The sequence below is a fragment of the Amycolatopsis melonis genome, assembly GCF_040064235.1.
GTDB classification, from domain to species: Bacteria; Actinomycetota; Actinomycetes; order Mycobacteriales; family Pseudonocardiaceae; genus Amycolatopsis; species Amycolatopsis melonis.
Window position 1 is genome coordinate 54407 of sequence record NZ_JBDZYD010000012.1, and the last position, 56087, is coordinate 110493.

A 56087-nucleotide genomic window follows, 5' to 3' on the forward strand; every position below is an offset into this window, starting at 1 on the left:
GCTGTTCGGCGGTTCCTGGGGCTCGGTGCTCAGCCTGACCTACGCGCTGCGCCACACCGGGCGCGTCAGCGAGATCGTCCTGACGGGCCTCGCGACCGACCGGTACGTCGAGATCGAAATGCTGATCCGCGGCCTCGGCGCGTACTTCCCGGAAGGCTTCGCCAGGTTCCGCGAGGGCGTGCCGGAGAGCGAGCGCGACGGCGACCTGTCCGCCGCCTACCACCGGCTCCTGATGGACCCGGACCCGGCGGTCCACCACAAGGCCGCCGAGAACTGGTGTGCGTGGGAGGACGCGATGCTGCCCGGCGTGCCCCCGCACGACGACTTCGCCGACCCCGCCTACCGGCTGTGCTTCGCCCGGCTCGTCACGCACTACTTCAGCAACCGGGCTTTCCTGCCCGACGGCGAGATCCTGGACAACGTGAACAAGCTGGCCGGGATTCCCGCCGTGCTGGCCCAGGGCGTGCTGGACACGAGCAACCTCGTCGGCACGCCGTGGCTGCTGCACCACGCCTGGCCGGGCAGCGAGCTGGTCATGGTCGACGACGTCGGGCACACGGTGTCGGCCGCCTCGATGCGGGACGTCCTGATCGAGGCGACCGACCGCTTCGCCGGCCGGGTGACGCCGTAGGGGCACCTTCGTCCCCTCTCGCGCGGATCCACCGATCCGCGTGCAACGAAAGGACCGTTGCTCGGCTCTGGCGAGCTGAAAGACCCTTTCATCTCACCAGATGCGAGGAAAGTCCCTTTCAGCCCACCGCGACCTCGGCCCCGGTCCCGGCAGACGGCCGGTGCCGGGTCGGCCCGAAGGGCACCTTCAGGACGTGTGACGTCAGGAAAGTGCCCTTCAGCGCGCTCGATCGTGCTCAGGGGATGAGCAGCCCCGGCTCGCCCTCCGGGGTCAGCGCCGCTTCGGCGCGCTGGGCCCGGTTGGCTTCGGCCAGGCGCAGGCCGGTGCGGCGCAGGGGCAGGCGGTCGAGGTTCCACTCCGCCAGCAGGAGCGCGACCTTCGCCTGCATTTCCGTGCGCAGCCGCAGGAACGAGTCGGCCGGGTCGGCGCCGACCTCGCCCAGCAGCAGCCACCACGCCCAGGCCGCCGCGCCCGCGTTGGCGACGAAGTCCGGGACGACCGCGACACCCCGCGCCGACAGCGCCGACTCCGCCTCCGGGGTCGTCGCCGCGTTGGCCGCTTCGACGACGACCTTGGCCTTGACGAGGTTTTCGTTGTCCGTCCGCAGCGCATACGAAATCGCGGCGGGGACGAAGATGTCGGCGTCGGCCGCGACGATCGACTCGCGCGGCAGCACGCGCACCCCGGCGGGCAGCCGGGACCGGTCGACCTCGCCGAAGCGGTCACGCAGGTCCAGCAGCGCCGGGACGTCGAGGCCGGCGGGGTCGTGGAGGGTGCCCGCCGCGTCGGCCACCGCGACCACCTTCATCCCCGCTTCGTGCAGGTACCAGGCCGCGCCGCCGCCCATGGTGCCGATGCCCTGGATCGCCACCGTCGTCTCGTGCACGTCCCAGTCCCACGCCGCCGCGACGCCGAGGCACGCCTGCGCCACGCCGTAGCCGCCGACGACGTCGCCGAGCAGCAGCCCGCCCGGCACCGGCGCGTTGAGCCCCGCCTGGACCCGCCGCAGGGTGCGGGCCGGGTCGGCCGAACGGCGGATCGCCGCGTGGTACGACTGCTCCAGCCCCAGCTCGGCGAACACCGAGTCGATCAGGTGCTGGGGCACGCCGAGGTCCTCGGCGGTCACCCAGTGCGCGTCCAGCCACGGCCGCAGGAACGCGCAGAACCGCGTCAGCACGCCGAGTGCGCGCGGGTCCTTCGGGTCGAAGTCGATCCCGCCCTTGGCCCCGCCGACCGGCAGGTTGAACGTCGCGGTCTTGTTCGCCATGCCCCGGGCGAGGTCCTCGACCTCGCTCATCGTGCAGCCCGCCCGCATCCGGGTGCCGCCGGTGGCGACGCCGGAGACCAGGCTGTGCACGACCAGGTAGCCGTGCGCGCCGGTGACGGGATCGGTCCACGTGAGCCGCATCAGCGGCTCGGCCTCGCGCGGGGTCATCAGGCCACTCACCTCCAGGGAAGTCCGGGGCGGCCGGGGTGACCGCCGCCACCGAGCCTGCGCCCGCTCTCGCCCCGCAGTCCAGTTAACGAACCTGCACGATCTCGTTTAGGTTTTGTGCATGGAGCTTTCGTTGCACCGCTTGCGGATGCTGCGCGAGCTGCACCGCCGGGGCACCGTGACGGCGGCCGCCGCGGCGCTGCACTACACCGCTTCGGCGGTTTCGCAGCAGCTCGCGCAGCTGGAGCGTGACGTCGGCGCGAAGCTGTTCGAACGGCTCGGCCGCCGCGTCCAGCTGACCGAGCTGGGCACCCTGCTCACCGAGCACGCCGAAGAGATCCTCGGCTCGGTCGAGCGCGCGACGCTCGCATTGGAGGAGGCCCAGGAGTCCCGCACGGTCCGGCTGACCGCCGGCGTCTGGGCGTCGGTCGCCTCCGGCCTGCTCCCGACGGCGCTGACGGCGCTGGCGGGCGAGCACCCCGGCATCGAGGTGCGCACCCGCGAGCTGGCCCCGGAGGACACCGCCGAAGCGGTCCGGGACGGCAGCCTCGACCTGTCGTTCGTGCTCGACTACTCCGACGCGCCGACACCGTGGGACACCGGTCTCGAACGCGCGGTCGTCGCCGTGGAGCGGCTGCACGCGGCGGTCCCGCGCGGGGCCGTGCCGTCGGGGTCGGCGTCGCTGGACGACCTGGCCGAGCACCCGTGGATCCTGGCGGGCGCCAAGTCGCACTTCGGCCGGGCGATGCGCACGGCCTGCCAGCGGCACGGCTTCACGCCGAAGATCAACCACGAGGTCGAGGAGCAGTCGACGGCGATGGCGATGGCCGGGGCGGGCCTGGGCATCACCCTGGTCTCCGACCTCGGCCTGCGCCTGCTGCGCCCGCCGGGGATCGACGTCGTCACGCTGACCACGCCGCTGCTGCGGACGGTGTCGATCGCCTACCGGCGCACCACGATCCGGCGGCCCGCGCTGCACCTGGTGATCGACGCCGTGCGCGCGTCCGCGGCCGAGCTCGGCCTGGGCACGGAGTCCGCTTTGCCCTGATCACGGACTTCTTACGGAGTGGTGATCCGCTCCCGGTGCGCAGGAACCGGCCTGAATTTGTCGTACCCCGCGTGTAGCGTCCGAAGGCGAGAAGTTCCCACCACACGGAACAGGAACGGACATGACAGCGGTGCACGATTTCCCCGAGAAGTCGGGTAGTGCGTCGAACCGCACCGCGCGGGTCCTGGCGGACCGCGCGGCCGGCGAGGCGTATGTGGCATCGGTGTGTTTCAAGCACGGTCCACCGCGCCTGACCGGCGTCGAGCTGGAGTTCACCGTGCACCATGCCGACGACCCGGCCCGGCCTCTCGACCCCGACGTCCTCGCCACGGCGCTGGGCCCGCACACCCCGCGGACACTGCGCCCCGACAGCCCCGCCTCGCCACTCCCGGCAGGCTCGCCCGTGAGCCTCGAACCCGGGGGCCAGGTGGAGATTTCCGCTCTGCCCCAGGCCTCGCTGCCCGAACTGGACGCAGCCGTGACGGCCGACCTCACCACCCTGCGCGACCGCCTCGCCCGCCACGGCCTCGAACTGGGCGCGACGGGCATCGACGCGCACCGCCCGCCCCGCCGCATCCTGCACACGCCGCGCTACGCGGCGATGGAGCGCCGGTTCGCCGCGATCGGCCCGGGCGGGCTCACGATGATGTGCAGCACCGCGGGCCTGCAGATCTGCGTAGACGCCGGAGAGCCCGCGGAGTACGCGGCCCGCTGGGCGGCCGCGCACGCGATGGGCCCGCCGTTGCTGGCGCTGTTCGCGAACTCCCGCGTCCACGCGGGACGCGACACCGGGCACGCTTCGGCCCGGTGGCTCGCGGTGCACGAGACGGAGGCCGTCCGGACGCGTACGACCGGCTTCGGCTTCGGCGGTCCCGGGGGGAGCAATGGCTCCGACGGGACCACGGGGTTCGGCGGGACCGGCGATTCCGGGAGGACCGGCGACGGGCTCAACGGCTTCGGCGGGAGCGGCGACCCGGGCGGGCCCCACCGCTTCGGCGGGATCGGCGGGAGCGACAGGAACAGCGGCTCCGGCGAAGCCCGCGGAACCCACGGAGCCGCCGGTTCCAGGAGGACCGGCGCTCCGGGTGGGCTCAACGGCTCCGGCGGGACCGGCCACGGGCTCAACGGCTCCGGCGACCCGGGCGAACCCAACCGCTTCGGCGGCAGCGTCGATTCCGGCAAGACCGGCAACTCCGGCAACCCGGCACCGTCCCAGCCACCGCTGTCCGATCCCGCGGCCGCGTGGGGCGCGCGGCTGATGGACACCCCGCTGATGGTGCTCCGCCGCGGGGACCGGCCGTGGGATGCGCCGGAGGGGCTGACCTTCGCGGACTGGATCGAGGGCCGGGGCGCGGGTGCGCTGCTGCCGCGGCCGACCGTGGCCGATCTGGACTATCACCTCACCACGATGTTCACGCCGGTCCGTCCACAGGGGTACCTGGAAATCCGGTACCTGGACGCGCAGCCGCCGGGCGACTGGCTCGTGCCGGTGGCGCTGGTTGCCGCGCTGCTGGCTCGTCCCTCCACAGTGGACAAAGTGCGGGAGCTGTGCGCGCCGGTGGCGGACGCCTGGGCCACCGCGGCGCAGTGCGGCCTGGCCGACCGGGAACTGGCGGCCGCCGCCGCGGCGCTGGCCGACCTCGGGTGTGCCGAACTGGGCGAGACGGGGCTGGCCGCGGACCGCATCACGGAGATCAGCGAGAGCGTGCAGGGGCGCGCACACCGAGCGGGGAGCGAACGATGACCACACCGAGCACACCGGACCTGCGTGCCCGGGCGGCCGAAGCACTGACGCGGGCACGGGCCCGCAGCGTCGCGCTGACCGACGCCGTCGACGACGAAGACCTGGTGCGGCAGCACTCCAAGCTGATGTCGCCGCTGGTCTGGGACCTGGCGCACATCGGCAGCCAGGAGGAGCTGTGGCTGGTCCGGGACGTCGGCGGCCGCGAGCCGCTGCGGCCGGACATCGACGACATCTACGACGCCTTCCAGCACGCCCGCGCCGACCGGCCGTCGCTGCCGCTGCTCGGCCCCGCCGAAGCCCGCGCGTACGTCCGGGAAGTCCGGGAAAAGGTGTTCGACGTGCTGGATCGCGTGCCGCTGGAGGGCAGCCCGCTGACCGAGCAGGCCTTCGCCTTCGGCATGATCACCCAGCACGAGCAGCAGCACGACGAGACCATGCTGGCCACCCACCAGCTGCGCCGGGGCGACCCGGTGCTGCACGCGCCCGAGCCGCCGCCCGCCCGGTCGGGCCCGCTGCCCGCGGAGGTGCTGGTGCCCGGCGGGGCCTTCACCATGGGCACCTCGGCCGAGCCGTGGGCGCTGGACAACGAACGGCCGGCGCACGAGGTCGCCGTCGAGGCGTTCTGGCTGGACACCGTGCCGGTCACCTGCGGTGCCTACACGCAGTTCCTCGACAGCGGCGGCTACGACGACGAGCGCTGGTGGAGCCCGGCGGGCTGGGCCTACCGCACCGAGCACTCGATCACGGCGCCGCGGTTCTGGAAGCGCGAGCAGGACGGCTGGTGGCGGACCCGGTTCGGCGTCTACGAACGCGTGCCCGCCGACGAACCGGTCGTGCACGTCTCCTACTACGAGGCCGAGGCCTACGCGGCCTGGGCCGGGCGGCGCCTGCCGACCGAGGCGGAGTGGGAGAAGGCGGCGCGGTTCGACCCGGCCACCGGCCGGTCGCGCCGGTACCCGTGGGGCGACGACGATCCGGACACCGAGCACGCCAACCTCGGCCAGCGGCACCTGCGCCCGGCGCCGGTGGGCGCGTACCCGGCAGGCGCGTCGCCGACCGGGGTGCACCAGCTGATCGGCGACGTCTGGGAGTGGACGAGCACCGACTTCCACGGCTACCCGGGCTTCGCCGCCTTCCCGTACCGCGAATACTCGGAGGTCTTCTTCGGACCCGAGTACAAGGTGCTGCGCGGCGGGTCGTTCGGCACCGACGCGGCGGCGATCCGGGGCACGTTCCGCAACTGGGACTACCCGATCCGGCGGCAGATCTTCGCCGGCTTCCGCACCGCCCGCGACGCGGCGCCCGGCGAGGTGGGCTAGGCCCATGTGCCGCCACATCGGCTACCTCGGCGAGCCCGTCTCGCCCGCCGAGGTGCTCTTCCGTGCCCCGCATTCGCTGCTGGTGCAGTCCTACGCGCCTGCGGACATGCGCGGCGGCGGCTCGGTCAACGCCGACGGGTTCGGGCTGGGGTGGTACCCCGGCCCGGGCTCGGCGCCGCTGCGGCACCGGCGGTCCACTCCACTGTGGACGGACGAGACGCTGCCGCCGCTGGCCGCGGCGGTGACCGCGGGCGCGTTCGTCGCCGCGGTCCGCAACGGCACCACCGGCATGCCGGTGACCGAGGCGGCCGCGGCGCCGTTCACCGCCGGGCGCTGGCTGTTCAGCCACAACGGCGTCGTCCGCGGCTACCCGGACTCGCTGGCCGAACTGGCCAAGACGCTGCCGGTCACCGAGCTGCTGACACTGGAGGCGCCGACGGATTCGGCCGTGCTCTGGGCGCTGCTGCGGGCCCGGCTCGCCACGGGCGAGGACCCGCTCGCCGCGGTGGCCGGGCTGACCACCGCCGTCGAGGCGGCCGCGCCCGGCTCCCGGCTCAACTTCCTGCTCACCGACGGCGAAACGCTGATCGGGACCACGTGGACACACGCGCTGTCGGTGCTGGTCACCGGATCCGGCGTGCTGCTGTCCTCCGAACCCTGCGACGGCGACCCGCGCTGGCGGCCCGTCCCCGACCACCACGCCGTGCGCGTCACCGCCGCCGGCGTCGACCTGCTCGCCCTGACCCAGGAGAACCGATGACCGAAGTCGACCTCGACCACCACCGCTCCGGCGACGCCGTCACCGCGGAACTGCGCGCCGACGTCGTCGCCGGGTTCACCGCGGCGCAGAAGTGGCTGCCGCCCAAGTGGTTCTACGACGCCGACGGCAGCGAGCTGTTCGAGAAGATCACCCAGCTGCCGGAGTACTACCCGACCCGCAGCGAACGCGAGGTGCTGGCCGCGCACGCCGCCGACGTCGCGGAGCTGACCGGCGCGCACACGCTCGTCGAACTCGGTTCCGGGTCCAGCGAGAAGACGCGGCTGCTGCTCGACGCGCTCACCAAGCACGGCACCCTGGAGGCGTTCGTCCCGCTCGACGTCTCCGAGTCGGCGCTGGCCGACGCCGCCGAGGCGATCTCGAAGGACTATCCGGGGCTGACCGTGCGCGGGGTGGTCGGCGACTTCACCCAGCACCTGGCCCTGCTGCCCGGCGGCCAGCCGCGGGTGGTGGCCTTCCTCGGCGGGACGATCGGCAACTTCCTGCCCGCCGAGCGCGCCACGTTCCTGCGCTCGGTGCGCGACGTCCTCGACGAGGGGGAGTGGCTGCTGCTCGGCACCGACCTGGTCAAGGACCCGGGAATCCTCGAACGTGCCTATGACGACGCGGCGGGCGTCACGGCCGAGTTCGACAAGAACGTGCTGCGCGTGATCAACGCCCGGCTCGGCGCGAACTTCGACCCCGACGAGTTCGAGCACGTCGCCCACTGGGACGCCGGGAACGAGTGGATCGAGATGCGGCTGCGGGCCCGCCACGAGCTGACCGTCGAGATCCCCGGCGCCGATCTCACCGTGCGGTTCGCCGCGGGCGAGCACGTCCGCACGGAGATCTCGGCCAAGTTCCGCCCGGGCGGGGTCGAGGCCGAGCTGGCCGCGGCCGGGTTCGCCCTCGAACGCTGGTGGACCGACTCGCAGCAGCGGTTCGGGGTGAGCCTGGCAAAATCCGTGCGTGGCTAATCCTCTCCGGGCGCTCGCCCGGGCCATCGGCACCAAGCCGTGGCTGATGCGCACGTCCCGGTTCGTGGTGTGGGCCGACCGGAAACTGCACAAGGCGTTCGGCGGCCGGGTGAGCCTCGTGGCGCTCGCCGGGCTGCCGTCGCTGCGCCTGACGACGACCGGCCGCCGCAGCGGGCTGCCCCGCAGCACCAACCTGCTCTACTTCCCGCGCGGCGGCGACTTCGTGCTGACGGCGTCCAACTGGGGCCGTCCGCACGACCCGGCGTGGGCGCTCAACCTGCGCGCCGACCCGAAGTGCCAGGTGGCGCTGGCCGGGCGGCCGGTCGACGTCGTCGCGCGGGAACTGCACGGCGAGGAGTACGACCGGATGTGGGCCGAGCTGCTCGCGTTCTGGCCGGGATACCGGATGGAGCAACGCGAAGCCCACCGTCCGTTACCGGTTTTCGTGCTCACCCGCGTCGTCTGAGAGGTCCCCACCATCCTTTCGGCCGGTGCCGCGATTCACCGCTTTGTGCCAGTCTCACCGAGGTGACGCGCCGTGATCGCACGGTGGCGCGCAACCAAGGGAGGAGACGTCTTGCGGAGATCCACACAGGACCGACCCAAACAGGGCCGGGTGCGGTCGTTCGCGCTGGTGGGGGCGCTCGTGGCCGGCGTCGGACTGGCCGGGACGGCCGGGACCGCGGCGGCGGCCGAAGACTCGGCGGTCCGGCCCGCCGCCGTCGGGGCGACCGCCGCGGTGAACTGGGGGACGTGCCCGTCGGCCACGATCGCCGGGGTACCCGCCGACCAGGTGAAGTTCTACAGCTGCGCCCGCTACCGGGTGCCCATCGACCACGACAACGCCGCCCTCGGCACGATCGACATCGCGCTGCTCAAGCGCGCCGCGCGGACGCCGGACAAGCGCGTCGGCTCGCTGTTCCTCAACCCCGGCGGCCCGGGTGGCTCGGGCCTGCGGATGCCGATCAGCGGCCAGTACTACTTCCAGCCGCAGGTGCTCGACCGCTTCGACCTGATCGGGTTCGACCCGCGCGGGGTCGGGCAGAGCAACCCGCTGCGCTGCTTCACCACGCAGGAGGACGCCGACGAGGTCTCCGCCGCGCAGATCCCGGTGCCGCTGTCGCGCGCGGAGATCTCCGGGACGCTCGCCAGCTACCGTGACTACGGCCAGTTCTGCAAGAACAACGCCGGTTCGCTGCTCAACCACATGTCCACCAAGGACGTCGTGCGCGACCTCGACACGCTGCGCGCGGCGGTCGGCGACAAGAAGCTGACCTTCGTCGGGTTCTCCTACGGGACGCTGATCGGTTCGACCTACGCCTCGATGTTCCCGAAGCAGTCACGGGCGATCGTCATCGACGGCAACGTCGACCCGGCGCTGCGCACCAGCGACGGCGTGCAGTACGACCGGGAGCGGGCACAGGGCTTCGAACTGTCGCTGGACGGGTTCCTCAAGCGGTGTGACCAGGTGGGCGCGAAGTGCGCGTTCAGCGACGGCACGCCGCGGGCGAAGTTCGACGAGCTGCGGGAGTACCTGCGCAAGCAGCCGATCACGCTGCCCGGCGGCGAATCGGTCGACATCAACCGGTTCACCGGCTCGGTGTCGAGCGCGCTCTACAACCCGGCGGCGTTCCCCGGCCTGGCCGAGGACCTGCAGGCGCTCTACACGGCCGTCCACCCGGCGGGCGCGCAGACGCAGAGCCTGCGGCCCCAGCAGCTCAAGGTGATCACCGCGGGCAAGCAGGGCCTCGCCGACCAGAACCCGGACAGCCCGTACACCGGCGACGACTCCTACTTCGCCGTCAACTGCTCGGACAAGCCGTTCAAGATCCGGCAGGAGCAGGTGCCCGGCATCGCCGCCCAGTGGGAGCGCGAGTCGCCGACGTTCGGCCGCTACCAGGCCTTCGCCGACACGGCGGCCTGCCCGGTGTGGCCGGCGAAGAAGCCGGACGTCTACCGCGGCCCGTGGCAGGCCAGGACCGACGTCCCGGTGGTCGTGGTCGGCAACTACTACGACCCGGCGACGCAGTACCGGTTCGCCCAGCGGATGACGGCCGAGCTGGGCAACGCCCGGCTGCTGTCGGTCGACGCGTTCGGCCACTGCATCCTCGGTGACGCCCTCGGCGTCGACAAGGCGGTGGCGGACTACCTGACCGACCTCAAGGTCCCGGCGGGCGGGCAGGTGTTCCAGCCGAACGTCCAGCCGTTCGAGACCGCGGCGGCGGCCCAGGGCTGACGTGACCGGGGTGACGCTCGCGGGCGTCACCCCGGCTTCGTCCGGTACAGTGGCGGAGCTTGATCAACACGAGTACGGAAGCGAGGTGAGCGGCACATGCCAGCGGACAGTCATCGGACGGCCGGGCGCGCGCTCACCGGAGGTTTCCGGCTGGGCTGAGTCCGGCCGCCCCCTGTCCGGCAGTGCGCGCACGCCGGAAAAGAGCCGGATCATGACCATCTTCGAAATGCTGCTGCGCGTCGGCACGGGTGTCGGCCTGGGTGCCGTCATCGGGTTCGAGCGCCAGTTCCGCGCCCGGATGGCCGGGCTGCGCACCAACGCCCTCGTCGCGGTCGGGGCGACCCTGTTCGTGCTCCTGTCGGCACACGGCTTCGGCGGGCTGGCCTCCAGCGGTGACGCCGACCCGACCCGGGTGGCCGCGCAGATCGTCTCGGGCATCGGGTTCCTCGGCGCCGGGGTGATCATGCGCGACGGCCTCAACGTCCGCGGCCTCAACACGGCGGCGACGCTGTGGTGCTCGGCCGCGGTCGGCGCGCTGGCCGGAGCCGGGCTGTACGCGGTCGCGGCGGCCGGGACGGCCGTCGTGGTCGGGGTGAACGTGGTGCTGCGGCCACTCGGCCGGGCCGTCGACCGCCGCCCGGACTCGGGCGACGAGACGCCGACGCGGTACGCGTTCCAGGCGGTGACGCGCGACGCCACCGAGGCCCACGTCCGGGCGCTGCTGGTCCAGTCGCTGACCCGCTCGGACTTCCGCCTGCTGTCGGTGCTGAGCACCGACCGCGCCGACCACACGGTCGAGGTCCGCGCCGAGCTGGTCGGTGACCAGCGTGACGACGCCCAGATGGAGGCCGCGGTGTCGCGGCTGTCGCTGGAGCCTTCGGTGTCCAGCGTCCGGTGGGAAGCGGTGCCCGCGTAACGGGAAAGGGCCTCCCCGCTCAGCCGAGCGGGGAGGCCCTCACGAACACCGGAACCCTTACGCCTGCGTCATCTTCCGCAGCACGTACTGCAGGATGCCGCCGTTGCGGTAGTAGTCCGCCTCGCCCGGGGTGTCGATGCGGACGTCCGCGTCGAACTCCACCTTGGTGCCGTCGGCCTTGGTGGCCGTGACGTGCACCGTGCGCGGGGTCTCGCCCTCGTTCAGCTTCGTGATGCCGGTGATGTCGAACGTCTCCGTGCCGTCGAGACCCAGCGACGAGGCCGACTCGCCGGCCGGGAACTGCAGCGGGATGACGCCCATGCCGATCAGGTTCGAGCGGTGGATGCGCTCGAACGACTCGGTGATCACCGCGCGGACGCCCAGCAGCGAGGTGCCCTTGGCCGCCCAGTCGCGCGACGAGCCCGAGCCGTATTCCTTGCCGCCCAGCACCACCAGCGGGATGCCCTGCGCCGCGTAGTTCTGCGCCGCGTCGTAGATGAACGCCTGCGGGGCGCCCTCCTGCGTGAAGTCGCGGGTGTAGCCGCCCTGCACGTCGTCGAGCAGCTGGTTGCGGAGGCGGATGTTCGCGAACGTGCCGCGGATCATCACCTCGTGGTTGCCGCGCCGCGAGCCGTAGGAGTTGAAGTCCTTCTTCTCCACGCCGTGCTCGGTCAGGTACTGCGCGGCCGGGGTGCCCGGCTTGATCGCGCCGGCGGGGGAGATGTGGTCGGTGGTGACCGAGTCGCCCAGCTTCGCCAGCACGCGCGCGCCGGTGATGTCGGTGACCGGGGCCGGCTCCGGCGTCATGCCCTCGAAGTACGGGGGCTTCCGGACGTAGGTGGACTCGGCGTCCCACTCGAAGGTCTTGCCCTCCGGGGTGGGCAGCGACTTCCAGCGCTCGCCGCCGTCGAAGACGTCGGCGTAGTCCTTGGTGAACATCTCCTGCGTGATCGCGTAGTCGATGGTCTCCTGGATCTCCTGCGCGGTCGGCCAGATGTCCTTCAGGAAGACGTCGTTGCCCTTCTCGTCCTGGCCCAGCGGCTGGGTCGCGAAGTCGAAGTCCATCGTGCCGGCCAGCGCGTAGGCGATGACCAGCGGCGGCGACGCGAGGTAGTTCATCTTCACGTCGGGGTTGATCCGGCCCTCGAAGTTCCGGTTGCCCGAGAGCACCGAGACCGCGGTGAGGTCGTTCTCCTGGATGGCCGCGGAGATCTCCTCCGACAGCGGGCCGGAGTTGCCGATGCAGGTGGTGCAGCCGTAGCCGACCAGGTGGTAGCCCAGCTTCTCCAGGTACGGCCACAGGTTGGCCTTGGTGTAGTAGTCGGTGACGACCTGCGAGCCCGGCGCCATCGACGTCTTGACCCACGGCTTGACCGACAGGCCCTTCTCCACGGCGTTGCGCGCGAGCAGCGCGGCGCCGAGCATGACCGACGGGTTCGAGGTGTTGGTGCAGGAGGTGATCGAGGCGATCACCACGGCGCCGTGGTCGAGGATGAACTCGCCGCGGTCGGCCGAGGACACCTTGACCGGCTTCGACGGGCGGCCGCTGCCGCCGTTGGCCGCCGACTGGAGGTCGACCGCGTCCTCGTCCTTGAACGACAGCGCGGCCGGGTCGGACGCCGGGAACGACTCCTCGACGGCCTCGTCGACCTTGGTGTGCGGGGCGACCTGCTCGCCGTCGACGTAGTCGTGGATTGCCTTGCGGAAGGCCGACTTCGCGTCCGACAGCTCGATGCGGTCCTGCGGGCGCTTCGGGCCGGCGATCGACGGGACGACCGTCGAGAGGTCCAGCTCCAGGTACTCCGAGTAGGACGCCTCGCGCGACGGGTCGTGCCAGAGGCCCTGCTCCTTGGCGTAGGCCTCGACCAGCGCGACCTGCTCGGCCGAGCGGCCGGTCAGCTTGAGGTAGCGGACGGTCTCCTCGTCGATCGGGAAGATCGCCGCGGTGGAGCCGAACTCGGGGCTCATGTTGCCGATGGTGGCGCGGTTGGCCAGCGGCACCTGGGCGACGCTCTCGCCGTAGAACTCGACGAACTTGCCGACCACGCCGTGCTTGCGCAGCATCTCGGTGATGGTGAGCACGACGTCGGTGGCGGTGACGCCCGCCGGGATCTCGCCGGTCAGCTTGAAGCCGACGACGCGCGGGATGAGCATCGACACCGGCTGGCCCAGCATGGCCGCCTCGGCCTCGATGCCGCCGACGCCCCAGCCCAGCACGCCGAGGCCGTTGACCATCGTGGTGTGCGAGTCGGTGCCGACGCAGGAGTCGGGGTAGGCCTGGCCGTTGCGGGCCATCACCGTGCGGGCGAGGTGCTCGATGTTGACCTGGTGCACGATGCCGGTGCCCGGCGGGACGACCTTGAACTCGTCGAAGGCGCCCTGGCCCCAGCGCAGGAACTGGTAGCGCTCGCGGTTGCGCTCGTACTCGATCTCGACGTTGCGCTCGAAGGCGTCGGCGCGGCCGAAGACGTCGATGATCACCGAGTGGTCGATGACCAGCTCGGCCGGGGCCAGCGGGTTGACCTTGTCGGGGTCGCCGCCCAGGTCGGTGACCGCCTCGCGCATGGTGGCGAGGTCGACGACGCACGGCACGCCGGTGAAGTCCTGCATGATCACGCGGGCCGGCGTGAACTGGATCTCGATCGACGGGTCGGCGTTCGGGTCCCACGAGCCGAGCGCGCGGATGTGGTCGGCGGTGATGTTCGCGCCGTCTTCGGTGCGCAGCAGGTTCTCGAGCAGGATCTTCAAGCTGTAGGGCAGCCGCTCGGCGCCCTCGACCTTGTTCAGGCGGAACACCTCGTACGAGGCGTCGCCGACCTTCAGCGTGTCTTTGGCGCCGAAGCTGTCCTTGCTGGCGGGTGCGGTCACGTCTAACTCCAGTGGCGGGGACGCCGCGCCCGTGCGGCGCCGTCCCGGGTCAGTTCGGTCGGTTCGGTGGGGCGAGTCTTGCGCACCCCCACCGTAGGACCGGATCCGGGATGGCACACCTCGCGGTCCTTCAAACAGTACGCGCGTCCTGTTTGGGGTTCAAGACGACACGCGGTGTGGGCTGCGCCATCCGTTGCGCGGGTCCCTCAATGAGGGGAATTGGTGCCTACGGTGTGTAAGTTCCTTCTGATGCTTGTGATAGTGGTGTGACTGCAGTGACACGCGATGTGTGCTGGTGAGCGGAGGTGGCGGTCGTGGCGGGACGGCGTGAGGGACGGCGGGGGTGCCGTGGACTCACCGTGAGCACGCTGGCCCTGGTGATCCTGTTCGGCGCGGCGGGCACGAGCCTCGCGGTGCCCCCGCCGCCGCCCAACCCGAGCGACTCGGAGATCGACTCCAGCAAGGCCGACGCGAACGCGAAGGCGGGCGAGGTCGGCAGGCTGACCAACCAGCTCGCCCAGGCCGAGCAGAAGCTGGCGCAGCTGCAGGACGACGTCGAGCTGAAGCAGGAAGAGGCCAACAAGGCCCTCGTCGACCTGCAGACCGCGCAGGACGCGGCGGCGCAGGCGGAGAACGACGCGAAGGCCGCCAGGGCCGAGGCGGACGCGGCGTCGGGAGCCATCGAGAAGGCCCGTGCGGACCTGCGGACGTTCGCCGCGGCGAGTTTCCAGCAGGGCAGCACCGTCGGCTCGCTCTCGGCCTACCTCAGCGCCGACAGCCCCAAGGACATGCTGGCCCGCGCCCAGCTGCTCGACGCCGTCGGCGGCGACCGGCTCAACGCCCTCGACCGGCTCCAGCAGGCGCAGACCGAGAAGGCGAACAAGGACGCCGCCGCCCGCAAGGCCGCGGAGATCGCCCAGCAGAAGCAGGACGCCGCGCGCGAGGCCAAGGAGGGCGCCGACGCCGCGCAGGCCGCCGCCGTCCGGGCGCAGACCGCCCAGTCCGCCCAGAACACCCGGCTCGAACAGGACAAGTCCGCCGTCGAGCAGCAGCTGTACGCCGCGCAGGCCAAGGTCAGCGGCCTGCAGGGACAGCGGCAGCGCTACCAGGACTGGCTGGCCCAGAAACAGCGCGAGGACGAGGAACGCGCCCGACAGGCGGCACTGGCCGCGGCCGGGCGCGGCCGTCCGGCGGGCAATCCGGCCCCGGCGGGCCCGGCGGGCTCGTCGATCGAGGCGGTGATCGCCCGGGCGCTGTCACGGCTCGGGACGCCGTACGCGTGGGGCGGCGGCAACGCGAGCGGCCCGACCCGCGGCATCCGCGACGGCGGCGTCGCCGACATGTACGGCGACTACAACAAGATCGGCTTCGACTGCTCGGGCCTGATGATCTACGCGTTCGCCGGGGTCCGCGCGCTGCCGCACTACAGCGGCTACCAGTACACGGCGGGGCGGCAGGTGCCGCTGTCCCAGATGCGCCGCGGCGACATGCTGTTCTGGGGCGGCCCTGGCGGCATCCACCACGTCGCGCTCTACCTCGGCAACGGCCAGATGGTGGAGGCGCCGCAGTCCGGCCTGCGGGTCCGGGTCGCGCCGGTGCGCTACGGCGGCATCATGCCGTACGCGACCCGCCTGGTGGGCTGAAACCCGGTCGACCGCCCGGCCGCCGCCCGCCAGGATCGGCGGCGTGGACGACGAACTGAACGCGCTGCGGCGCACCCGGATGCGCTGGAACGCGCCGTTGTCGGAAGCACACGCCGAACTGCTGCTCGACCGCATGGCACTGGGCCCCGGCCTGCTGGCCGACCTCGGCGCCGGCTGGGGTGAGCTGCTGCTGCGCGCCCTCGGCCGGACCGCCGGCCTGCGGGGCATCGCGGTCGACACCGATGCGGACGCCCTGGACCGCGGCCGTGCGGCCGCCCGCGAACGCGGCCTCGACCGGCGGGTGGAGTGGGTGCCGTCGGACGCCGCGGCCTGGGCGGGTCCGGTGGAGCGGGTGTTCTGCATCGGCGCGTCGCACGCCTTCGGCTCGGCGCGGGCGGCCCTCGAACGGCTCGCCGAGGTCGTCCCGTCCGGCCGCCTGCTCTACGGCGACGGCTACTGGGCCGCCCCGCCGTCGCCGGAGGCCGAGGAGATCTTCGGCCCGGACGTGCCGTCCCTGCCCGGCCTGCTGGAAGCCGCCGGCACCGCAGGCTGGCGGGTGCTGCACCTGAGCACCGCCGACGGGCTCGAATGGGACGACTTCGAGTCGTCGTCGCGCGCGGCCTGGCAGGAGTGGCTGCTGGCCCACCCGGCCGATCCGCGTGCGCCGCAGGTGCGGGAGTGGGTGGACCGGCGGCTGCGCGAGTACGTCGGCGGTTACCGGGGCGTGCTGGGGTTCACCTACCTGGTGCTGGGCCGCTAGGGTTCCGTGGGTGCGCTACGCGGGGATCGTGGTGGCCGGTGGCTCGGCCCGCAGACTGTCCGGTGTGGACAAACCGGCGCTGTCGGTGGGCGGCAAGCCGTTGCTGGCCCGCGCGATCCACGCCCTCGACGGCGCCGAGCGGGTGGTCGTCGTCGGTCCACGGCGGCCGGGCTTCGACGTCGTGTGGACGCGGGAGCCGGTGCCGGGCACGGGCCCGGTCGCGGCGCTGGCCGCGGGGCTCGCGTTCGTCCCCGGCGACGTCGAGGCGGTGGTGCTGCTGGCCGGCGACCTCCCGGGCGTCCGCCGGTCCACAGTGGACAGGCTGCTCGCGGCACTCGGCGACGGCGACGGCGCGGTCCTGGTCGACGCGGCCGGAATCCGGCAGTGGCTGCTGGGCGCGTGGCGGCTCACGGCGCTGAAGGCCGCGCTGCCGGAGCAGGTGGAGAACGCGTCGCTGCGCCGGGTCCTCGGCGGCCTGGCGGTCACCGAGGTCCCGGCGGAACGGGGCGAAGCGGACGACATCGACACGCCCGAGGACCTCGAGCGGCACCGCTGAGCGTCAGGCGGGCTCGCCGGTCGCCGGGTCGATGACCGTGGTGACCTCGCGGATCGTGGTCACCGGGAAGCCGCCGCAGTCCGCGTGCTCGCGCACCGCGTCGGCGTTTTCGGCCAGGTAGACACAGGTGATCGCGTCGTCGGTGACGTAGCTGTGCACCCACTGCGCGCGCCCGGCCATGCCGGCCAGCACCTGGTTGGACTTGGCCGAGATCGCGTGCAGCTCGTCCGCGGTGAGGCGGCCGGCACCGGGAATCTCGCGCTCGACGAGGTAACGGGGCATGGTGGTCTCCGATCTCTTCGGTTCTCAGTGCCCGTCCGGGCAGTAGCCGGAACAGAGCAGGCTCATCCGGGCGATGCGCCCGTCGGGGGTGGTGTCGGCGAACGCCTGCTGCTCGACGACGAACCAGCCGTCGCCGAGGCGGGCGGCCCGCAGCCGGGCCCGCCAGCGCAGGTGCAGCCGGGCGCCGATCTCGTCAACGGCCGTGTCGACGAGGGTGAAGTCGTCGGTGTCGCCGAACCAGCGGGCGAACGTCGCCCGGATTTCCTCCGGTCCGTGTGCTTCCCGCAGCCCGCGCGGAACCAGGGCGCTGAGGTGGGCGTCGCCGTCCATCGCGGAGGCCAGCCGGTCGAAGTCCTGGCAGGCCAGCCCGTCGAGAAAGCCGGCGGCGGCAGTGGTGTGCGTGGTCATGCCGCAGTTCTACGGCCGCCGGGCGCCGCGCGGATCGGGCAGCTACCCGATGTCCTGGCCGGTCAGCCCGTGCCGCATCGCGAACAGCGCCGCCTGGGTCCGCGTCGAGACCCCGAGCTTCGCGTAGATGTGCTCCAGGTGGGTCGAGACGGTCTTGCGCGACACGGTCAGCGCGGCCGCGATCTCCGGGTTCGACAGCCCGCGCGCGAGCTGCACCAGGACCTGCGTCTCCCGGGCCGTCAGCCCGGGCTGGGCGGGCAGGGCCCGGCGCACCCGCCGTCCGGCCGCGGCCAAGCACGGCGTCGACGGCCGGGCCGTCGAGACGGCCGGCGCGGGCTTCCCCGGCGAGGACTTCCGCGGCCGCGGCAGCCGGCAGGGGCGCGCGGTGCGGACGGGGCTCCCCGAGGGCGTGGTAGACGTCCGCGGCCGCGAGGACCCGCGACGTGACCGGCAGCGCGTCGCCGGAGAGCCCATGGGGGTAGCCCGAGCCGTCGAGCCGTTCGTGGTGCTGGGCCGCGCAGCGCGCCACCGGGGCCAGCGCAGGCACCCTCGCCAGCATCCGCTCGGTCAGGTACGGGTGGGTCCGGGCGCGCTCACGCTGGGCCAGCGACCACGGCTTCACCGCGTTCCACACCCCGCTCGGCACGCCGATCATCCCGATGTCGTGCAGCCAGCCCGCCCGGCGCACCAGCGCGACGTCCGGCTCCGGCAGGCCGAGCCGCCCGGCCGCGGCCGCGGCGAGCGCGGCGACCCCGCGGGAGTGCCCGAGCCGGTGGGGCGACTTGAGGTCGGCGAAGTCGCCGAACGCCTGCAGCGCCTCGTCCAGCTCGTCGTCGGGCAGCTCCTCGCCGAGGCGCGGGTCGAGTGCGATCACCTCGTCCCACGCGCGGATCTCGGCCAGCCCGGCGAGCACCGTGGCGTGGTGGTCGAGGAAGCAGTCCACGAGCCGGGGATCGAACTGCGTGCCCCGGCGTTCGCGGGCGACCGCGAGCGCGCCGGGGACGCCCGCGGTGTGGTGGAAGGCCTCGACGTTGTCGGCGAGGTGGACCAGCCGCATTGCCAGGGCCAGCTCGTCGCCGCCGGCCAGCCCGGGCACGCCGCGGCCGTCCCAGCGTTCGAACGCCTGCAGCAGCGGGCGGGAGACGTCCTCGCCGAGCCGCAGGCGCTCGGCGAGTTCGCTGGCGCCCTGGCAGTGTGCCTGCATCACCCGCTGCACCGGCTTGCCTGCCGTGGCCAGGAACCGGCCCACCAGCCCGGCGCGCCGCAGCCGCGAGCTGCCGCCGCCGAGGTGGCGCGCGACGAACAGCGCCATCGTGACGCCGGCGAGGTCCTCGTCGTGGGTGTCGGCGTACAGCTCGGTCTCGTCCCCGAACAGCTCGGCCAGCTCGCTCGTGTCGGCCGCGCAGCCGACCCACGTCAGCAGCGACGTGTAGTAGGCGGCGGACCGGATCCGGTGGCCCGCGCCTGCCGCGTCGGCCAGCCGGAGCGTGATGACCGTCTGGCGCAGGACCCGTTCCATCGGGCGGCCCATCCCGAGGTCGGCCACCAGCGACAGGGTGGCGACCAGCTCGGCGAGCCTGACACGGGTCACCTCAGCATCCTCGGCCGCGCCGCCGGGCCGGGCAAGGTCTTCACAGGTGTCACACCGGGTGAGGTGTTGGCTGATCCCGGGGCCTTCGCGGCCGTCCGCGTGCCGGACGGACGGAGAACCGGGGGACGCAGTACGGTCGCACCGCGTGATCACCGTCGCGGGGGCGGCGCACGAACTTTCGAGGAGGCAGAGTGACCGAGCCCGGCTACGCCGAGGGCGGGAACGGGCAGCAGCCCGCGACGCCGGCCCGGGACGCCCAGTTGCTGGAGCGGACCGTGTTCGAGGTCAAGCGGATCATCGTCGGCCAGGACCGCCTGGTCGAGCGGATGCTGGTCGGCCTGCTGGCCAAGGGCCACCTGCTGCTCGAAGGCGTGCCCGGCGTGGCGAAGACCCTGGCCGTGGAGACGTTCGCCCGGGTCGTCGGCGGCTCGTTCTCGCGCGTGCAGTTCACCCCCGACCTGGTGCCCGCCGACATCCTCGGCACCCGCATCTACCGCCAGGGCGCCGAGCGCTTCGACGTCGAGCTCGGCCCGGTCGTGGCGAACTTCGTGCTCGCCGACGAGATCAACCGCGCGCCGGCCAAGGTCCAGTCGGCGATGCTCGAGGTGATGGCCGAGCGGCACGTGTCGATCGGCGGGCAGACGTTCCCGATGCCCGACCCGTTCCTCGTGCTGGCCACCCAGAACCCGATCGAGAACGAGGGCGTCTACCCGCTGCCGGAGGCCCAGCGCGACCGGTTCCTGTTCAAGATCGTCGTCGAGTACCCCTCCGCCGAGGAGGAACGCGAGATCATCTACCGGATGGGCGTCACCCCGCCCACCCCGCACGAGGTGCTCAGCCCGAGCGAGCTGGTCCGGCTGCAGGGCGTCGCGTCGCAGGTGTTCGTCCACCACGCGCTGGTCGACTACGTCGTGCGGCTGGTGCTGACCACCCGGACGCCGAACGAGCACGGCCTCGCCGACGTCGCGGGCTGGGTGTCCTACGGTGCCTCGCCGCGCGCGAGCCTCGGCATCATCGCCGCCGCGCGGGCGCTGGCGCTGGTCCGCGGCCGCGACTACGTGCTGCCGCAGGACGTCGTCGACGTCGTGCCGGACGTGCTGCGCCACCGGCTCGTGCTGTCCTACGACGCGCTGGCCGACGGCGTGCCGATCGACCACATCATCACGCGGGTGCTGCAGACCGTGCCGCTGCCGCAGGTCTCGGCCCGGCCGCAGGGCGGGCCCGGCCCGGTCCCGGCGGGCGCGCCGGTCAGGTAACCCGGCGATGGCGAAGAACGAGAAGGGCGTCCGCCCTTCGTGGGCGCCGCCGGTGCTGCGGGGCGACCGGATGGAAGCCGGGCTGCGGACGCTGGAGCTCGACGTCCGCCGCCGGCTCGACGGGCTGCTGCAGGGCAACCACCTCGGCCTGGTGCCGGGGCCGGGGTCCGAGCCCGGCGAGGCACGCCCGTACCAGCCCGGCGACGACGTCCGCCGGATGGACTGGGCGGTCACCGCCCGGACCACGACCCCGCACATCCGCGAGACCGTCGCCGACCGCGAGCTGGAGACATGGGTCGTCGCCGACCTCTCGGCGAGCCTCGACTTCGGCACGGCGCTGTGCGAAAAGCGGGACCTGGTGGTCTGCGCGGTCGCCGCGGTCGCGCACCTGACCGGGGGCGGCGGCAACCGGATCGGCGCGCTGATCTCCACCGGCGCCGAAACCACCCGCATCCCGGCACGCGGCGGGCTGCCGCACGCGCGCGGGCTGGTGCGCAAGCTCGCCGAGACCCCGCGCGCACCCGAAGGCACCCGCGGCGACTTCGCGGCGGCACTGGAACAGCTGCGCCGCCCGCCGCGCCGCCGTGGCCTGGCCGTGGTGATCTCCGACTTCCTGGGCGACAGCTCGTGGGAGCGGCCGCTGCGGGCGCTGGGCGGGCGCCACGAACTGATCGCGATCGAAGTCCTCGACCCGCGCGACGTCGACCTGCCCGAGGTGGGCACCGTCGTGCTGGCCGACCCGGAGACAGGGAAGCAACGCGAAGTGCATGCGTCGGCCTTGCTGCGCAAGGAGTTCGGGGCCGCGGCCCACGCCCACCGCCAGAAGGTGGCGGCCGGACTGCGCCGCGCCGGAGCGGCCCACCTGACGCTGCGCACGGACGCCGACTGGATCGCCGACATGGTGCGGTTCGTCGTCGCCCGCAAGCGCCGCTGGTCGGGGGGTGTGGCGTGAGGGAGCTTGCGGCCGAGCCGTTCGGCACTGCGCTTCCGGTTCAGGCCGTGCCGAGCGTCGGCGAGGTGGGGGCATGAGCCTGACGGGGTTCGCCACGCCGTGGTGGTTCCTGCTGCTGATCGCGGTCGCCGCGGTCGCCGCCGGTTATGTGCTGGCGCAGCGGGCGCGCCGGAAGCGGACCATGCGGTTCGCCAACCTGGACCTGCTGGAGAAGGTCGCGCCGAAGAGCCAGGGCTGGATCCGGCACCTGCCCGCCGTCCTCGTCGTGCTGTCGCTGCTGCTGCTCACGGTCGCGCTGGCCGGGCCGACCGCGGAGCAGAAGGTGCCGCGCAACCGGGCGACCGTGATGCTGGTGATCGACGTGTCGCTGTCGATGGAGGCCACCGACGTCGCCCCGACGCGGCTCAAGGCGGCGCAGGAAGCGGCGACGCAGTTCGCGCGGAACATGACGCCGGGCATCAACCTGGGCCTGATCTCCTTCGCGGGCACGGCGACGGTGCTGGTCAACCCGACCACCGACCGCAACGGCGTGATCAAGGCGATCGAGAACCTCAAGCTGGCGCAGTCGACGGCCACCGGGGAAGGCATCTTCGCGGCCCTGCAGTCGGTGGAGAGCTTCTCCAGCGTGGTCGGCGGGGCCGAGGGACCGCCGCCGGCGCGGATCGTGCTGATGTCCGACGGGAAGCAGACCGTGCCCGAGGACCTCTACGCCGCCCGCGGCGGATACACCGCGGCACAGGCGGCGAAGCAGGCGGGCGTCCCGATCTCGTCGATCTCGTTCGGCACGACGCACGGCTCGGTCGACATCGACGGCAAGGCCCAGCCGGTGAGCGTGGACGACGAGTCGCTGCGGGAGATCGCCCGGCTCTCCGGCGGCGACTTCTACAAGGCGGCCAGCGCCGAGGAGCTGAAGAAGGTCTACGCGGACCTCGGCGAGCAGATCGGCTACGAGATCAAGGACGCCGACGCGAGCAAGCCGTGGGTGGTGATCGGCACGCTCGTCCTCATGATCGGCGCGGCGGCGAGCCTGTTCTTCGGCCAGCGGCTTCCGTGACTCAGGCTCGGCGGACGCCGTACAGGCTGCCGCCGAGCAGAGTGACCCCGGAGAGGACGCCGCTGACGAACGGGACCCACGGCAGGGCCGGGCTGCCGAGCAGGGCGAGCCCGGCGACGCCGAGGACGGTGAGGACCACGCCGACCACGAGGATCGAACGGGTCTTCCACGCCGAGGCGAGCGCGGCGAAGTGCAGGCCGACGACGGTGGCGATCCACGCGACGTTGGCCTGCACGGGTGCGTCCAGCAGGCTCAGCACGAAGAACCCGGCGACGAGCAGCACGACCTCGCCGACGACGATCACCCGGTAGTTCGGCCCGAACATCGGCCGCCCGTCGAGCGTGGGACGGCCACCGGCCCGGACGCCGAGGACGACGACGGCAGCGAGGGCGGCGACGGCGAGGGCGCGCAGCACCCAGGCGGCCGCGGCGGGCAGCGGGGCACCGGAGTTGACGAGGACGAAGACGGTGCCGAACGCGGCGCCGATGAGCGCCCCCAGGAACTGCTGTCGCATGCGGCGAACCTACCGGAGGGCCTTTTCCCAGACGGACACGTGCCGGGTGCTCGCCGCGGTGAGGTCCGAGCGGTCCCAGTCCGCCCAGCGGTGCTTCAGGCGCATCCCGGCGATGCGGGCCATGAGGTCCAGCTCGGCAGGCCAGGCATACCGGAAGGGGATGCGCCGGAACCGCCCGGTCCCGTCGGCCGCGACGGTGACGTGGTTGGACGTGAACTGCTGCGTGACGACGTCGTACTGGTCGAACCCGACATAGCCACCACCGTCCGAGCCGGGCGCCACGGCGAACGGGACGGTGTCCTGCCCGGGCGGCAGGCGGCGCAGGTCCGGCAGGCCGACTTCGACGAGGAACAGCCCGCCGGGCCGCAGGTGCGCGGCCGCGTTGCGGAAGACGTCGACCTGCCCGTCCTGGGTGGTGACGTTGCTGATCGTGTTGTAGACGAGGTAGACCAGCGAGAACTGCCCGGGCACGCGGGCCGTGGTCATGTCGCCGATGGTGACGTCGACCGCGTCGCCGCCGGGCTTGCCCGTCAGCCGCGCGGCCATGGCGCGGCTGAGTTCGATGCCGCTCACCGGAACGCCACGGGCGGCGAGGGGGACGGCGATCCGTCCGGTGCCGACGGCGAACTCGAGCACCGGACCGTCGGCGAGGTCTTCGAGGAGGTCCACCGCGGGGGTCACCACGGCGGGATCGTTGGCCCCGCCGGGAGCGTCGTAGCGTGCGGCGACGCTTTCGGGGAACCAGCCGTCTGCGGGGTCGTCTTCGGTCACGGTTGCCGACCTTACGGCCGGGGTGGTGGGTGGTTCACGTCCTTTTCCGGGCCGTTGCGGTGCCGGGCCGTGCAGGCGTCAGGCGTCCGGAAGCGCGAACCCGTTCTGCCGCCAGGCTTCGTACACCGTGATCGCCGCCGTGTTGGCGACGTTCAGCGAACGGCTCGTCGGCAGCATCGGCAGGCGTACGCGGTCGGTCACTTCCGGGGCCTGCAGCACTTCCGGAGGCAGGCCCACCGACTCCGGCCCGAACATCAGCACGTCGCCGGGCTCGTAGGCCACATCCGTGTACAGCCGCGTCGCCGAGGCGGTGAACGCGTACACCTTGGCCGGCAGCAGCACTTCCCAGGCCGCGGGCAGCGACGCGTGCACCTGGACGCGGGCCAGGTCGTGGTAGTCGAGGCCCGCGCGGCGCAGCTGCTTGTCCTCCAACGTGAACCCGAGCGGCTCGACCAGGTGCAGCTCGCAGCCCGTGTTCGCCGCCAGGCGGATCGCGTTGCCCGTGTTCGGCGGGATTTCCGGGTGGTAGAAGAGAACGCGGAACACGGCTCAGCCCTCGCGGCCTTCGAGCGTGGCCGCGTAGACCTTGCGGACCGCCTCCGGTGGGGGCGCGGGCCGCAGCGTGGCCGGGTCGATGAACACGTAACGGATGGTCGCCGTCAGCAGGAGCGTCGCGCCGCGGTGGATTTCGAAGTCCGTGATCATCGACGTCGTGCCGAGGTGGTTCACGTACTGCGAAACCACCAGCTCCTCGTCGTACCGGGCCGGCGCGCGGAACTTGAGGTTCGCCTCCGCCACCACGAGATCCGTGCCGTGGGCGAGGAATTCGTCGTGCGAGCCGAACAGCGCCTTCTCCGCTTCGAAGGCGCACATGTCCACATAGGCCAGGTAGTGGGCGTTGAAGACGATGCCCTGGCCGTCGCACTCGTGGTAGCGCACGTGCAGCGGCATCTCGACGATCGGGCGGCGGGATCCGGTCACCCGGCCAATCTAGCGGTCAGCCGTGCAGCGCCCGGTACGCGGCCGCCGCGCCCGGCTGCAGCGGGACCGGCTGCGTGCCGATGAGCGTGCGCACGTCGAGGAACTGCGTGCCGACGGCTTCCGCGGGCACCAGCGCGGTCGCGCGTTCGACCAGCAGCCGGACGACCGCCGCCGCGACGTCGGCGGGCAGGGCGGGGGAGCAGACCAGCAGGTTCGCCACGCCGATCGTGCCCAGCGCGCCGACCCCGCGGTACGCGCCGTCGGGCACCTGGACCTGGTCGTACACCGGGCCGTACGCCGCGCGGAGGGCGGGCACCACCGCGTCCAGGGGCAGCAGCGCGATCGGCGTCGTGCGGGTCAGGTCGGCGAGCTTCGGCGTCGGCACCCCGCCCGACCACAGCATGGCGTCGACGCGGCGCTCGGCCAGCGCGTGCACGGCGTCGTCGAACAGCAGATGCCGTGCGTCCACCGTCACGCCCGCCTTGGCGAACAGGCGCTCGCCGAGCTGGGCGGCGCCCGAACCGCTCGCGCCGAGCGACACCGGGCGGCCCGCCAGATCGGCCAGGCGGCGCATCGGCCCGTCCGCCCGCACCACCAGCTGCAGGTAGTTCTCGTAGACGCGGCCGAGCGCCAGCAACGGCACCTTCTGCCTGAAGGGCGCCTCGCCACGCAACGCCGTCTGGGCGACGTCGGTGAGCACGAGCCCGAGGTCGGCCTGCCCGCGCTGCACGAGGCCGATGTTGGCGACGCTCGCCTCGGTCGGCACGGCGGTGGCGTGCAGCCGCGGCTCGGCGCGGCTCAGCTCGGCCGCCAGCAGCTCGGCGAAGGCCAGGTAGAAGCCGCCGCGTTCGCCTGCCGCGATGGTGACCGCGCGCTCCGGCCCGGTGTAGCCGGACGGCGAGCAGCCGGCCAGTGCCAGCCCGAGACCGCCGAGCAGGGCGGTGCGGCGGGTGAGCGTCATTCCGGCACCTCCTGCAGCGGCAGCGTGACGCGGACTTCGAGACCGCGGGGCAGTGCCTGCCGCAGCTCCAGGACGCCGCCGCGGGTGCGGACCTGCTGGTGCGCGATGGCCAGCCCCAGCCCGGTCCCGCGGGGCGCGCCTTCGCCGCCGGCCCGCCAGAACCGCTCGGTCGCCCGCGCTCTGTCCTCTTCGGACAGTCCGGGGCCGTCGTCGGCGACGACCAGCGTGGCGGTCGTGGCGCCGGTTTCCCACTTCGTGGTGATCGTCGCGCCGCGGCCGGCGTAGTGGACGGCGTTGTCCAGCAGCACGTCGAGGATCTGCGCGAGCTCGCCTTCCGGGCAGCGCACGGTCACCGGCTCGTCGTGGCCGGGCGGCGGCACGAGCACCGCGCCGGCGTCCTCGGCGGCGGGGCGCCAGGCGTCGACGCGTTCGGCGAGCACCGAGGCGAGGTCGCACGCCTCGTCCGCGCCGCCGGCGGCGACGCGGGTCGCGGTGCTTTCGGCCAGGGCGAGGGCCAGCAGGCCGTCCAGCAGCTTCTCCAGGCGTTCGACCTCGGCGACCGTGGCCCGGTAGGTGGCGCTGTCGCCCTCGACCTGGTGGGCGAGGGAGTCCACGCGCAGCCGCAGCGCCGCCATGGGGTTGCGCAGCTGGTGGGAGGCGTCGGCGACCAGCCGGTGCTGCTGCTCGGCGGCTTCGAGGACGGCTTCGGACATGCGGTTGACCTCGGCGGCCAGCGACCGCAGCTCGCGCGGCCCGGCGCGTTCGGGGACGTGCGCGCGGTGCCCGGCGGCGACGGCCAGCACCCCGGTCTCCAGCTCGTGCAGCGGCCGGACCATCCACCGGGCCAGCAGCACGGCGAGCAGCACGAACACCGCCGCGACCAGCAGTGCCCCGGCGCCGATCGTGCCCCACCGGGTGGCGACGTCCGCGGCCGCCGTCGTCACCGACGCCCGGAGCACGACCACGCCGGACACCCGGGTGCCGGTGCCGACCGGGCGGGCGAAGTAGGCCGGTTCGGCCGACCACGGGTCCAGCCGGGCGACCCGCGGCGCCGGTTCGTTGCGCATCGCCGCCTCGACCAGCTCGCGCACCGCCGGGTCGGCGGCGGTCAGCCCGCCCGCCTGCACCAGCGGGACGCGCCGCGCGTCGACGATGACCACGCCTTCGCCGTACAGCTCGGCGTAGCGCGCCGCGTCGGCGACGAGGGCCGCGGCGTCGCGGGTGTCGACGGCCTGCTGGGCCAGCACGACGAACCGGTCGACGTCGGCGGCGCGGGAGATGACCAGCTGCTGGGTGCGCTGGTCGGCGGTGGCGGTCAGCAGCGGCACGGCGAACGCCGCGACCACCGCCAGGGCGAGGGCGACCAGGACGACCAGCAGCCGGGTGCGCACGGGCTCAGTCCCGGCCGAGCCGGTAGCCGAAGCCGCGGATCGTGGTGAGCAGCCCCGGCCGGTCGAGCTTCGCGCGCAGCTGCGTCAGGTGGACGTCGAGCGAGCGCGACACCGCGAGGTAGGCGTCGCCCCAGACCTCGTCCATCAGCTGCTGGCGGCTGACCGCGGTGCCGGGCCGGGCGGCGAGCACGGCCAGGATCTCGAACTCCTTGGTGGTGAGCCCGACGTCGCGCCCGGCCACCCGCACGCGGCGGGCGCCGAGGTCGATCTCGACGTCGTCGATCCGGACGACGTCGCCTGCCGGGGCGGTCCGGGCGACCGCGCGCCGCACGACGGCGTCCATCCGGGCCAGCAGCTCGGCCAGCCGGACCGGTTTCGTCAGGTAGTCGTCCGCGCCGAGGCGCAGGCCGCGCACCACGGACCGTTCGTCGCCGCGGGCGGTCAGCACGATCACCGGGACCGGCGAGACCGCCCGGATCTTCCGGAGCACGTCCAGCCCGTCGAGGTCGGGCAGGCCCAGGTCGAGCAGGACGAGGTCGGCGTCGCGGTGCCGGTGCAGGGCGTCGGCGCCGCGGCCGGCGAGGGTGACGGGATGACCGCGCGCGTGCAGCGACTCGGCAAGCGCGCCGGCGACACCCGCGTCGTCTTCGACGAGGAGCACGCGCACGGCCATCCCCTTGTCAGCGTTCTTCCGGCCGTTCTTCCAGCTCGGAGGTCTTCGAGGTTTCCCGCATTGTGCCGTAGACGATCAGGGAGACCAGGACGCAGCCCGCGACGTACCAGAAGAAGACCGTTTCGTGCCCCGCGCTCTTCAGCGCCTGTGCGATCAGCTCCGCCGTGCCGCCGAAGATCGCCACAGTCAGCGCATACGGCAGCCCGACGCCGAGCGCGCGGATCTTCGTCGGGAACAGCTCGGCCTTCACGATCGCGTTGATCGAGGTGTAGCCCGCCACGATCACCAGCCCGGCCAGCACGAGGAAGAACGCGCCGACGGGGTTGCGCGTCGAGCCCATCACCGTCATCAGCGGGACGGTGAGCAGCGTGCCGCCGATGCCGAAGAACAGCAGCAGCGGGCGGCGCCCGATCCGGTCGGACAGGCGCCCGGCGAGCGGCTGCAGGATCGCCGCGACGAGGATCGCGCAGAACAGCACGATGGTGACCTGCCGCCGCGGGATGTGCGCGGTGTTCTCCAGGAACTTCTGGCTGTAGGTGGCGAAGGTGTAGAACCCGACCGTGCCGCCGAGGGTCAGGCCGACCACGAGCGCGATCTCCTTGGGGTACTTGACCAGCGCGCGCAGCGTGCCGCGTTCGCCCGCGGCCTTGCCGGTCCGGCCGCCGGACTCCCGCTCGAAGCTCGCCGACTCGTCCATGCCGCGCCGCAGCCACAGCACGGCCAGCGCCGCGACGGTGCCGACGGCGAACGCGATCCGCCAGCCCCACGCCGTCAGCTGCTGCTCGGTGAGGATCACCTGCAGGATCAGCTGCAGGCCCAGCGCCAGCAGCTGGCCGCCGTAGAGCGTCACGTACTGGAAGCTGGAGTAGAAGCCGCGCTTGCCCGGAGTGGCCACTTCGGACAGATAGGTCGCCGAGGTGGAGTACTCGCCGCCGACCGACAGGCCCTGGATCAAGCGAGCGGTGAGCAGCAGGATCGGCGCGGCGATGCCGATCGTGTGATAGCTGGGCGTGACGGCGATGAGCAGCGAGCCGCCCGCCATCAGGGACACCGACAGCACCAGCGCGCTGCGGCGGCCGAACCGGTCGGCGAACCGGCCGAGCATCCAGCCGCCCAGCGGGCGCATGAGGAACCCGACGGCGAACACGGCCGCGGTGCCCAGGAACGCGGCCGTGGTGTCGGTCGTGGGGAAGAACGACTTGGCGAAGTAGGTGGTGAACGCCGCGTAGGCGTACCAGTCGTACCACTCGACCAAGTTGCCGATGGAGCCGCGCAGCACGTTGCCGATCACGCGCTTTTCGCTGACCGGCGCCGCGGCCGGTGGACTGATCCGGGTTGTCATCGTCGACCTCCTGTGTTGCGACTCACGGTGACCAACCAGCGGGTAACCAGCAAGGTCGGGAGGCGGTTCCTAACACCCGCTTAGGACGGTCGCGGACCGCCCCGGGCGCGGGTGCGCGACCCGGCGGCGCTGCCGATAACCTCGTGCCCGACATCAGCGCACGCATCACGAAGAGGGAGAACACTGTGGGACGGTCCGTTCTGGTCACCGGGGGCAACCGGGGCATCGGCCTGGCGATCGCCCGGGACCTCGCCGAGCAGGGGCACCGGGTCGCCGTCACGCACCGTGGTTCGGGCGCGCCGGAGGGCCTGTTCGGGGTCCAGGCGGACGTCACCGACACCGAGCAGGTCGACGCGGCGTTCAAGCTGGTCGAGGAGCACCAGGGCCCGGTCGAGGTGCTGGTGTCCAACGCCGGGCTGACCGACGACACGCTGCTGATGCGGATGAGCGACGAGCAGTTCGAGCGCGTCATCAACGCGAACCTGACCGGCGCCTACCGCGTCGCGAAGCGCGCCTCGCGCGGCATGCTGCGCGGCAAGTGGGGCCGGTTCATCTTCATCTCCTCGGTGGTCGGCCTCTCCGGCTCGGCCGGGCAGGCGAACTACGCGGCGTCGAAGGCGGGCCTGGTCGGCTTCGCCCGCTCGCTGGCGCGAGAGCTGGGGTCGCGCAACATCACCTCGAACGTCATCGCGCCCGGGTTCGTCCGCACCGACATGACCGACCAGCTCCCCGAGGACCGCAAGAAGGAGATCCTCGCCCAGGTGCCCTCCGGCCGGTACGCCGAGCCGTCGGAGATCGCCGCCGCCGTGCGCTACCTGGCCTCCGACGAAGCCGGCTACGTCAACGGCGCGGTGCTGCCGGTCGACGGCGGCCTCGGCCTCGGCCACTGAAGTTTTCCCTGATCCCGAACCAAGACTTGGAGGACAAGTGCCCGGACTGCTCGAAGGCAAGCGCCTGCTGATCACCGGCATCATCACCGACGCGTCGCTCGCCTTCCACGCGGCCAGGATCGCGCAGCAGGAGGGCGCCAAGGTCGTGCTCACCGGCTTCGGCAGGCTGTCGCTGGTCGAGCGCATCGCGAAGCGGCTGCCGCAGGAGGCGCCGGTGCTGGAGCTGGACGTCACCAACCAGGAGCACCTCGACAGCCTCGCCGACCGCGTCCGCGAGCACGTCGACGGCCTCGACGGCGTGCTGCACTCGATCGGGTTCGCCCCGCAGAGCTGCCTCGGCGCGCCGTTCATGGACGCGCCCGCCGAGGACGTGAAGACCGCGGTCGAGGTTTCGTCCTACTCGTTCATGTCGCTGACGAAGGCGTGCCTGCCGCTGCTGGGCCGCGGCTCCTCGGTCGTCGGCATGGACTTCGACGCCCGGGTGGCGTGGCCGGTCTACAACTGGATGGGCGTCGCGAAGGCCGCGCTGGAGTCGGTCAACCGGTACCTGGCCAAGGAGCTGGGCCCGCAGGGCATCCGCGTCAACCTGGTCAGCGCGGGCCCGATGAAGACGATGGCGGCGAAGTCGATCCCGGGCTTCGTGGACCTGGAGGAGGGCTGGGGCGACCGCGCGCCGCTGGGCTGGGACAGCTCGGACCCGGACCCGACGGCCAAGAGCGTCTGCGCGCTGCTGTCGGACTGGCTCCCCGCCACGACCGGCTCGATGATCATGGTCGACGGCGGGGTCCACGCCCTCGGCATCTGACGCTTCACACGGTGACGCGCTCACGGTCGTCGGTCCGCTGGACCACCAAAGCGACCGTGAGCGCGGCCAGTGTCGCGACCCCGAGGGCGATGCCGGTCCAGGCCACGCTCGGGAAGCCGAGCCCGGCGTCGATCGCCACGCCGCCCAGCCACGGGCCGAGTGTGTTGCCGACGTTGAACGCCGCCGTCGTGCTGGCCCCGACGAGCGTCGGCGCGTCCCCGGCGACCTGGTAGGCGCGGACGTTCAGCGCCGGGTTCGCGCCGAACCCGGCGACGCCGAAGACGAGCACGGCCGCGACCGCGACGAGCGGGTCGGTGGTCAGGGCGAGCACCAGCAGGGCCGCCAGCGCGAGGCCGAGGCAGCCGTAGAGCGTCGCGAAGGGACGGCGGTCGGCGAGCCGCCCGCCCGCGGTGATCCCGATCAGGGCACCAGCGCCGAACAACGCGAGGACCGCAGGCACCCAGCTTTCCGGGAGGCCGTCGGTCTCGGTCAGCAGCGGGGCCAGGTAGCTGAACGCGGCGAAGATCATGGCCTGCAGCAAGGCGATCACGCCGAGGGCGAGCCAGACCCGGCCGCGCCGGTAGAGCCGCAGCTCGCCGCGGACGCTGATCGCGTCGCCGGTCGTTTCGGGCACCAGGGCCGCGACACCGGCCACGGCGACCAGCGTCACGGCCGCGACCGCCCAGAACGCCGCCCGCCAGCCCGCGTGCTGGCCGAGGAACGTCCCGGCCGGGACGCCGGCGATGTTCGCCACGGTCAGCCCGCCGACGAGCACCGCCATGGCGCGGCCGCGCCGGTCGACGGGGACGAGCGCGATCGTCGTCGCGGCGGCGACCGCCCAGAAGCCCGCGCAGGCCAGCGCGGCGACGACGCGGGTCGCGAAGAGGACCGCGTACCCCTCGGCGAGCGCGCCGACGACGTGCGCGGCGACGAACACCCCGAGCAGCACCAGGAGCGTGCGGCGGCGGGGGAGCCGCAGGGTGCCGATGGCCAGCAGCGGCGCGCCGACGACCATGCCGACCGCGAACGCCGAGATCAGCAGTCCCGTGTCGGGAATGCTCACGCCCAGGTCGGCGGCCATCCCGGGGAGCAGGCCGGTGATCATGAACTCGGACGTGCCCAGCGCGAACACGCTGAGCCCGAGGACGAAGACGGCCAGGGGCACGGATCCTCCTATGTTGTGTATCGATCAGTTCAAAACGTGGTCACGCCACTGGACGGCTTCGGTGGGAAGGCTCAGCGGGTGATGGCGGCCAGTGCGAGGTCGGCGACCGCGTGCATGGCCTCGCCGCTCGCGCCGCGGCGGGACATCAGGCGCAGCCCGGAGATGGTGCTCAGCAGGAACTCCGCGACGTCGGCCGGGTCGCGGCCGTCCCGGACGCTGCCGTCGAGCACGCCTTCCCGCACGCAGCCGGCGAGCAGGGCGAGCTGCTGCTCGGTGTCCTGGCGCAGGAGCGCGCCGATGTCGTCGTCGGGGGTGCCCAGTTCGGCGACGGTGTTCACGACCAGGCAGCCGCGGCGGCCGTCGGCGAGTTCCTCCTCGACGAGCGCGTCGAACATCGCCGCGATCCGCTCGGCGGCCGTGCCGGGGCCTTCGAGGATCGCCTTCCGGCCGGCAAGGCCGCGGGCGCTGTAGTGTGCGAGCGACCGCCGGAACAGCGCTCGCTTGCTGGAGAAGGTGTTGTAGACGCTGCTGCGGCCGAGCCCGGTGGCCTCGCACAGGTCCTGGGTGGAGGTCGCCTCATAGCCGTGGTCCCAGAACGCGTGCATCGCCCGCTCGACGGCGGCGGTCTCGTCGAACTCCCGTGGCCTGGCCATGCCGCCACCGTACCAGTGTTTTGGACTGGTCGATTCATAACGGGCCCGCGTCAGCGTGCGACCGGCCACAGCGGCAAGATGACGGGGTGGAATTCGACGCGTTGCTGTGGCTTTCGTTCGGCGGTCCGGAAGGGCCCGACGACGTCATGCCGTTCCTCGAGAACGTCACCCGTGGCCGGGGGGTGCCGCGGGAGCGGCTGCTGGAGGTCGCCGAGCACTACCGGCACTTCGGCGGGGTCTCGCCGATCAACAAGCTGAACCGCGACGCGATCGCCGCGGTCGAGAAGCAGCTCTCGGCCGCCGGCATGGACCTGCCGGTGCACTTCGGCAACCGCAACTGGCATCCGATGGTCGAGGACACCCTGGCGGCGCTGACGGCCGCGGGCGCGTCCCGGGTGCTGGTGTTCCCGACGAGCGCGTACGGCGGCTACTCGGCGTGCCGCCAGTACGACGAGGACATCGAGCGCGCCCGCGCGGCGGTCGGCGACGGTGCCCCCGAACTGGTGAAGATCCGGCAGTTCTTCGACCACCCGCTGTTCGTCTCGGCGGTCGCCGACGGCGTCCGGGCGGCGCACGCGTCGCTGGGCAACCGGCCGGGCATCCGCACGGTGTTCACGGCGCACTCGGTGCCCACGAGCGCGGACATCGCCTCGGGCCCGCCGTCGGAGGGCGGCCACCGCTACTCCCGCCAGATCGCGGAGGCGGCCCGCCTGGTGGCGGCCGAGGCCGGGATCGCCGAGTACGACGTCGTGTGGCAGTCGCGCTCGGGGCCGCCGCAGGTGCCGTGGCTGGAGCCGGACATCGTCGACCACCTCGACGCTCTCCACGAAGCCGGGGTGCCCGGCGTGGTCGTGTCGCCGATCGGGTTCGTCTCGGATCACCTGGAGGTGGTCTGGGACCTGGACAACGAGGCAGCCGAGCGCGCGGCCGAGCACGGAATGGCCTTCGCCCGCGCGGCGACGGCGGGTGCGGACCCGCGCTTCGCGGAGCTGGTGGTGGAGCTGGTCCGCGAGCACACGCACGGAGTGGAGCCACGCAAGCTCTCGTCGTTCCCGGCGGCGGGCTGCACGATCAACGGCGCCCCGTGCGCGATCGGCTGCTGCGAACCGGCCAAGCGCCCGGCCCGCTAGCAAGCCTCAGCCTTCCCGGGCGGCGGACTCCGCGAACACCCGCACCGCTTCGTTGACCGCCGCGCAGCGTGCCGTCCGGACCGCGTCCGACAGCGGGCGCAGTGCCTGTGCCCGCAGCGTCGATGCCGAAGCCGACAGTGCGCCGCCCGGGTCGTCCGATGACGCGATCACCAGGATCGCCGCGATCTCCTCCGCGCGCTGCAGCACCCGCAGCGCGCGGCCGGGCGTTCCCGCGGGCCAGTCGACCCGGGGCCGCGAGCGCAGGTGGGCCGACAGCTCCGCGCGCACGCCCGGCCGGTCCGATGCCACGTCCAGCGTCTGCAACGCGCCCGCGCTGGCCCGGATCGCGTCCGTCAGGCCGTGTTCCGCCTCGCCCAGCGCGAAGTACTCCGGGGGCGTCGGCGACGTCAGCGAGTAGACCGTCCAGCGGACCAAGCCCTCCGCGATCGGCTCCGGCACCAGGCCGAACCCGAGGTCCGGGAGCACCACCGCGTCGCCCGCCCGCAACGCCGCTTCGGTGAACGGGCCGCCGCCGCCGAGGCCGCGGACGTCGCCGGGGACCGGGAGGACCAGGTGGAGGGATTTCGCTCCCTGCGAACGCAGGGCCATCAGCAGCTGGACCGGGGTGGCCGCCCGGTTGAAGGCCAGCGGGAGGCCGAACGCCTCCGCCGCGGCCGCGTCGGCGGCGACCACGTCGTGGGCCTCACCCCACGCGAGCAGGGCGTCGAGTACGTCGTCGGACGCCGCGGCTCCGTTCAGCCACGCGCTCGACCAGACCGCGAAAGTCGCACTGGGACGGCACACGACGCCCTATTTTACCCGGCCCGCCGCCCCGGCCCGGAGCGCGCCCACGCTGGAGTTGCTCCACGTCGACGCACCGGCGATCCCGCAGTAGCGTCGAACGGGTGAACGCAGTTCCAGACGCTCTTCCCCGCACTGCCGGGGCCCTGCGCGCGGCCGGGTACGAGCCGCGGCCGATCGCCCGCGAGATCCACGACAACCTCCTTCAGGCGCTCAAGAACGGCGAAGACGCCTGGCCCGGCATCGTCGGGTTCTCCCGCACCGTGCTGCCGCAGCTCGAACGCGCGCTGCTGGCCGGCCACGACGTCGTCCTGCTCGGCGAACGCGGCCAGGGCAAGACCCGCCTGCTGCGCACCCTCGCCGGGCTGCTCGACGAGTGGACGCCCGTCATCGAGGGCGCCGAGCTGGGCGAGCACCCGCTGCAGCCGATCACGCCCGCGTCGATCCGCCGGGCCGCCGAGCTCGGCGACGACCTGCCCGTGGCCTGGCGTCACCGCTCCGAGCGCTACACCGAGAAGCTGGCCACGCCGGACACCTCGGTCGGTGACCTGATCGGCGACGTCGACCCGGTGAAGGTCGCCGAAGGCCGCAGCCTCGGCGACCCCGAGACCATCCACTTCGGGCTGGTCCCGCGCGCCCACCGCGGCATCGTCGCCGTCAACGAGCTGCCCGACCTCGCCGAGCGCATCCAGGTCGCGCTGCTCAACGTCATGGAGGAGCGCGACATCCAGGTCCGCGGCTACACCCTGCGGCTGCCGCTGGACGTCCTGCTCGTCGCCACCGCCAACCCCGAGGACTACACCAACCGCGGCCGGATCATCACCCCGCTCAAGGACCGCTTCGGCGCCGAGATCCGCACCCACTACCCGCTGGACGTCGAATCGGAAGTGGCGGTGGTCCGGCAGGAGGCGAACCTCGTCGCCGAAGTCGGCGAGCCGCTGCTGGAAGTCCTGGCCCGGTTCGTCCGCAACCTCCGCGAGTCCACGGTGATCGACCAGCGTTCCGGCGTCTCGGCGCGGTTCGCCGTCGCCGCGGCGGAAACCGTCGCGGCGGCCGCCCTGCGGCGCTCGGCGCTGACCGGCGAGGAGCCCGCGGTGGCCCGCCCGGTCGACCTCGACGCCGTGCCGTCGGTGCTGCGCGGCAAGATCGAGTTCGAGCCCGGCGAAGAAGGCCGCGAGATCGAGCACCTCGTGCACCTGCTGCGGCTGGCGATCGCCGAAACCGCGCGCGACCGGTTCGCCGGGCTGGACCTGCGGCCGCTGGCCGACGCGGTCGCCGACGGCCACCTGGTGTCCACCGGCGAGCGCGTGCCGGGCAAGGACGTCCTCGCCGCCCTGCCGGAACTGCCCGTCCTGCACGAGGTCGCCCAGCGGGCCGGCGTCGCCGCCGACGAACCCGCCGGGCGGATCGCGGCCGCCGTCGAACTCGCGCTGGAATCGCTGTTCCTGTCGCGCAGGCTCGCCAAGGACTCCGACGACGCGACGACCGTCTACGGCCGATGACCGCGATCCCGCTTCCCGACGGCTACTCCTACGGCCCGTGGCACGACGGGCCGGACCCGCTCGCGCCGCCTGCCGACCTGCGTGACGCGCTCGACGAGATCGGCCGCGACGTCATGGCCGGTGCTTCGCCGCGGGCGGCGCTGGAGGAAATGCTGCGCCGCGGCACGAACCGCACCGCCGGCCTCGACGAGCTGACCCGCCGGCTGTGGCAGCGCCGCTCGCAGATCCAGCGGCGCAACAACCTCGACGGCACCCTGCAGGAGGTCCAGCGCCTCCTGCAGGAAGCCCTCGACGCCGAGCGGCGCGAGCTGTTCCCGGACCCGGACGACGACGCCCGGTTCCGGGAGGCGCAGCTCGACGCGCTGCCGCCCGGCACGGCCGCGGCCGTCAACGAGCTGGCGAACTACGACTGGCGGTCGGAACAAGGCCGCGAGAACTACCGGAAGATCCAGGACCTGCTCGGCCGGGAGCTGATGGAGTCCCGGTTCCAGGGCATGAAACAGGCACTGCAGAACGCCGGGCCCGAGGACGTCGAGCGGATCAACGAGATGCTCGCCGACCTCAACGACCTCCTCGAAGCGCACGCCCGCGGCGACGAGGACGTCCAGCAGCGCTTCGACGACTTCATGGGCAAGCACGGCGAGTACTTCCCGGAGAACCCGCGCACCGTCGAGGAGCTGATCGACGCGCTGGCCGAGCGTTCGGCGGCCGCGCAGCGGATGCTCAACTCGATGTCGGCCGAGCAGCGCGCGGAACTGGCCGAGCTGACCCAGCAGGCCTTCGGCGACCCGCGCCTGGCGCAGCAGCTGTCCCGATTGGACAGTCAGCTGCGGGCAGCCCGGCCGGGCGAGGACTGGACCGGGTCGGCGCGCTTCCGCGGCCGGAACCCGCTCGGCATGGGCGAAGGCGCACAGGCCATGCAGGACCTCGCCGAGCTGGACGCGCTGGCCGAGCAGCTCGGGCAGGCGTACCCGGGTGCGCGGCTGGAGGACATCGACCTGGAGGCGCTCGAACGCCAGCTCGGCAAGGACGCCGGCGTCGACGCCCGCCGGCTGGCCGAGCTGGAGCGCGAACTGCGCCGCCAGGGGCTGTTCGAACGGGCCGCCGACGGCTCGCTGCGGTTGTCGCCCAAGGCGTTGCGGCGCCTCGGCGAGACGGCGTTGTCGGACATCGTCAACGCGTTGCGCGGCAAGACCGGCGAGCGCGAGACGGAGTCGGCGGGCGCGGCGGGCGAGCCGACCGGCGCGTCGCGGCCGTGGCGGTTCGGGGACATGCAGCCCTGGGACGTGCCGCGGACCATCCGCAACGCCGTGCTGCGGTCGGTTTCGGTGGGGGAGCGGCAGGTGCGGCTCGACGTCGAGGACGTCGAGGTGGTCGAGACCGAGCACCGTTCCCGTGCGGCGGTGGCGCTGCTGGTCGACACGTCGTGGTCGATGGTGCAGGAAGGCCGCTGGCTGCCGATGAAACGCACCGCGCTCGCACTGCACCAGCTGATCAGCACGCGGTTCCGCAACGACGCGCTGCAGCTGATCACCTTCGGCCGGTACGCGACGTCGGTGGAGCTGCCGGAGCTGATCGGCCTGGAAGGCGCGTGGGAGCAGGGCACCAACGCCCACCACGGGCTGCTGCTCGCCGGGCAGCACCTGCGCCGCCACCCCGACGCGCAGCCGGTGGTGCTGATGGTGACCGACGGCGAGCCGACGGCGCACCTGGAACCGGACGGCGAAGCGGTCTTCGACTACCCGCCCCAGCCCCGGACCCTCCTCAAGACACTGTCCGAAGTGGACCGCCTGGCAAAGCTGGGCGCGTCGATCTCGGTGTTCCGCCTCGGCGACGACCCGCGGCTGACGGCGTTCGTCGACCTGATCGCCCGCCGCTCGGGTGGCCGCGTGGTGGCCCCGGACCTCGACGGCCTCGGTGCGGCGGTGGTGGGGGACTACCTGCGCACGCGGCGGTAGGACCCGCGGCTGCACGACTTGGCCTCGGTGCGCAACAACCTCGCGGCACTGCCGTCGCACTGCACGACCATCGCCGACGCGCCGACCAGGGTCGGGTGGGCGTCGCGCTCGCCGAAGCGGCCGCGGCCGACACGCTGATCGGCTACGCCGTCAGCGTGAGCCAGGTCACGGCGACGTCGTGCGGTCGATGCGCAAGCAACCGGCCCGCCAATCCTACGCGCGAGTACGGCTCGTCCCACCGCTCGGGAACGCCGGACCGGGCAGCCCTTACAGTCGAGGTATGCAGACTTGGTCATCGGTCGACGTGCCCCGCATCCCCGGCACCCCCCGCCCGCTGCGGCTCCACGACACGGCCACCGGGCAGATCCGCCCGACCGCGCCCGGCGCCACCGCCCGGATGTACGTCTGCGGCATCACGCCCTACGACGCGACGCATCTGGGGCACGCCGCGACGTATCTCGCCTTCGACCTGGTGAACCGCGTGTGGCGGGACAACGGGCACGACGTCCACTACGTGCAGAACGTCACCGACATCGACGAGCCGCTGCTGGAGCGGGCCGAGCGTGACCAGGACGACTGGGTCGTGCTGGGCATGCGGGAGACGGCGCTGTTCCGCGAGGACATGACCGCGCTGCGGGTGCTGCCGCCGCGGCAGTTCGTCGGGGCCGTGGAGAGCATCCCGGAGATCGTCGAGGTCATCGCCAAGCTGCTGGCCAACGGCGCCGCCTACCGGGCCGACGACGAGCGGTTCCCGGACATCTACTTCGACCACGCGGCGACCGGGAAGTTCGGCTACGAGTCGAACTACGACGCCGAGACGATGGCGAAGTTCTTCGCCGAGCGCGGCGGCGACCCCGACCGCCCCGGCAAGCGGCACCCGCTCGACGCGCTGCTGTGGCGGGTCGCGCGCGAGGGCGAGCCGTCGTGGGAGTCCGAGCTGGGCCCGGGCCGCCCGGGCTGGCACATCGAGTGCAGCGCCATCGCGGTCAACCGGCTGGGCCTCGGCTTCGACCTCCAGGGCGGTGGTTCGGACCTCATCTTCCCGCACCACGAGTACAGCGCGGCGCACGCCGAGGCCGTCGCCAAGGACGGCCCGTTCGCCCGGCACTACGTCCACGCCGGGATGATCGGCCTCGACGGCGAGAAGATGTCGAAGTCGCGCGGGAACCTGGTGTTCGTCTCGCGGCTGCGGGCCGACCGGGTCGACCCGGGCGCGATCCGGCTGGCGCTGTTCGCCGGGCACTACCGCGACGACCGCCCGTGGACCGCCGAGCTGCTCGCGGACGCCGAAGCCCGGCTCGCCCGCTGGCGCGAAGCCGTGTCGCTGGCCACCGGCCCGTCCGCGGAGGACACCGTCGCCCGGCTGCGCGACCACCTCTCCGACGACCTCGACACGCCGAAGGCCCTGGCCGCGATCGACGCATGGGCGAGCGAAGCCCTCCGTCGCGACGGCACCGACCCGGCCGCCCCCGGCCTGATCCGCAACGCCGTCGACGCCCTCCTCGGCATCGCCCTCTGACGGCCTGGGGGGCGCCACTTTCACGTGAAAGTGGCGCCCCCTCACCGGCGTATAACGGCCTATACGGCAGCCGGCCGGCCGTCGGCCAGGTGGAGGTGGTCGCCGGACCAGTCGCGGCGCAGCCAGCGGTCGTGGGAGGCGATGACGACGGCGCCGGGCGCGGTGTCCAGGGCCGCGAACAGTTCTTCCGCCAGGGTCAGCGAAATGTGGTTCGTCGGCTCGTCCAGCAGGAGCACGTCCGGCGGTTCGGCCAGCAGGATCGCCAGCGCGAGCCGCCGCCGCTGGCCCACCGACAGCGCCCCGACCGGCTGCCGCAGGTCGCGCGAAGCCAGCAGGCCCAGCTGGCTCAGCGGGGGAGCGTCCTCGCCGAGCGTGTCCCGGTACACCCGCGCCGCGGTCCGCTCCGGCCCTTCGAACGTGACGTCCTGCTCCAGCAGCCCGACGCGCACGCCGTGTCCGAAGTGGACCGAGCCCGACGCGGGGGTGAGCCGTCCGGCCAGCACCGACAGCAGGGTCGACTTCCCGGCGCCGTTCCCGCCGGTGACCAGCAGCCGGGCCGAGCCGTCGACGTCCAGCCGCGGCAGCCGCAGCCGTCCCGGCACCTCCAGGGACCGCACCGAGATCGCCGGGCCGTCGCCGGTGGCCCGGCCGGTCAGCTCCGCGCGGAACCGCAGGGGCGCAGGCGGTTTGCGGACCTGGTCGCGTTCCAGGATTTCCAGCCGCTGCTCGGCGTCGCGCACCCGCCGCGAGATCGTCTTCTGGACGCGGGCACCCTTGAAGTGGTGGATGAACTTGTCGTTGTCCCGCGGACCGCGGCCGTAGGCGACGTTGCGGGCGGTGACCGCGACGGTTTCCCGCAGCTCCTTCAGTTCCTCCTGTTCTTCGGCGTAGCGCTGCTCCCAGCGGGCGCGCTCGGCCTTCTTGTGCCCGAGGTAGTCGCTGTAGCTGCCGCCGTAGCGGACCGCGCCGCCGGCCTGCCGGTCGGCCACCGCCGGGTCGAGGTCGACGATGTCGGTGCAGACGGCGTCGAGGAACACCCGGTCGTGCGAGGACAGCACCACGATCCCGGTCAGCTGCGTGAGATGCCGTTCGAGGAACGCCATCCCGGCGTCGTCGAGGTGGTTGGTCGGCTCGTCGAGCAGCAGCGTTTCCGGCTGCCGGACGAGCAGCGCGGCCAGGCCGAGCCGGGACCGCTGCCCGCCCGAGAGCGTGCCGAGCCGCCGGTCCGGGTCGACGCCGCCAAGGCCGAGCCCGTCGCAGACGAGCTTGGCGCGGCGGTCGGCGTCCCACAGGTCGTGGGCCTGGGCCCACTCCAGGACGCGGCCGTACTCGTCGAGCACGGCCGGGTCGTCCGGCCGGTCGGTCATCGCCGCGGTCAGCTCGTCGAGCCGGGCCGCGGCGGCGCGGATCTCGGCGAGCGCGTCGTCGAGGACGTCGGCGAAGGTGGCTTCGGCCGGGAACGGCAGTTCCTGCAGCAGGAACCCGACGTCCGGGCCGCGGAGGACCTCGCCGGAGCGGGGTTCTTCGAGCCCGGCGAGCAGGCGCAGCAGCGTGGACTTGCCGGTGCCGTTCTCGCCGACCAGGCCGAGGCGCTGCCCGGCCGAGGCGGTCAGCGAGACGCCGTCGAGGACGACGCGGGTGCCGTAGCCGAAGACGACGTCCTTGGCCTGCAACGGGAAAAGGGTATGCATGTGCGATCACCGAGCCCTGGGGGAAGAAGAAGCGGAGCTCCCGGCCGGGCGTCGTGGCACGCGGGAGCGTCGGCTCGACCGGGTGCCGCCTCAGGCGGGATGGGCGCGGTTCAGTTCCTCATAGTGGAACCAGGTTAACGCAACATCAGTAGAGTTAGTCAACGGGTTATGGCCTGGGTCACATCCGGCAGCTGCTCGGTCGACCGTTCGGCCGCCGCGGTGCCGTCGGTGAGGAACTCCAGCAACGCCGTGAGCTGGCGGCGGTCGAAGCGGGCGAGCCGCTCGCCGACGAACCGGGCCATCGGCGCGTACAGCTCGGCCAGTTCGGCCATCCGGTCCGGCAGGGGCCGGACGACGAGCCGCCGCCGGTCCGCGGGATCCGGGGCGCGCTCGGCGAGCCGGTGCTGCTCCATCCGGTCGAGCAGGCGGGTGAACGCGCCGGTGGACATGCCCAGGAGCCGGGCCAGCTCGGTGGGGGAGTCGCTGACGCCGCCGTGCAGCAGGTGCAGGCAGTGCAGCTCGGTGGCGGTGACGCCCATGCGGCCGGCGACGGCGGCGTGGAAGAGCGCGGTCGAACCGACGAACCGGGGGAGGGCAAGGGCGGCGGCAGTGGCGAGTTCGCGCTGGTCGGGCACCATTCATCCCAGGTTCGGTGACGAGGCAGTCACTGCCCTGCGCAGTCACTGCCGGGCAAACCATAGCGAAGCCGGTTGACAAAGCCGCAGGCAGGGGCAACTCTGAAAGATAACTTTCGAAAGAATCCTTTCAGACTGGAGTGCCGATGGCCGAGCTGCCACCGCGCAAGCGGATCGAGGACGTCGAGCTGCTGCGTGCCCTGGCCCACCCGCTGCGCTCGGCGTTGCTGAACCACCTGACCGCCGTCGGCCCGCGCACGGCCAGCGAGTGCGCCGAGGCCGTCGGCTCGACGGCGTCCAACTGCAGCTGGCACCTGCGGCAGCTCGCGCAGTACGGGCTGGTCGAGCGGGCCGACGCCGAGGACGGCCGGGAGCGCCCGTGGCGGGCCCGCCAGGTCGGCCTCGAGCTGGGGGAGTTCGCCGACGACCCGGGCCGCCGGGCTGCCCAGCTGGGCGTCGTCGGGGCGAGCCTGGCCCACGAGCAGGAGCTGACCCAGCGGTACCTGGACTCCCTCGAAGACCTCGACCCGGATTGGCGCGCGGCGTCCGGTCTGTCGGCGTACGCGCTGCGCGTGACACCGGCGGAGCTGACGCGGCTGACCGAAGCGATCGACGCACTGGTCCGGCCGTACGTCGGCGCGATCAGGACCGACGCGCCGGCGGACGCGCGGCCGGTGCACGTCGGCCTGCGGGCGTTCCCGCGCATCGAGCACTCGGGGAAGGCGGAGGAATGAGGCAGCTGCTGGGGGTGCCCGCGTTCGCGCGGCTGTGGGTGGCGGCGTTCTTCGGCGAGACCGCGGAATGGATGCTGCAGGTCGCGTTGCCCGTCTACGTCTTCCAGCGCACCGGCTCCGCCGCGACGACGGCGCTGAGCATCGTGCTGGGCCTGCTGCCCGCGGTGCTGCTGAGCCCGGTCGCCGGGGTCGTCGCCGACCGGTGGGACCGCCGCGCGGTGCTGTTCGGCGTCTGCTGCGGGCTCGCCGTCGTCGCGCTTCCGCTGCTGGGCGAGCCGGCCGTCGCCGTGGTGTACGCGGTGATGGCCGCGCAGGCGGCACTGGCGTCGGTGTTCGAACCGGCACGCAACGCCCTGGTCCCGGAGCTGGTCGGCGTCGCCGAGGTCACCGGCGCGAACGGCCTGATGAGCGTCAACGGCAGCGTCGCCCGGCTCGCCGGGGGCTGGGCGGGCGGCGCGCTGCTGGGCTTCGGCGGGCTCGCCGACGTCGTCACCGGCTACCTCGCCGTCCTCGTCGTCGCGGCGGCGCTGCTGGCCAAGCCGTTCCACCGCGTCGGCACGCCCGCACCGGCCGCCGTGCGTGAACCGGTGGCGCGGGCCTGGGTGGACGGTCTCCGGGAGCTGACGCACAACCGGCGGCTGTGGCGCACCGGGCTCGCGCTGGTGTGCACCTCCTTGGCGCAGGGCATGTTCCTCGTGCTGTTCGTCGTCTACGTCCTGGACGTGCTCGGCGGCAGCGAAGCCGACGCCGGGCTGCTGCGCGGCGTGCAGGCGATCGGCGGGCTGGCCGCCGGGTTCGCGCTGGCCACCGTCGCGCGGCGGGCCGCGCCCGCCGCGCTGCTCGGCTGGGGTGCCCTCGCGCTGGGCCTGCTGTCGGCGGTGATCTGGAACCTGGCCGCGGTGACGACGGCGCTCGGGGTGTACGCCGGGCTGTTCGTCCTGGCCGGCGCCCCGGGCGTGGTCGTCGGCGCCGGGACGCTGTCGCAGATCCAGGGCGCGGTCGTGCCGGAGCGCGCCGGACGGGTGCTGAGCACGACGTTCGCGGCCGTCGCGACCTTCACGACCCTCGGTGCGCTGCTGGCGGGCACGCTCGTCGCGGTGACCGGGCCCGCCCTCCTGCTGAACGTCCAGGCCGGGGTGTACGTCCTCGCCGGGGTGCTGATGCTGAGTCCCGCACGCGAGAAGTGGCGTTTCGCGGAAGCCCGGTGGCCGTGGTGGTTACGGTGGAGGGGTGCCGCATCTGTTCGCGACCAGCGACCTCCACGTGACCCACGAGGGCAACGGCCCCATCCTCGACTCCGTCGTGCCGGAGACACCCGGTGACTGGCTGCTCGTCGCCGGTGACGTCGCCGAGCGCGCCGAAGCCACCATCGCGACGCTGAAGACGCTGCGCGAGCGGTTCGCGAAGGTCGTGTGGGTGCCGGGCAACCACGAGCTGTGGACCACCAACGGGGACCCGTGCCAGCTGCGGGGCCAGGCCCGCTACGAGTACCTCGTCGAGCAGTGCCGGGCGATCGACGTGCTGACCCCGGAGGACGAGTTCCCCGTCTGGCGGGGCGGGGACCGGCCGCTGACCATCGCGCCGCTGTTCCTGCTCTACGACTACAGCTGGCGGACCCCGGAGGCGGAGGGCGCGACCCTGGAGGAGGCCCTGCGCCAGGCCCGCGACGCCGGCGTGGTCTGCACGGACGAGTACTTCCTGCACCCGGACCCGTACCCGAGCCGTCAGGCGTGGTGCGAGGACCGGCTGAAGATCAGCGCCGGACGCCTCGACGCGATCCCCGAAGACCACGGCACGATCCTGATGTCGCACTGGCCCCTGCACCGCCACCCGACGGCACCGCTGTACTGGCCGGAGTTCGCGCTCTGGTGCGGCACGACGAAGACCGAGGACTGGCACGTGCGCTACCGCGCGGAGATCGCGGTCTACGGCCACCTGCACATCCCGCGCACGACCGAGGCCGACGGAGTCCGCTTCGAAGAGGTGTCACTGGGCTATCCGCGCGAATGGCGCAAGCGGGCGCGGGGACCGGTGCCGATGCGCCGGATCCTCTGGCCGTCCTGACCGGTGCGCCTCGATGAAGGGGTGATGCCCGACCCCGGCGACGCGGCCACTCGTCGGCGCCGCACGACCGGCATCGCCGCGGTGACGCTCACGGTGGCCGCCCTCGGCGCGGGGGTCATCGGGATGTTCGGTGCGGAGACCCCGGGGGTGCCTCCGGCGGCCCTCGCGAGCCGTCTGCCCGACGCGCCGCCGTCGGCCGCGGAGGTACCCCCGGCCGCGCCGTCGGTGAGCCTCGACGACAGTTCCTGGGAGTTGCAGCTGTGGTCGGTCCAGCCGCACCACGTCGGTCTCCATTACGGGCAGAACCATCGGTACGGGTTCGAGATCGACGTCCATGACGGCACCGCACCCCGCACGGCACTGCCTGCGAAACCCGCGACCGCCGGTCAGATCGCGGACCCGGCGTCGGTGACGTGGCAGGACGGACCGGATCGGTGGATGCGGGTGCGGACCACGAAGCCGATGACCGCCGCGGAAATGCTTTCGCTGCTGGGGAAGATCCGCGCCACCCCGCCGGTGCTCGCGTCGCCGCTCAAGTCGGCGCAGGTCCCGGACGGGCTGGAGATCGGTGCGTTCACCAGCGAGCCCGAGGCCAACACCCTGGTCCTCTGCCCCGCAGCCGTCCTGGGGAAGGCGCCGCTCGACAGCCGGTGTTTCTCGATGTTCGTCTCGCCCGCCGGCACCACGGAAAGCGCGTCTCCGCGGGACCCGCTGCCGGTTCGCCAGTACCGGAAGATCGGGGCCTACACCGTCGAAATCAACAGCTCGCGTGCCAACGCGCAGGCGGCGCTGACGTTGCTGAACTCCGTGCAGCTCAACTGAGGGCGGCCTGCTCAGGATTCCGCGCGCCGCCGCTGCCTGAGTGCCCGGACCCGGCCGCGGCTTGCGCAGGCCGGGGAAGGGCACCAGCGCCGCCGTCCGCCCGGGTCGGCGAACACGCCGCGGCAGTCGTCCTCCGGGCAGACGTGCAGGTCGTGGCGCAGCGGGCCGGTCAGCCAGTCGGCCGCCTGGGAGGCGAGCCGCCCGAGGGCGGCCGTCGTGTCGGCGGGCGGGGTCCGGTGGAAGCCCGCCTCGAAGCGCACCGGCTCGCCGGTCAGGAACTCCGCCAGTGCCCCGATCGCCGCGGGTGGCGGGGCTTCGCCGCGCACCACCGGCTGGGCGAGGTCGCGCAGGACTTCCCGCAGCCGGTGCGTGGCCGCGAGGTCCGCGTCGGTCACGCGCGCCCGCGGGGTCAGTTCCGCCAGGTCCAGCCACTCCGCCAGCCGGGCGGGCGTCGGCAGGCGCTCGACCGGCTTCGCGCCGAACGCGCGGCCGCGGGTGGCGAGCAGGTTCAGCCAGGGAGCGCCCATGTCGAGGCGGAAGTCTTCCGGCACCCGCCAAGTGTAACGCCTGAGGCGTTACGATGGGTGGCATGACTGGGGTAATCCGCACGGTGCTGGGCGACATCGACCCGGCCGAACTGGGCGTCACCGACTCGCACGACCACCTCTTCTTCGCCTCGAAGCTGCTGCCCGGCGAGGAGCTGGACGAGGTGGAACCGGCGCGGGACGTCCTCCTCGACTTCAAGGCGGCCGGCGGCTCGGCGCTGGTCCAGTGGACGCCGTACGGGCTCGGCCGCAGGATCGGCGACCTGGCCCGGCTGTCGCGGGAAACCGGCGTGCACATCGTCGCGGCCACCGGCTTCCACCGCGCCGCGCACTACGCGCCCGAGGTGGTCCGCGAGGTCGTCGACGACCTGGCCCGGATCTTCGTCGACGACCTGACCGGAAGCACGCGGGCCGGGCTGATCAAGGTCGCCGGCGCCTTCCACACCCTCGACGACCACGCCCGGACGACCCTGACCGCCGCCGCGGTAGCCCACCAGGAGACCGGCGCGCCGATCGCCGTCCACCTCGAACACGGCACGGCCGCCCTGGAGGTCGCCGGCCTGCTGTGCGACACGCACGAAGTGCCCGCCGACCGGGTCATCCTCGGCCACCTCAACCGCAACCCGGACGATGCGCTGCTACGCGAAATCGCCGCGCGCGGGACGTTCCTCGGCTTCGACGGGCCATCGCGCGCCAACCACGCAACCGACTGGCGGCTTCCGGACTGCCTGGAAACCCTCGTCGGCGCCGGGCATGGAGGGCAGATCCTGCTGGGCGGCGACACGACGACGGCGACAGCCCGGCACGAACCCGGCGCGTCCTACCTGCTCACGACACTCGCGCCCCGGCTGGCGAAGCGGCTCGGGGAGGACGCTGTGACGGCCATGCTGGTGGCGAACCCCGCGCGGGCGTTCGCCACCAGCAGGCCCCGGTGAACTCAGCGCAGGCCGAAGCCCTCCTGGCCGCGGCCGCGGCGGCGCAGGTAGCGCTCGAACTCGGCGGCGATCTTGTCGCCGCTGACGTCCTCGACCGCGACCTCGCTCTGGGCGTCGCCGCGCTCTTCGAGGCTGCGGACGTACTCGCTGATCTCCTCGTCCTCGTCGGCCATCTCGCTGACCGTGCGCTGCCACTCCTCGGCCTGCTCCGGCAGCGCGCCCAGCGGGATCTCGACGTCGAGGATGTCCTCCAGCTTGTGCAGCAGCGCCAGCGTCGCCTTCGGGGACGGCGGGTGCGACACGTAGTGCGGCACGGCCGCCCAGATCGACACCGCCGGGATGCCCGCCTGCACGCAGTAGTCCTGCAGGATCCCGACGATGCCGGTCGGGCCCTGGTAGTTGTTCAGGTCGAGCCCGTACAGCGACGCGGTGTCCTTGTCGTACGCCGTCCCGGTGACGGGGACCGGGCGGGTGTGCGCGGTGTCGGCGAGCAGCGCACCGAGCGTCACCACCGTCGCGACGTCGAGCTGCTGGATGTGCTCCAGCAGCTCGGCGCAGAACGCGCGCCAGCGCATGTTCGGCTCGGGACCCTGGACGAGCACCACGTCGCGGTCGAAGCCGTCGGGACGGCACACCGACAGCCGCGTGGTCGGCCAGTCCACCCGTCGAGTGACGCCGTCCACCATCCGGACGGTCGGGCGGCTGACCTGGAAGTCGTAGTAGTCGTCCGGCTCGAGTTCGGCCAGCGGGGTGGCGTCCCAGTTCAGCTGCAGGTGCTCGACCGCCCGGCTGGCCGCGTCACCTGCGTCGTTCCAGCCTTCGAAGGCGACCACCATCAGTGGCCGGGAGGGTTCGGGGCGGCCGCCGGGCGGCCGCGGGGTCTCGTCGACGGGCTCACTCACCGGACCAGCCTACGACCACCGGCCTTACGCTGTTCAGCATGTCCGATCGCGGGTCGTCACCGTTCCTGACCGCTCTCGGCACGCGTGTCCTGGTGGCCGACGGGGCCATGGGCACCGCGCTGCAGGCCCATGACCTCAGCCTCGACGACTTCGGCGGCCTGGAGGGCTGCAACGAGATCCTCAACGTCACCCGCCCGGACGTGGTGCGCTCGGTCCACCGCGGGTATCTGGAGGCGGGCGCGGACGCCGTCGAAACGAACACTTTCGGGGCCAATTTCGCCAACTTCGCCGAGTACGGCATCACCGAGCGGATCTTCGAACTGGCCGAAGCCGGAGCCCGGCTGGCCCGCGAGACCGCCGACGAGTTCGCGACGCCGCAGCGCCCGCGGTTCGTCCTCGGCTCGGTCGGCCCGGGCACGAAGCTCCCCACGCTCGGCCACGCGCCGTTCACCACGCTGCGTGACGCCTACCGCGAGGAGGTCCGCGGCCTGCTGGCCGGCGGCGCCGACGCGGTGATCGTCGAAACCACCCAGGACATCCTGCAGACGAAGGCGTCGATCATCGGCGCGAAGCGGGCGATGGCCGCCGAAGGCAGGCAGGTGCCGATCCTCGCTTCGATCACCGTCGAAACCACCGGGACCATGCTGCTCGGCACCGAGGTCGCCGCAGCGCTGGCCGCGCTGGAGCCGCTCGGCATCGACGTCATCGGGCTCAACTGCGCCACCGGCCCGGCCGAGATGAGCGAGCACCTGCGGCAGCTGGCCAAGCACGCGCGGGTCCCGCTGTCGGTGATGCCGAACGCGGGCCTGCCGGAGCTGGGCCCGGACGGCGCGGTCTACCCGCTCGGCCCGGAAGCGCTGGTCGAGGCGCTGACCGGGTTCGTCCGCGAGTTCGGCGTGGGCCTGGTCGGCGGCTGCTGCGGCACCACCGACGAGCACATCCGGCAGCTCGCCGCCGCCGTCGCGGACACCACGCCGGTCCCGCGGCGGCCGCGGCCCGAGCCGGGCGTGTCGTCGCTGTACCAGGCGGTGCCGTTCAAGCAGGACGCCAGCGTGCTGATGATCGGCGAGCGCACCAACGCCAACGGCTCCAAGGCGTTCCGCACCGCGATGCTCGAAGGCCGCTGGGACGACTGCGTCGAGATCGCCCGCGAGCAGACCCGCGACGGCGCCCACCTGCTGGATCTGTGCGTCGACTACGTCGGCCGCGACGGCACCGCCGACATGGCCGAGCTGGCCGGACGGCTGGCCACCGCCTCGACGCTGCCGATCATGCTCGACTCCACCGAGGTCGCCGTGCTCGAAGCCGGGCTGCAGCGGCTCGGCGGGCGGTGCGCGGTCAACTCCGTCAACTACGAGGACGGCGACGGCCCGGACTCGCGCTTCGCGCAGGTCATGACCCTGGTGCGGGAGTACGGCGCCGCCGTCGTCGCGCTGACCATCGACGAGGAGGGCCAGGCGCGGACGGCGCGGAAGAAGGCCGACATCGCCACCCGGCTGATCGAGGACATCACCGGCAACTGGGGCCTGCGGGAGTGCGACGTCATCGTCGACGCGCTGACCTTCACCATCGCCACCGGCCAGGAGGAGTCGCGCCGCGACGGCATCGAGACGATCGAGGCCATCCGCGAGATCAAGCGCCGCCACCCCGAGGTCCAGACCACGCTCGGGCTGTCCAACATCTCCTTCGGCCTCAACCCGGCCGCGCGGCAGGTGCTCAACTCGGTGTTCCTGCACGAATGCGTCCAGGCCGGGCTGGACACCGCGATCGTGCACGCCTCGAAGATCCTGCCGATGGCCCGCATCCCGGAGGACCAGCGCGCGGTGGCCCTCGACCTCGTCTACGACCGGCGCCGCGACGGCTACGACCCGCTGCAGGAGCTGATGGCCCTGTTCGAGGGCGTCAGCACGGCGTCGTCGAAGGCCTCGCGCGCCGAGGAACTCGCCGCGCTGCCGCTGTTCGAGCGCCTGGAACGGCGGATCGTCGACGGCGAACGCACCGGCCTCGCCGAGGACCTCGACGCGGCACTGGCGCAGCGGCCCGCGCTGGAGATCATCAACGACACGCTGCTGTCCGGCATGAAGACCGTCGGCGAGCTGTTCGGGTCCGGGCAGATGCAGCTGCCGTTCGTGCTCCAGTCCGCCGAGGTGATGAAGGCGGCCGTGGCGCACCTGGAACCGCACATGGAGAAGGAGGACGACGCAGGCAAGGGCCGGATCGTGCTCGCCACCGTGCGCGGCGACGTCCACGACATCGGCAAGAACCTCGTCGACATCATCCTGTCCAACAACGGCTACGAGGTCGTCAACCTCGGCATCAAGCAGCCGATCTCGGCCATCCTCGACGCGGCCGAAGAACACGGCGCCGACGCCATCGGGATGTCCGGGCTGCTGGTCAAGTCCACGGTGATCATGAAGGAGAACCTCCAGGAGATGAACTCCCGTGGCGTCTCCGCGCGGTGGCCGGTGCTGCTCGGCGGCGCGGCGCTGACCCGGTCCTATGTGGAGAACGACCTGACCGAGCTGTACCTCGGCGACGTCCGCTATGCCCGGGACGCGTTCGAGGGACTGCGGCTGATGGACGCGATCATGGCCGCCAAGCGCGGCGAGTCACCGCTGATCGACGCCGAGGCGGAGAAGAAACGCCAGGAGCGGAAGGAACGCCGGGAACGCTCGCTGCGGATCGCCGAGGCACGCAAGGCCCGCAAGGCCGAGGAAGAAACGGCGCCGCCGCCCGCCCGGTCGGACGTCGCCACCGACGTGCCGGTGCCGTCGCCGCCGTTCTGGGGATCGCGCGTCGTCAAGGGCATCCCCGTTGCCGACTACGCCGCGATGCTCGACGAACGCGCGACCTTCATGGGCCAGTGGGGCCTCAAGGGCGCCCGCGGCGGCGCCGGGCCGACGTACGACGAGCTGGCCGAGACCGAGGGACGGCCGCGGCTGCGGTACTGGCTCGACCGGCTGACCGCCGACGGGATCCTGGCCCACGCGGCCGTCGTCTACGGCTATTTCCCGTGCTACAGCGAGGGCGACGACCTCGTCGTGCTCACCGAGCCCGAGCCGGACGCACCCGAGCGGCTGCGCTTCACCTTCCCGCGCCAGCGCCGCGACCGGCGGCTGTGCCTGGCCGACTTCTACCGGCCGCGGGAGTCCGGCGAGGTCGACGTCGTGCCGTTGACCGTCGTCACCATGGGGCAGCCCATCGCCGACTACGCGAACGAGCTGTTCGCCGCCGACGCCTACCGCGACTACCTGGAGGTCCACGGCCTCGGCGTCCAGCTCACCGAGGCGCTGGCCGAGTACTGGCACTGCCGCATCCGGGGCGAGCTGACCTTCCCCGGCGGTGTGGCGGTCGCCTCAGAGGACCCCGACGACGTCGAGGAGTTCTTCAAGCTCGGCTACCGTGGAGCCAGGTTCTCCCTGGGCTACGGCGCCTGTCCCGATCTCGAAGACCGGGCGAAGATCGTCGCCCTCCTCGAACCGGGCCGGATCGGCGTCAAGCTGTCCGAGGAGTACCAGCTGCACCCCGAGCAGTCGACCGACGCGATCGTCTGCCACCACCCGGAAGCGAAGTACTTCAACACCTAGACCCGGAGGAGACCACTGTGGACGGACTCGACGCCGTGCTGTGGGACATGGACGGCACGCTGATCGACTCCGAGAAGCTGTGGGACGTCGCGCTGTACGAGACGGCGGAGTGGCTGGGCGGCAAGCTTTCCGAACAGCAGCGGATGACGCTCGTCGGGTCCAACATGGACGACACGTCCGCGTACCTGCTGGAGGTCGTCGGCCTTCCCGTGACGCCCGAAGCGATCGCCTCGACGGGTGCGGAGATCCGCCGCCGCACGGCCGGGCTGTTCGACGACGCGCTGCCCTGGCGGCCCGGCGCGCGGGAAGCGCTGACGGCGGTGCGCGAGGCGGGCCTGCGTTCGGCGCTGGTCACCTCGACCGAACGCGACCTGACCGAGCTGGCGCTGAACACGATCGGCCGCGACTTCTTCGACGTCACGGTGTGCGGGGACGAGGTCGAGGGCCTCAACAAGCCGCACCCGCGCCCGTACCTGAAGGCGGCCGAACTGCTCGGCGCCGACCCGGCGCGGTGCGTCGCGGTCGAGGACTCCCCGCCGGGCACGGCGTCGGCGGTCGCGGCGGGCTGCACGGTGCTGGTCGTCCCCAACGACGTCCCGGTCGAGGCGGGGGAGCGGCGGGTGTTCCGCGAGTCGCTCGTCGGCATCGACGTGCCGGCGCTGGCGGCCCTGCTCGGCTGAGCACCACCATGTCGCTTTTCCGCTAGCCCCGCGCCCGCCGGGTCCGCGATGCTGAAGCGGTGCACGATGACTTCGAACGGTGCGTACGGGCCGTGCAGGCGAAGGACGCCCGGTTCGACGGGTGGTTCTACACCGCCGTCCTGACGACGAAGATCTACTGCCGGCCCAGCTGCCCGGTGGTGCCGCCGAAGCCGCGGAACATGCGTTTCTACCCGAGTGCCGCGGCCGCCCAGCAGGCCGGGTTCCGGGCCTGCAAGCGCTGCCGTCCCGACGCGAGTCCCGGTTCGCCGCTGTGGAACGAGCGCGCCGACCTGGTGGCGCGCGCGATGCGGCTGATCGCCGACGGCGTCGTCGACACCGAAGGCGTCCGCGGCCTGGCCGCCCGCCTCGGCTACAGCGTCCGCCAGGTCGAGCGGCAGGTGTTCGCCGCGCTGGGGGCCGGTCCGCTGGCGCTGGCGCGGGCCCAGCGGGCGCAGACCGCGCGGACCCTGATCGAGACGACCACCCTGCCGATGACCGAACTGGCGCTGGCCGCCGGCTTCGGCAGCATCCGGACGTTCAACGACACCGTCCGCGAGGTCTTCGCCCTTTCGCCGACGCAGCTGCGGCAGCGTGCGAAGGGCAAGCCGTCGGCCACCGCCGGGGCGCTGGTCCTGCGGCTGCCGTACCGCAGGCCGCTGTGCCCGGACAACCTGTTCGGCCACCTCGTCGCGACCGGCGTCCCGGGCGTCGAGGAGTGGCGGGACGGCGCGTACCGCCGCACGCTGCGGCTGCCGCACGGCCACGGCATCGTGGCGCTGCGGCCCGAGGACGGCCACATCGCCTGCCGTCTCACCCTCGCCGACCTGCGCGACCTCCCGGCGGCCACCAGCCGCTGCCGCCGCCTGCTCGACCTCGACGCCGACCCGGTCGCCGTCGACGACCAGCTCGCCACCGACCCGCTGCTGGCCCCGCTGGTCGCGGCCGCGCCCGGCCGCCGGGTCCCGCGCACGGCCGACGGCGCCGAGTTCGCCGTCCGCGCGGTGCTCGGCCAGCAGGTCTCGACGGCGGCGGCGCGGACCCACGCGGCCCGGCTGGTCGTCGCCCACGGCGAGCCGGTCGACGACCCCGAGGGCGGCCTCACGCACCTGTTCCCGTCGCCCGAGGCACTGGCCTCGCTGGATCCGGAGACCCTGGCGATGCCGCGCAGCCGCCGTCGCACGCTGCTGGCCCTGGTCGAGGCGCTGGCGGGAGGACTGGACCTCGGCGCGGGCAGCGACTGGGGCGCGGCCCGCGCCGCCCTGACCGCGTTGCCGGGATTCGGGCCGTGGACGGTGGAGAGCATCGCGATGCGGGCGCTGGGCGACCCGGACGCGTTCCTGCCCACCGACCTCGGCATCAAGTACGCGGCGGAAACCCTCGGCCTCGGCGGCCCGGCGGCCGTCGCCGCCCGGTCCGAAGCGTGGCGCCCCTGGCGCGCCTACGCCACCCAGCACCTGTGGGCCACCGGCGATCACGCGATCAACCGGATGCCCGCCGCCTGACCCCCTTCCGACAGGAGAACCATGCGTACCCACGCCATCGTGGCCAGCCCGTGCGGCCCGCTGACCCTGGTCGCCGAGGACGGCGCCCTCCGCGGCCTGTACATGACCGAGCAGCGGCACCGCCCGGACGAGACGACCTTCGGCGAGCCCGACCCGGGTGCGGAGATCTTCGTCCGCGCCGAAACCGAGCTGAAGGAGTACTTCGCCGGGCAGCGGCGAGAGTTCGACGTGCCACTGGCGTTCGCGGGCACGCCGTTCCAGCAGCGGGTCTGGGCGGAACTGCGGAAGATCCCGTACGGCACGACGCTGTCCTACGGCGAGCTGGCCGACCGCCTCGGCAGCCCGGGCGCCTCCCGCGCGGTCGGGCTGGCCAACGGCAAGAACCCGATCGGGATCATCGTGCCGTGCCACCGCGTGGTGGGCGCGAACGGCTCGCTGACCGGGTACGGCGGCGGGCTGGAGCGCAAGCGCTACCTGCTGGACTTCGAGCAGGGCGCGCTCTTCTGATCCCACCGGCTGGGAAACGACGTCCACTTCGGTGTGAGATCGGTGGCATCCGGACCGGCCCGGGGCAGCGGCGCCCGGGCCGGGATGGAAGGATCTGCAGACCGTGAAGACCTTCGATGAGCTGTTCGCGGAGCTTGCCGAGCGCGCGCGTACCCGTCCCGACGGGTCCGGCACCGTCGTCGCCCTCGACGCCGGGGTGCACGCCCAGGGCAAGAAGGTGCTCGAGGAAGCCGGCGAGGTGTGGATCGCCGCCGAGCACGAGTCCGACGAACGGCTCGCCGAGGAGATCTCGCAGCTGCTGTACCGGGTGCAGGTGCTGATGCTCGGCCGTGGCCTGACGACCGAGGACGTCTACCGCTACCTGTGACGGGTCGCGCGAAAGAACGAGGAGACAGAGCGAAATGCTGCGTGTTGCCGTGCCGAACAAGGGAGCCCTCGCCGCCGCGGCGACGGAGATGCTCGGCGAGGCGGGCTACCGCAAGCGGCATGAGCAGCGCGACCTGACCGTGCTGGACCCGGTGAACGAGGTCGAGTTCTTCTTCCTGCGGCCCAAGGACATCGCCATCTACGTCGGCTCGGGCGAGCTCGACCTCGGCATCACCGGCCGCGACCTCGCCCTCGACTCCGGTGCCCCGGTCGAGGAGATCCAGGCACTCGGGTTCGGCGGCTCGACGTTCCGCTACGCCGCCCCGGCGGGCAAGGACTGGAAGCCGGCGGACCTGCACGGCAAGCGCCTCGCGACGTCCTACCCGCGCCTGGTCCGCGACGACCTGGCCCGCCACGGCGTCGAGGCCGAGGTGATCCGGCTCGACGGCGCCGTGGAGATCTCGATCCAGCTGGGTGTCGCCGACGCGATCGCCGACGTGGTCGAGTCCGGCCGGTCGCTGCGCCAGCACAACCTGGTGGCCTTCGGCGACCCGATCTGCGTGTCGGAAGCGGTGCTGCTGCAGCGGCGCGGGACCCCGGACAGCAAGGCGAAGTCGCAGCTGGCCGCCCGCCTGCGCGGGGTCGTCTTCGCGCAGCAGTACATGATGCTGGACTACGACTGCCCGCGGTCGCTGGTCGAGCGGGCGATCGCCATCACGCCCGGCCTGGAGTCGCCGACGGTGGCCCCGCTCGCCCACGAGGACTGGGTGGCGGTGCGCGCGATGGTGCCGCGCAAGGAGGTCAACCGGATCATGGACGAGCTGGCCGAAGTGGGCGCCAAGGCGATCCTGGCCTCGGACATCCGTTCCTGCCGTCTCTGACCGCCGGGCCCGGCCGCGCCGAAATCTCAGCGCGGCCGGTTCGGCTTCTTCGGCAGCAGGTCGTACAGCCCCTTGCGGACGCCGTTGTCGTTGACGTTGCGGGCCACCGCCACCTCGGAGATGAAGTCCTCGAAGACGAACTCCTCGTCCGCGGGCACGACCGCCGGCGCCTGGTTCTGCTCCAGGTAGCCGTCGAGCGTCGCGGCGATCTCGCGGAACGACAGCGCCTGCAGGGTTTCCGGCGCGTACGTCGTCACCGGGACGCCGTGCGCGGCCGCCTCGTTCATCACCACGCCCAGCGGCAGGTGCGAGAGCATCGGGATGCCGAACTCGTACATCTCCTGCAGCGCCGCGGCCGCGTAGTGCGAGATCGGCCGCCGGTACAGGCTCGGGACCAGGCCGAACCACGACAGCGGCTGCCGCCCGACGGTCTGCTCGACGTACCGCACCTGGTCGGCGAGCAGCCGCAGCGCGCGGATGCTGGTCTTGTCCGGCTGGACCGGGACCAGGATGCCGTGCGAGGCCGCCAGCGCGTTGTTCGTCAGCACGTCCAGCGCCGGGGGACAGTCGATGACGCAGTGGTCGTAGTTGGCGAACTGGATGACCCTGGCCAGCTGCCAGCCGGGCACGCGGAAGGAGTCGAGCCGCCGGATCAGGTCGAACATCCCCGGCGACGTCGGGACGACGTCGAACGCACCGCCGCGGCCGAGGTTGCTGCGCGGGTGC

Annotated in this window: 53 protein-coding genes and 1 pseudogene (2 of these 54 running past the window's edge); 32 read left to right on the plus strand and 22 right to left on the minus strand. The window is 72.8% G+C overall.

The window, feature by feature from the left end; genetic code table 11:
• On the plus strand, positions 1–631 hold the 3' portion of the coding sequence (pip, locus tag ABJI51_RS29990; protein WP_348954401.1) for a prolyl aminopeptidase. 329 nt of this gene lie to the left of the window's left edge; only the last 631 of its 960 coding nucleotides appear in the window; the start codon falls outside the window, past its left edge; its stop codon occupies positions 629–631.
• A 235-nt stretch (positions 632–866) separates the two neighbouring features.
• On the opposite strand, the gene ABJI51_RS29995 is transcribed toward pip, so the two are convergent.
• Positions 867–2066 (minus strand): Glu/Leu/Phe/Val family dehydrogenase, encoded by a 1200-nt coding sequence (locus tag ABJI51_RS29995; protein ID WP_348954402.1) that lies wholly within the window; start codon positions 2064–2066, stop codon positions 867–869.
• 121 nt (positions 2067–2187) lie between these two features.
• Here ABJI51_RS29995 and ABJI51_RS30000 point away from each other — a divergent pair, with 121 nt between their 5' ends.
• The 8 genes from ABJI51_RS30000 (at position 2188) to ABJI51_RS30035 (ending at position 11063) form a co-directional block, all read left to right on the plus strand.
• Positions 2188–3114 carry a LysR family transcriptional regulator gene (locus tag ABJI51_RS30000; protein WP_348954403.1) on the plus strand — a complete coding sequence of 309 codons (927 nt, stop codon included), beginning with the start codon at positions 2188–2190 and terminating at the stop codon, positions 3112–3114.
• A 121-nt stretch (positions 3115–3235) separates the two neighbouring features.
• The gene (locus ABJI51_RS30005) at positions 3236–4858 is read left to right on the plus strand and encodes a glutamate-cysteine ligase family protein (protein ID WP_348954404.1); all 1623 of its coding nucleotides are present in this window, start codon (positions 3236–3238) and stop codon (positions 4856–4858) included.
• Complete coding sequence (gene egtB / locus ABJI51_RS30010; RefSeq protein WP_348954405.1) at positions 4855–6177, plus strand: ergothioneine biosynthesis protein EgtB; 1323 nt, start codon at positions 4855–4857, stop codon at positions 6175–6177. Before ABJI51_RS30005 ends, egtB begins: the two co-directional genes overlap by 4 nt.
• 4 nt (positions 6178–6181) lie before the next feature.
• Positions 6182–6937 (plus strand): ergothioneine biosynthesis protein EgtC, encoded by a 756-nt coding sequence (gene egtC, locus ABJI51_RS30015; protein ID WP_348954406.1) that lies wholly within the window; start codon positions 6182–6184, stop codon positions 6935–6937.
• A complete protein-coding gene (egtD, locus tag ABJI51_RS30020; protein WP_348954407.1) occupies positions 6934–7911 on the plus strand; it encodes an L-histidine N(alpha)-methyltransferase in 978 nt (325 codons plus the stop codon). The genes egtC and egtD overlap by 4 nt, the downstream gene beginning before the upstream one ends.
• A gap of 46 nt (positions 7912–7957) precedes the next feature.
• Entirely contained in the window at positions 7958–8377 is a 420-nt protein-coding gene (locus tag ABJI51_RS30025) for a nitroreductase/quinone reductase family protein (protein WP_348954658.1), read from the plus strand.
• A gap of 150 nt (positions 8378–8527) precedes the next feature.
• Positions 8528–10147, plus strand: a complete 1620-nt coding sequence (locus ABJI51_RS30030) for an alpha/beta hydrolase (RefSeq protein WP_348954659.1) — start codon at positions 8528–8530, stop codon at positions 10145–10147.
• Between the two features lie 211 nt (positions 10148–10358).
• Positions 10359–11063, plus strand: a complete 705-nt coding sequence (locus ABJI51_RS30035; RefSeq protein ID WP_348954408.1) for an MgtC/SapB family protein — start codon at positions 10359–10361, stop codon at positions 11061–11063.
• Positions 11064–11120: 57 nt separating this feature from the next.
• On the opposite strand, the gene acnA is transcribed toward ABJI51_RS30035, so the two are convergent.
• The gene (gene acnA, locus ABJI51_RS30040) at positions 11121–13931 is read right to left on the minus strand and encodes an aconitate hydratase AcnA (RefSeq protein WP_348954409.1); all 2811 of its coding nucleotides are present in this window, start codon (positions 13929–13931) and stop codon (positions 11121–11123) included.
• Positions 13932–14236: 305 nt separating this feature from the next.
• Between acnA and ABJI51_RS30045 the strand changes: the two genes are divergently transcribed.
• Genes ABJI51_RS30045 through mobA form a run of 3 tightly spaced genes read left to right on the plus strand, consistent with a single transcriptional unit; the run spans position 14237 to position 16890 of the window.
• Positions 14237–15574 (plus strand): NlpC/P60 family protein, encoded by a 1338-nt coding sequence (locus ABJI51_RS30045; RefSeq protein ID WP_431605672.1) that lies wholly within the window; start codon positions 14237–14239, stop codon positions 15572–15574.
• Between the two features lie 43 nt (positions 15575–15617).
• Positions 15618–16334 (plus strand): SAM-dependent methyltransferase, encoded by a 717-nt coding sequence (locus tag ABJI51_RS30050; protein WP_348954411.1) that lies wholly within the window; start codon positions 15618–15620, stop codon positions 16332–16334.
• A 10-nt stretch (positions 16335–16344) separates the two neighbouring features.
• Positions 16345–16890 (plus strand): molybdenum cofactor guanylyltransferase, encoded by a 546-nt coding sequence (gene mobA / locus ABJI51_RS30055; RefSeq protein ID WP_348954412.1) that lies wholly within the window; start codon positions 16345–16347, stop codon positions 16888–16890.
• 3 nt (positions 16891–16893) lie between these two features.
• On the opposite strand, the gene ABJI51_RS30060 is transcribed toward mobA, so the two are convergent.
• From ABJI51_RS30060 to ABJI51_RS30075, 4 genes and pseudogenes are all read right to left on the minus strand, one after another.
• A complete protein-coding gene (locus ABJI51_RS30060) occupies positions 16894–17172 on the minus strand; it encodes a DUF4242 domain-containing protein (RefSeq protein ID WP_348954413.1) in 279 nt (92 codons plus the stop codon).
• 24 nt (positions 17173–17196) lie between these two features.
• Entirely contained in the window at positions 17197–17502 is a 306-nt protein-coding gene (locus tag ABJI51_RS30065; protein ID WP_348954414.1) for a hypothetical protein, read from the minus strand.
• 120 nt (positions 17503–17622) lie between these two features.
• Positions 17623–18054 carry a response regulator transcription factor gene (locus ABJI51_RS30070; RefSeq protein WP_348954660.1) on the minus strand — a complete coding sequence of 144 codons (432 nt, stop codon included), beginning with the start codon at positions 18052–18054 and terminating at the stop codon, positions 17623–17625.
• A pseudogene (locus ABJI51_RS30075) lies at positions 17954–19111 on the minus strand (HD-GYP domain-containing protein); the annotation flags it as partial. The pseudogene ABJI51_RS30075 and the gene ABJI51_RS30070, both read right to left, overlap by 101 nt.
• 251 nt (positions 19112–19362) lie before the next feature.
• Here ABJI51_RS30075 and ABJI51_RS30080 point away from each other — a divergent pair.
• The 3 genes from ABJI51_RS30080 to ABJI51_RS30090 all read left to right on the plus strand — a co-directional run bounded on the left by ABJI51_RS30080 (position 19363) and on the right by ABJI51_RS30090 (position 22433).
• Entirely contained in the window at positions 19363–20427 is a 1065-nt protein-coding gene (locus tag ABJI51_RS30080) for an AAA family ATPase (protein ID WP_348954415.1), read from the plus strand.
• Between the two features lie 7 nt (positions 20428–20434).
• A complete protein-coding gene (locus ABJI51_RS30085) occupies positions 20435–21379 on the plus strand; it encodes a DUF58 domain-containing protein (RefSeq protein WP_348954416.1) in 945 nt (314 codons plus the stop codon).
• A gap of 73 nt (positions 21380–21452) precedes the next feature.
• Positions 21453–22433, plus strand: coding sequence for a VWA domain-containing protein (locus tag ABJI51_RS30090; RefSeq protein ID WP_348954417.1), 981 nt, complete (start codon positions 21453–21455; stop codon positions 22431–22433).
• A 1-nt stretch (position 22434) separates the two neighbouring features.
• Here ABJI51_RS30090 and ABJI51_RS30095 read toward each other — a convergent pair whose 3' ends face one another.
• From ABJI51_RS30095 to ABJI51_RS30130, 8 genes are all read right to left on the minus strand, one after another.
• Complete coding sequence (locus ABJI51_RS30095) at positions 22435–22947, minus strand: hypothetical protein (protein WP_348954418.1); 513 nt, start codon at positions 22945–22947, stop codon at positions 22435–22437.
• A gap of 9 nt (positions 22948–22956) precedes the next feature.
• The gene (locus ABJI51_RS30100; protein WP_348954419.1) at positions 22957–23718 is read right to left on the minus strand and encodes a methyltransferase domain-containing protein; all 762 of its coding nucleotides are present in this window, start codon (positions 23716–23718) and stop codon (positions 22957–22959) included.
• A 78-nt stretch (positions 23719–23796) separates the two neighbouring features.
• A complete protein-coding gene (locus tag ABJI51_RS30105) occupies positions 23797–24264 on the minus strand; it encodes a tRNA (cytidine(34)-2'-O)-methyltransferase (RefSeq protein ID WP_348954420.1) in 468 nt (155 codons plus the stop codon).
• A 3-nt stretch (positions 24265–24267) separates the two neighbouring features.
• Complete coding sequence (locus tag ABJI51_RS30110; protein ID WP_348954421.1) at positions 24268–24699, minus strand: acyl-CoA thioesterase; 432 nt, start codon at positions 24697–24699, stop codon at positions 24268–24270.
• Between the two features lie 16 nt (positions 24700–24715).
• On the minus strand, positions 24716–25660 hold the full coding sequence (locus tag ABJI51_RS30115; RefSeq protein ID WP_348954422.1) for a TAXI family TRAP transporter solute-binding subunit: 945 nt from the start codon (positions 25658–25660) through the stop codon (positions 24716–24718).
• Positions 25657–27051 (minus strand): sensor histidine kinase, encoded by a 1395-nt coding sequence (locus ABJI51_RS30120; protein WP_348954423.1) that lies wholly within the window; start codon positions 27049–27051, stop codon positions 25657–25659. The genes ABJI51_RS30115 and ABJI51_RS30120 overlap by 4 nt, the downstream gene beginning before the upstream one ends.
• Before the next feature lie 4 nt (positions 27052–27055).
• On the minus strand, positions 27056–27724 hold the full coding sequence (locus ABJI51_RS30125; RefSeq protein WP_348954424.1) for a response regulator transcription factor: 669 nt from the start codon (positions 27722–27724) through the stop codon (positions 27056–27058).
• 7 nt (positions 27725–27731) lie between these two features.
• Positions 27732–29066: an MFS transporter gene (locus ABJI51_RS30130; protein WP_348954425.1), complete on the minus strand. Its 1335-nt coding sequence runs from the start codon at positions 29064–29066 to the stop codon at positions 27732–27734.
• Positions 29067–29251: 185 nt separating this feature from the next.
• Between ABJI51_RS30130 and fabG the strand changes: the two genes are divergently transcribed.
• Together fabG and fabI are read left to right on the plus strand one after the other, a co-directional pair.
• The gene (fabG, locus tag ABJI51_RS30135) at positions 29252–29956 is read left to right on the plus strand and encodes a 3-oxoacyl-ACP reductase FabG (RefSeq protein ID WP_348954426.1); all 705 of its coding nucleotides are present in this window, start codon (positions 29252–29254) and stop codon (positions 29954–29956) included.
• Between the two features lie 37 nt (positions 29957–29993).
• Positions 29994–30761 carry an enoyl-ACP reductase FabI gene (gene fabI / locus ABJI51_RS30140; RefSeq protein ID WP_348954427.1) on the plus strand — a complete coding sequence of 256 codons (768 nt, stop codon included), beginning with the start codon at positions 29994–29996 and terminating at the stop codon, positions 30759–30761.
• Positions 30762–30765: 4 nt separating this feature from the next.
• Here fabI and ABJI51_RS30145 read toward each other — a convergent pair whose 3' ends face one another.
• Together ABJI51_RS30145 and ABJI51_RS30150 are read right to left on the minus strand one after the other, a co-directional pair.
• Positions 30766–31926 (minus strand): Cmx/CmrA family chloramphenicol efflux MFS transporter, encoded by a 1161-nt coding sequence (locus tag ABJI51_RS30145; protein ID WP_348954428.1) that lies wholly within the window; start codon positions 31924–31926, stop codon positions 30766–30768.
• Positions 31927–31997: 71 nt separating this feature from the next.
• Positions 31998–32579, minus strand: coding sequence for a TetR/AcrR family transcriptional regulator (locus ABJI51_RS30150; RefSeq protein WP_348954429.1), 582 nt, complete (start codon positions 32577–32579; stop codon positions 31998–32000).
• A gap of 86 nt (positions 32580–32665) precedes the next feature.
• Between ABJI51_RS30150 and ABJI51_RS30155 the strand changes: the two genes are divergently transcribed.
• Positions 32666–33709, plus strand: a complete 1044-nt coding sequence (locus ABJI51_RS30155) for a ferrochelatase (protein ID WP_348954430.1) — start codon at positions 32666–32668, stop codon at positions 33707–33709.
• A 6-nt stretch (positions 33710–33715) separates the two neighbouring features.
• Here the strand turns inward: ABJI51_RS30155 and ABJI51_RS30160 are convergent, their stop codons facing one another.
• A complete protein-coding gene (locus ABJI51_RS30160) occupies positions 33716–34513 on the minus strand; it encodes a hypothetical protein (RefSeq protein ID WP_348954431.1) in 798 nt (265 codons plus the stop codon).
• Positions 34514–34614: 101 nt separating this feature from the next.
• On the opposite strand from ABJI51_RS30160, the gene ABJI51_RS30165 reads away from it, so the two are divergent.
• The 3 genes from ABJI51_RS30165 to mshC all read left to right on the plus strand — a co-directional run bounded on the left by ABJI51_RS30165 (position 34615) and on the right by mshC (position 39489).
• The gene (locus ABJI51_RS30165; RefSeq protein ID WP_348954432.1) at positions 34615–36012 is read left to right on the plus strand and encodes an ATP-binding protein; all 1398 of its coding nucleotides are present in this window, start codon (positions 34615–34617) and stop codon (positions 36010–36012) included.
• Positions 36009–37970 (plus strand): vWA domain-containing protein, encoded by a 1962-nt coding sequence (locus ABJI51_RS30170; RefSeq protein ID WP_348954433.1) that lies wholly within the window; start codon positions 36009–36011, stop codon positions 37968–37970. The genes ABJI51_RS30165 and ABJI51_RS30170 overlap by 4 nt, the downstream gene beginning before the upstream one ends.
• Before the next feature lie 280 nt (positions 37971–38250).
• Complete coding sequence (gene mshC, locus ABJI51_RS30175; RefSeq protein ID WP_348954434.1) at positions 38251–39489, plus strand: cysteine--1-D-myo-inosityl 2-amino-2-deoxy-alpha-D-glucopyranoside ligase; 1239 nt, start codon at positions 38251–38253, stop codon at positions 39487–39489.
• Positions 39490–39548: 59 nt separating this feature from the next.
• On the opposite strand, the gene ABJI51_RS30180 is transcribed toward mshC, so the two are convergent.
• Together ABJI51_RS30180 and ABJI51_RS30185 are read right to left on the minus strand one after the other, a co-directional pair.
• Positions 39549–41180 carry an ABC-F family ATP-binding cassette domain-containing protein gene (locus ABJI51_RS30180; protein ID WP_348954435.1) on the minus strand — a complete coding sequence of 544 codons (1632 nt, stop codon included), beginning with the start codon at positions 41178–41180 and terminating at the stop codon, positions 39549–39551.
• Positions 41181–41338: 158 nt separating this feature from the next.
• On the minus strand, positions 41339–41815 hold the full coding sequence (locus tag ABJI51_RS30185) for a MarR family transcriptional regulator (protein WP_348954661.1): 477 nt from the start codon (positions 41813–41815) through the stop codon (positions 41339–41341).
• 146 nt (positions 41816–41961) lie between these two features.
• On the opposite strand from ABJI51_RS30185, the gene ABJI51_RS30190 reads away from it, so the two are divergent.
• Genes ABJI51_RS30190 through ABJI51_RS30205 form a run of 4 tightly spaced genes read left to right on the plus strand, consistent with a single transcriptional unit; the run spans position 41962 to position 45435 of the window.
• Positions 41962–42549, plus strand: a complete 588-nt coding sequence (locus tag ABJI51_RS30190) for an ArsR/SmtB family transcription factor (protein WP_348954436.1) — start codon at positions 41962–41964, stop codon at positions 42547–42549.
• Positions 42546–43871, plus strand: coding sequence for an MFS transporter (locus ABJI51_RS30195; RefSeq protein WP_348954437.1), 1326 nt, complete (start codon positions 42546–42548; stop codon positions 43869–43871). The genes ABJI51_RS30190 and ABJI51_RS30195 overlap by 4 nt, the downstream gene beginning before the upstream one ends.
• Positions 43780–44613: a metallophosphoesterase family protein gene (locus tag ABJI51_RS30200; protein WP_348954438.1), complete on the plus strand. Its 834-nt coding sequence runs from the start codon at positions 43780–43782 to the stop codon at positions 44611–44613. Before ABJI51_RS30195 ends, ABJI51_RS30200 begins: the two co-directional genes overlap by 92 nt.
• A 24-nt stretch (positions 44614–44637) precedes the next feature.
• On the plus strand, positions 44638–45435 hold the full coding sequence (locus tag ABJI51_RS30205) for a hypothetical protein (RefSeq protein WP_348954439.1): 798 nt from the start codon (positions 44638–44640) through the stop codon (positions 45433–45435).
• 11 nt (positions 45436–45446) lie between these two features.
• Here ABJI51_RS30205 and ABJI51_RS30210 read toward each other — a convergent pair whose 3' ends face one another.
• Positions 45447–45986, minus strand: a complete 540-nt coding sequence (locus tag ABJI51_RS30210) for a CGNR zinc finger domain-containing protein (protein ID WP_348954440.1) — start codon at positions 45984–45986, stop codon at positions 45447–45449.
• 38 nt (positions 45987–46024) lie between these two features.
• On the opposite strand from ABJI51_RS30210, the gene ABJI51_RS30215 reads away from it, so the two are divergent.
• Positions 46025–46915 carry a phosphotriesterase family protein gene (locus ABJI51_RS30215; protein ID WP_348954441.1) on the plus strand — a complete coding sequence of 297 codons (891 nt, stop codon included), beginning with the start codon at positions 46025–46027 and terminating at the stop codon, positions 46913–46915.
• 2 nt (positions 46916–46917) lie between these two features.
• Here ABJI51_RS30215 and ABJI51_RS30220 read toward each other — a convergent pair whose 3' ends face one another.
• Positions 46918–47817, minus strand: coding sequence for a PAC2 family protein (locus ABJI51_RS30220; protein WP_348954442.1), 900 nt, complete (start codon positions 47815–47817; stop codon positions 46918–46920).
• A gap of 38 nt (positions 47818–47855) precedes the next feature.
• Here ABJI51_RS30220 and metH point away from each other — a divergent pair, with 38 nt between their 5' ends.
• The 6 genes from metH (at position 47856) to hisG (ending at position 55361) form a co-directional block, all read left to right on the plus strand.
• Positions 47856–51404 (plus strand): methionine synthase, encoded by a 3549-nt coding sequence (metH, locus tag ABJI51_RS30225; protein WP_348954443.1) that lies wholly within the window; start codon positions 47856–47858, stop codon positions 51402–51404.
• A gap of 17 nt (positions 51405–51421) precedes the next feature.
• Positions 51422–52084 carry an HAD family hydrolase gene (locus ABJI51_RS30230; RefSeq protein WP_348954444.1) on the plus strand — a complete coding sequence of 221 codons (663 nt, stop codon included), beginning with the start codon at positions 51422–51424 and terminating at the stop codon, positions 52082–52084.
• 59 nt (positions 52085–52143) lie between these two features.
• On the plus strand, positions 52144–53607 hold the full coding sequence (locus ABJI51_RS30235) for an AlkA N-terminal domain-containing protein (protein WP_348954445.1): 1464 nt from the start codon (positions 52144–52146) through the stop codon (positions 53605–53607).
• A gap of 21 nt (positions 53608–53628) precedes the next feature.
• The gene (locus tag ABJI51_RS30240; RefSeq protein WP_348954446.1) at positions 53629–54114 is read left to right on the plus strand and encodes a methylated-DNA--[protein]-cysteine S-methyltransferase; all 486 of its coding nucleotides are present in this window, start codon (positions 53629–53631) and stop codon (positions 54112–54114) included.
• A 103-nt stretch (positions 54115–54217) separates the two neighbouring features.
• Positions 54218–54481, plus strand: coding sequence for a phosphoribosyl-ATP diphosphatase (locus ABJI51_RS30245; RefSeq protein ID WP_348954447.1), 264 nt, complete (start codon positions 54218–54220; stop codon positions 54479–54481).
• Between the two features lie 34 nt (positions 54482–54515).
• Positions 54516–55361: an ATP phosphoribosyltransferase gene (gene hisG / locus ABJI51_RS30250; RefSeq protein ID WP_348954448.1), complete on the plus strand. Its 846-nt coding sequence runs from the start codon at positions 54516–54518 to the stop codon at positions 55359–55361.
• A 26-nt stretch (positions 55362–55387) separates the two neighbouring features.
• Here hisG and ABJI51_RS30255 read toward each other — a convergent pair whose 3' ends face one another.
• Positions 55388–56087: the 3' portion of a ParA family protein gene (locus tag ABJI51_RS30255; RefSeq protein ID WP_348954449.1), read on the minus strand. It continues 236 nt past the right edge of the window; 700 of the gene's 936 nt are visible here — the last part of the coding sequence; the start codon falls outside the window, past its right edge; it ends in the stop codon at positions 55388–55390.

Coding starts and splice junctions, on each gene's coding strand:
- ABJI51_RS29995 (WP_348954402.1), bottom strand. CDS start 2,066: ATGACCCCGCGCGAGGCCGAGCCGCTGATGCGGCTCACGTGGACCGAT.
- ABJI51_RS30000 (WP_348954403.1), top strand. CDS start 2,188: ATGGAGCTTTCGTTGCACCGCTTGCGGATGCTGCGCGAGCTGCACCGC.
- ABJI51_RS30005 (WP_348954404.1), top strand. CDS start 3,236: ATGACAGCGGTGCACGATTTCCCCGAGAAGTCGGGTAGTGCGTCGAAC.
- egtB (WP_348954405.1), top strand. CDS start 4,855: ATGACCACACCGAGCACACCGGACCTGCGTGCCCGGGCGGCCGAAGCA.
- egtC (WP_348954406.1), top strand. CDS start 6,182: ATGTGCCGCCACATCGGCTACCTCGGCGAGCCCGTCTCGCCCGCCGAG.
- egtD (WP_348954407.1), top strand. CDS start 6,934: ATGACCGAAGTCGACCTCGACCACCACCGCTCCGGCGACGCCGTCACC.
- ABJI51_RS30025 (WP_348954658.1), top strand. CDS start 7,958: ATGCGCACGTCCCGGTTCGTGGTGTGGGCCGACCGGAAACTGCACAAG.
- ABJI51_RS30035 (WP_348954408.1), top strand. CDS start 10,359: ATGACCATCTTCGAAATGCTGCTGCGCGTCGGCACGGGTGTCGGCCTG.
- ABJI51_RS30060 (WP_348954413.1), bottom strand. CDS start 17,172: ATGCCCCGTTACCTCGTCGAGCGCGAGATTCCCGGTGCCGGCCGCCTC.
- ABJI51_RS30065 (WP_348954414.1), bottom strand. CDS start 17,502: ATGGACGGCGACGCCCACCTCAGCGCCCTGGTTCCGCGCGGGCTGCGG.
- ABJI51_RS30070 (WP_348954660.1), bottom strand. CDS start 18,054: ATGGGCTCTCCGGCGACGCGCTGCCGGTCACGTCGCGGGTCCTCGCGG.
- ABJI51_RS30085 (WP_348954416.1), top strand. CDS start 20,435: ATGGCGAAGAACGAGAAGGGCGTCCGCCCTTCGTGGGCGCCGCCGGTG.
- ABJI51_RS30090 (WP_348954417.1), top strand. CDS start 21,453: ATGAGCCTGACGGGGTTCGCCACGCCGTGGTGGTTCCTGCTGCTGATC.
- ABJI51_RS30095 (WP_348954418.1), bottom strand. CDS start 22,947: ATGCGACAGCAGTTCCTGGGGGCGCTCATCGGCGCCGCGTTCGGCACC.
- ABJI51_RS30115 (WP_348954422.1), bottom strand. CDS start 25,660: ATGACGCTCACCCGCCGCACCGCCCTGCTCGGCGGTCTCGGGCTGGCA.
- ABJI51_RS30125 (WP_348954424.1), bottom strand. CDS start 27,724: ATGGCCGTGCGCGTGCTCCTCGTCGAAGACGACGCGGGTGTCGCCGGC.
- ABJI51_RS30130 (WP_348954425.1), bottom strand. CDS start 29,066: ATGACAACCCGGATCAGTCCACCGGCCGCGGCGCCGGTCAGCGAAAAG.
- ABJI51_RS30150 (WP_348954429.1), bottom strand. CDS start 32,579: ATGGCCAGGCCACGGGAGTTCGACGAGACCGCCGCCGTCGAGCGGGCG.
- ABJI51_RS30170 (WP_348954433.1), top strand. CDS start 36,009: ATGACCGCGATCCCGCTTCCCGACGGCTACTCCTACGGCCCGTGGCAC.
- mshC (WP_348954434.1), top strand. CDS start 38,251: ATGCAGACTTGGTCATCGGTCGACGTGCCCCGCATCCCCGGCACCCCC.
- ABJI51_RS30180 (WP_348954435.1), bottom strand. CDS start 41,180: ATGCATACCCTTTTCCCGTTGCAGGCCAAGGACGTCGTCTTCGGCTAC.
- ABJI51_RS30190 (WP_348954436.1), top strand. CDS start 41,962: ATGGCCGAGCTGCCACCGCGCAAGCGGATCGAGGACGTCGAGCTGCTG.
- ABJI51_RS30195 (WP_348954437.1), top strand. CDS start 42,546: ATGAGGCAGCTGCTGGGGGTGCCCGCGTTCGCGCGGCTGTGGGTGGCG.
- ABJI51_RS30205 (WP_348954439.1), top strand. CDS start 44,638: ATGCCCGACCCCGGCGACGCGGCCACTCGTCGGCGCCGCACGACCGGC.
- ABJI51_RS30215 (WP_348954441.1), top strand. CDS start 46,025: ATGACTGGGGTAATCCGCACGGTGCTGGGCGACATCGACCCGGCCGAA.
- metH (WP_348954443.1), top strand. CDS start 47,856: ATGTCCGATCGCGGGTCGTCACCGTTCCTGACCGCTCTCGGCACGCGT.
- ABJI51_RS30240 (WP_348954446.1), top strand. CDS start 53,629: ATGCGTACCCACGCCATCGTGGCCAGCCCGTGCGGCCCGCTGACCCTG.
- hisG (WP_348954448.1), top strand. CDS start 54,516: ATGCTGCGTGTTGCCGTGCCGAACAAGGGAGCCCTCGCCGCCGCGGCG.